This window comes from Streptomyces sp. NPDC056486 (genome assembly GCF_042795295.1).
In the GTDB taxonomy this organism is placed as follows: domain Bacteria; phylum Actinomycetota; class Actinomycetes; order Streptomycetales; family Streptomycetaceae; genus Streptomyces.
This window is the reverse complement of the sequence record NZ_JBHTSF010000048.1, coordinates 1-56,502: the sequence shown is the minus strand read 5'-3', so window position 1 is coordinate 56,502 and position 56,502 is coordinate 1. Positions and strand designations below refer to the sequence as shown.

Genomic DNA, 56,502 nt, shown 5'->3' with positions numbered 1-56,502 from the left:
CCAGCAACCGCTGAACAGCCGTGTCGGTGTGGGTAGTTGACGGACGTACTCGCGCGAGCGCGCCCCTCTCCCGGGCCTCGGCCTTGTTCTTTTCGTCGCGGGCCAAGGCCATCTGCGTTCCTCCGGCGCTCAAGGGGGTGGACCAACCACCCCACCCTTACGCGCGAGGTTCATACGGCTCCAGGGACGCGGGGGCAGACTTACGGGCCAAGTGGGCAGTCCGAAGAGAGAGAACCTTGCCATGCCAAGCTTCGAGATCACCCCGATAGGTACGGTCCGGAACGACCGGACGGACGTCCAGCACACGGACAACTGGGGTGCCGTCCGCAGCACGATCACCGTCGACGAGCGCTTCGGCGAGGCGTGTCTGCGGACACAGGCGCTCAACCCCCATGAGACCAAGGGCCTGTTGGACCGATTGCCAGGAGAGCAATGAGCGGCAGCACCGCGCTTGAGTGGTTCAAGTCCAGCTACAGCAGCGAACAGGGCGGCGCCTGCCTGGAGATCGCCGCCCACCCCGCCGCCGTACACATCCGCGACTCAAAGAACCTGGACAGCGGCCCGCGCCTCACCATCACGCCGGACGCCTGGACCGCCTTCCTGGCCCTCCCAGACCCGCACCTAGCGTCACGTGCGGTACTACATCTACGTGTCCGGTACCAAGTTGGACATGCTGTACGAGCAGATCCCGCCAAAGCTCCTGAAGCGGCTCGCCATCGAGGCGAAGGTCGACCTGAAGGTGCTGAGCGTCGCCGTGCAGTCGCCGCGTGCCGACACGACCGCGTACGACCGGCTCGACATCGTCGAGGCTTACCTGGAGCGGGAGTTCGACGTCAGCTGGATGACGGAGCCGCGCCCCTGGTTCAGGGGTGACCTGGGGCTGCGGATCGCCGGGTACGGCGATCCCGCCGGCCCGACGTTCATGACGGGGCGCGAGGGGGACACCGTCGTCGCGCTCATCGGGTCGGGGCATCATCTGATCGGGCAGCGGACGGCGCCCGACACGATCCAGGCGGCCTTCTCCAACCTGCCGTCGCTGTTCCAACTCGTACAGGACGACAGCCGGGTCGACGGGCGTCCCGTACACGAGGAGAACGCGATACGCCAAGTCCTCGAATTTTCCGCGTCGTTGACGGTTCCTCCCGTCTACGGCGAGTTCCTCGCGCGGCGACTGCTGAGCGGAACGGTCACAGGACGGGACGGGCGGGAACTGCGGATCGTCGTCGGTACGCCGCTGTATGTGGCGCTGGCGGACGAGGACCATGGACAGGGTGCCTGAATGGAGCCGGATACGGCAGTCCCCGACCTGGTTCGGATGCGGCTGGCCGGGGACGTGGCGGCCCTGTGCCGCGTTATGCGGTCCGGCGACTTCTCCACTGCCCTGCGGGCAGTCGAGCTGCTAGGGGACATCGGTGGCCCTGCGGCCTCCGACGCGCTTCTCGACTGCTTGGAGCGGCCGGTCGACCGCGGAAGCAGCCGGACGGGGGCTGCTCGATCTGGTGCGGGCGCGCGTCCCGAATATTCTGATGCGGGCGCAGCAATCCCTCGGGTACGGTCCATCCCGTGTCCGTAACCAAGTAACTCCAGGTGCCCCACCCGCCCCGCGGGTCCGGCACGGAAGCGTCCTGTCTTCCTCCGCCCCGCCGCTCGCGGCTTGCCGTTCGACGGCCCGGGGCCGATCTGGAGTGCCTGCTCGTGAACACCTTTCCCCGGCGCACGCTCACGCTTGCCCTGCTCTCCCTCCTCCAGTTCCTCATCGCGATCGACGTCACCGTCGTGAACGTGGCGCTGCCCGCCATCGGCGCGCGCTTCGACGCGGGCCCTGCCGCCCTCTCCTGGGTGGTCACCGGCTACACCCTCGTCGGCGGCGGGCTGCTGCTGCTCGGCGGGCGGCTCACCGACCTGCTCGGCAGGCGGCGGATGTTCCTGCTCGGGGCCGCGCTCTTCGCGCTCGCGTCACTGGCCGCCGGGCTCGCGCCCAATCTGGAGACGTTGATCGCCGCCCGGTTCGCGCAGGGCGCGGGCGAGGCCCTCGCCTCTCCGGCCGCGATGTCGCTGATCGCGCTGCTCTTCCCCGGCCCCGAGGAGCGTGCGAGGGCGCTCGGAGTGTGGGGTGCGATCTCGGCGGGCGGACTCGTCGTCGGCGTACTGCTCTCCGGCGCGATCGTCCAACTTCTCGACTGGCGCTGGACCTTCGGCATCAATGTGCCGCTCACGGCGGTCGTCATCGCGGTCACGCCCATGCTGGTGCGGGCGGACGGGGCGCGTCCCATCGGGCGTCGCCTCGATCTGCTCGGTGCGGCCCTTCTGACGGGCGGGCCCATCGCCCTCGTCTACGGTGTCCTGCGCGGGTCGGTGGCGGCGATGCTCGCCGGAGCGGTGCTCATCGGCGTCTTCGTGCTCGTCGAGGTGCGTACGAAGTCGCCGCTCGTGCCGCTCTCCTTCTTCGCCCACCGCACCCGCGCGGTCGCGAACGCGGCGACCGTGCCGCTGAGCGCGGGTCTCAGTACGAGCTTCTTCCTGCTCACTCTCTACATGCAGGATGTCGTCGAACTCACGCCTCTCCAGGCCGGGTTGGCCTATCTTCCGTTCTGCGCCGCACTCCTGGCGGCGATCTTTCTGACGTCCCGGTTGATCGGGGCGGTCGGGAGTAAGTACACCGCTCTGCTCGGGCTCCTCCTCACGGCTGCCGGGCTCGGCTGGCTTGCCCGTCTTCCTGACGCGGGCGGCCTGTGGGTGGACGTGCTGCCCGGCATGATCGGTGTCGCGGCCGGGATGGGCATCGGGCTGCTCGCCCTGCAGAACGCCGCCCTCTCCGACGTCACCGAGGACGACGCTGGCACCGCCTCCGGTGTCCAGCGTTCCGTCGACCAGCTCGGCGGCTCACTCGGGCTCGCGGTCCTGGTGGGCGCGGCGGTCGGTGGCGGCAGCGCTCAAGGGGCCGACTACCGGGCCGCGTTCGGGTGGGCCGCACTCGCCGTGCTCGTCACGGCAGTGGGCATGGTGGTGGCCGTCCGCAGGAAATAGTTCGACATCAGATGGCGGTCACTCATGCGGTTCCGCCGCTGCTGCCCGAACCTTCGCCGATCTGAAAGCTGACCGTCAGCGGCGGGATGTGCCCTCGTCCGACGAGGACGAGGCCTCAAGAATGGTGTTGACTTCGGGCGTCCCCCTCCTGCGGCCCTTCCGGATGCGGTTCTCGTGCTGGGCCCCACCGGGACGTCCCTGCGGGTAATCGTTGAGGAACTCGGGCGCTTCGTGGGACGGGTCGGCCTGCCGCCGGAGCGCGCTGCGGATGTGCTTGAGCGCTCCCGGCTCGCGAACCCTTTCGGCGTTGGCGATTCCCATGATCATCGCCGCCGCCCGGCACTGGTCGTCGCTCAGCCCCTCGATCTCCTCCTCGCTCAGCTGCCGCCCCTTCAGCGCAGCGACGAGGGGGGCGAAGTGCTCGGCGTCGAGTTCGGGGACCAGGCCGATGAACTGGCCCTGTTCCTCACGGACGTAGCGGCCGTCGGTGTTGTGGGTTCCCGGATACTGACCCTGGTTCGTGGTGACGTTCGGAGCTTTTCCGCGCCCGCGGCCATCGTTGTACGGACCGAACGGGGTTTCGTGCGTGGAGAAGCTCTCTGCCTGCCGGCCACCGCCGCGTTCGATGTCGCGCTCGGCCCAACGTTCCCGCCGTTTGTTGGCTTTGTCGCGATCCTCGTCGGTGACCCTCTGCACGTACGCGGTGGCAGCAGCGTTTCCCGCCAAGCCCTGCACGGCCGAGACGGACGACTGCGTGACTTGACCGTTTCCCAAGAGGTGCGCCGCATCGACGCCTCGGGTTTCTGAGGTCCGAAGTGGCAGAGCCTTTCCTTCTTGCTCGCCGCGCTCGCTCTTCCGGTCGAAACCCATGACGCTGCCGCTCCCTGTAGTGGGGTCGGTAGCCGGACGTGACACCTGGCCCCGAACCGTTCCGCCAGTCGCCTTCGACGCTAGGCGTACCGGGGGCGTCTGTGGATGTCCATTAGGGCAGACCTCCGTACACGCGGGATCCGTACACGCGGGACCGGACCGTCCGCGGGAAACAGCTCGACAGCGCGATGTCTCCGTGCCTAAGATCCACGGCGACATCGCGTGTCGGTCACCGGCTGGGTGAGGCATGGAGGTGTCAGGAGATGCCTTCTGGAGGCATTCCTTGTCGGTCGAACTGAATCACACGATCATCCACGCCCGGGACAACCGGGAGTCCGCCGAGTTCTTCGCGGATCTGCTGGGCCTTGAGATCACGTCGGAGTGGGGCCCGTTCATCGCGGTGGCGTTGAGCAATTCCGTCACATTGGACTTCGCCACCATCCCCGCGGACAAGATCACCCCGCAGCACTACGCGTTCCTGATCTCCGAGGCGGAGTTCGAGGCGGCGTACGAGAAGATCAAGGTACGCGGCGTCGAGCACTGGGCCGATCCGCATCAGAAGCTGCCGGGCGAGATCAACACCAACGACGGCGGCCGGGGCGTGTACTTCCTGGATCCTGCGGGGCACGCCATGGAGATCATCACCGTGCCGTACGGCGGCTTCCCCGCCTAGCCGCCCGCCCGGCAGCAGCCGTCGCCCGTCGTTCATGACGGGCAGCTCTTCGCGTCGTCCCCCCGGTAGGTCCGGTACAGCGGCAGCTTCCCTTTGTCGCCGGGCCGGTCTACCGGTGGGAACTCGATGATCGGGACGGGCTTGCAGACGGCCCACTGGTCGTTCGCACCCGGGCCGGTGAACCCATAGGTGCCGCTCGCCCCGACGAGGCAGCCGGTGCACGTCCCGCTGCTGATGGTCGAGAAGGTGAGCGTGCTGTACACGTCCTTGGTGGAGGGCAGCCGGACCGGATCGGGAGTCTCCTTGGCGCCTTCGTTGATGTCGCTGTACGTACGGTCGACGGCGGACGCGAGGAGGGCGAACCCGTCGTAATACATGGCCATGTACCCGTCCGCCAAGGGCTTGTCCCCAAGACTGTGATCGCTGTTTATCTTCTTGAAGCGCGCGTGGAAGGGTGAGAAACCGGAGGGCGCATATCCGATGTCGTTCTCCCAGGCGGGGTCGAAGGCCGAGGCGTCGACGATCGTGGCGTTGGCCCTGTCCAGGCTGCGCTTCATGTCGCGGGAGGTGAGCGTCGGCTCGATGCCGATGCCGACCTTGAGGATCCGCAGCTTGCCGCTGCGGTCGCAACCGCCCTCATTCGCGAGGCGGTTGATGAAGGCGGGCAGATCCTGGTCGCGTCCCGCGAAGAAGACGGTGTCCGCCTCGTCACGGCAGATCCTCGCGACGGCGTCGGCGAAGCGCCGCGGGATGCCCTGGTCCTCGCCCGACGAACCGATGTAGTGGGAGTTGTGGTTCTTCAGGTCGTAGGTCTTGCCGAAGTGCCGGTCGAAGAGCTCACGCAGATTCTTGGAGTACACGTCGCCCTCGCGGCTGTCCCAGAGCAGCAGGCCCTTCTCCTTCTGCGGATAGCGGTCGACGTAGTGGGACAGGGCCTTGATGAACTGTTCGTTGTTGGGCGACGTCTTGAAGAAGTAGCGGAAATTCATGGAGGCGGCGGTGATGACCGGGCCCACCGTCGGGATGCCGCGCTTGGTGAGCTCGGCGACCGCTTTGCGGGTGTCCGTCGTGCTGCTCGGGATGCCGGTCACCCCGACCAGCGGCGCCTCCGCGTCCCGCGTCATCTCGGCGAGCCGGTCGACGACGGGCTTCCACTGCTTGAGGTCATTGCCGTCGGGGGCGAAGAGCAGCTGATAGTGCGGGCCGCTGGCGCTGTTCGCCTCCAGCTGCGCCGCGAGAGCTCCAGCGAGGGCGCGCCGGATCATGTCGCCGGTCATCGCACTCGACTCGTTCGACGTGAAGGGCATCATCAGGGCGACGCGCACATAGGGAATGCGGGCCTTGCGGTTCGGCGGGTTCTCCCAGTCCTTTGCGACCCGGGCGTTCTCGTCCGCGATGGCCTCGATGAGGCTCTCGGACTTCTTGTCCGCGTCGAAGGCGTCGGCGGTGACCCCGATGCACTCCCCGGCTATCTCTTCCAGGCCGTCACCGCACGGTCCGGGGCGCGAGTTGTTCCAGGTGATGCCGCCGACGACGAGGGCGGCGACCACCACGGCAGCCACGAGCCATTCGAGGGGGCCCCACTCCTTGGGCGGGTGGTTGAACATCATGACCCCTCACTTACGGGGACGGGCAGGACCTGCCGTTTACGGGCGGCCACCGGCCAGTCGCGGGCGGCTCTTCCGAGGGCCGCGTACCAGGTGCGGTGGCGCCGGGAGAGGAATCCGAGTTCGTCGCCCACCGCCTGGCACAGGGTTTCGGCATCCGGGTCGATCGCCGGGTCGGCGTACGACTCGGAGAGGTACCACAGGGCGTGCAGGAGCCGGTTGATGCAGCGGCCCGCCTCGTCGAGATGGACGTAGCGGGCGGCGTGCTCGCCCAGCGCGATCTCCATCCGGTGGTCGCTCCAACCCACCGCGTCCTCCTGTGAGTTCACGGACCATTCGATGCTTCCCGACGGCGGGGTCGGGGCGGTGGCGCAGTCCCGCACGCACTGCAGCCAGTGCTGGACGCTCTGCTCCGCCTCCTCCGCACCGAACTCGTCCGCCAGCATGTCCACGACCCGTGCCGCGTTCCCTGCGGCCAGGCTGTGGCGCAACGCGTCCGCTTCCTCGTTGGCGGAGCGCTGCACGTGGTGCAGATGCAGGAAGCGGTGGATCTGGTGCCAGCTGTGCGGATCGTCGGGGGGCGGCGACGTACGGCGCGCCTCATGGACGAGGAGCGACTGGAGCAGCCGGTTCTGGACCAACGGCGCCTCGACGGGGACGGTTTGCTGCCACTGCCGCTGCACCAGATACTGAGCCGCCGCGTTGGCGGGCAGCTGTTCGGGGCCGTCGAGACGCAGGTTCTCGGCGAGGGCCTCCGCGGTCGCGTTGTCCCGGGCCAGGCACAGCACGAGGAGGCGGTCGCGCTGGCGCCGGTCCGGCAGCAGATCCTCCAGGAGCACCTGGGTGACCGGGCGCCCCTGCTCGGTGGGCAGGTCGAGCAGGTCCTTCGGGGCCACCGTGCGGTTCTGGCGCGCCGCGTGCACCACCGCCTCGCACAGCACGGTGCTGGCCGCCGGGTGCCCGCCGGTCAGCGAGTGCAGCGCCGATGCCAGGTGCGGGTGGAGCAGCCGCACGGACGCCCGGTCGAGCATCGAGAGGACTTCGTCCCTGCCCAGCGGCGTGAGCGGCACGACGAGCAGTCCCGCGGACGGATCGTGTCCGGCGCGCTGCCAGATGGCGGCGGCCTGCTTGCGCCGCGCGCCGCCTCCGGCGGGCAGCAGGTCGGCGAGTTCACGGCGTACCGCCTGCGGCGCCTCGTCCTGCGGTACGTCCCCGAGGCGGGTGGCGACGACGGTGATCCGGTCACGGTGGGGCCGCTGCGCGATGGCGCGGTGTTCGAGGAGCAGGTTCAGGAAGCGCTGCCCGGCGGGGGCGTGCGCCTCGTCGAGGAGGATCAGCGGCCAGGGCTCACGGTTCAGGTGCCGCACCAGGCCGTAGGCGTCGGCCACCTCTTCGAGGAAGGCGGCCATGAGGGTGTTCTCGACCGCGTGTTGGTAGTCGCCGCCCCGGTGGAAGCGCCGGCCGAGCTCAAGGAGGGCATCGGGTTTCCCGGTCACGCCGTCCGGTGTGGTGTGCCGCTGCCCGTACCAGTTCCGCGCCTGGGTGAAGCCGCGCATGGAGTGGAGCTCACGCAGGATCGCCGCCGTGACCGGCTGCGAGCCGTCGTCGTCCTCCACCGCGTTGCCGGCGGCGGCAGCGCCCGCCGCATCGGTGATGGAGGCTTCGACCCGCTCCGACCACTGCCGCGCCACCTCCCGCTCGCTACCGGCGAGGAGGTCGCAGGCGATCAGGAGCCTGGCGTGCCGGGCGCACACGGCGTCCCGTCCGTCCGCGTCGCCCAGGAACCAGCCGGAGACCGCGAACAGTCCCGGCAACAGGACGGGAAAGTGGCCGATCCCAGGAGCGAGCGCGCACACGATCCGCTCGAGGACCTCGACGAAGTCGGCGGCCGGGGCGGCGGGCACACCCTCGGTCTGTGCGGGGACGACGGGCACGGCTACGGACGCCCCGGGCGCCACGACCCGTACATGGGCCAGCGGCAGCCTCTTGTGGTAGTGCCGCGCGAGCCCGTCGAGGACGGCGCTGCGGCCGAGGCCGTGCTGCCCGGTGAGCAGGACGACGGGCATGTCGTCGCCGAACTCCCGCTTCCTGCGCTCCCGTTCCTCGTAAGCCAGTCCGGTGAGCGACGGAATGAGTGAGCCCACCAGAGGATCGCGACCGTACAGCAGTGGGGTTTGCGGCTTGCCCATCCGACGACATCCTGCTTCCGCTGGGAGCGTTCGGCCGCGAACAGGGCGAGTCGCAGCGCTCCCCCCGTGCACCAGCCGCTGACTACTGCTCCAACTCCTCCCGAATCAGTGGAACTTATCTGTGCTTCCGGACTCCCGCCAGCGGAATCGCGGGAGTCCGGCGGCACGTAAGAACGTTGTTCTACCCTCTTCAGGGCTGTGGATAAATCTCAAGTTCGAATCGGCCGGGGAGACCCGCCGCGGCGCGGACCTCTCCCGGGTAGGCGAGCCTGACCCGTCGCAGCCCGGCCAGGCCTGCCAGATGCGACAGATCGATGTCGGTGCCCTGGATGAGATGGATCTCCACGAGCCCCGGCAGCCTCCGGGCGATGCGCCGCAATGACACGGGCGCGCCCGGCTTCGCGTACACGTAGAGATGTGTGACCTGCGAGACCTGCGCGCGCGGGTCGAAGAGCAGCGTGCTCAGCTGCTCGGGTGAGAGGGTCAGCGTGCGCAGCCCGGGCAGTCGGGCGAGCAGGGCGCCCCACTCGTCGGGCAGCAGTCGCTCACCCGATTCGTGCAGGCGCAGTTCTTCAAGCGCCTGGAATTGCTCGATCTCCGAGAGATCTACCGTGCCGGCGGGCAGCGCGAGGACCCGTAGGTCCCCCAGGCGGGACAGGTCGGCGAGCCCGCGCCAGGGCACTTGAAGGCCCAGGTGCAGGGCGGTGAGGCGCGGGCAGTCCGCCAGCATCGCCAGCGGTTCGAACTGCGGGAGGTCTTCCAGTACGAGGGTGTGCAGCTGGGGCAGCCTGGTGAGCGGTGCGGGCTCCCTGAGGTTGCGGCAGCCCCTCAGGGTGAGGCTCTCAAGGGCCGGGAAGTCCGCGAGCAGACCGAGGTCGTCCAGCTGGAGCGCGCCGCGCAGCCGCAGCTCGCGCAGGCGCTGCGGGTCGAGTGCCGCGCGGACGGCCTGCGGGGTGAAGTCGCCGTGAATGCCGACGCGTTCGCATCCGGGCATGCCCGCGAGGGCGTCGAGCTCGGCGCTGGAGCGCACGGTGACGGGCTGCGACGGGTCAGCGGTGAGGAGCGGCCGGATGATCTCGTCGGCGTAGACAGCGGTGTCGAACCGGTCCCAGTGCCCGAGGAGTTGGGCCCGCACCAGGGGCTGCCGGGTGTCGAGGAACTCCGTCAGGCGCGGTATGGCGGCGTCACCGCCGATCTGGCAGATCGCGTGGACGGTCGCAAGCTCCTCGTCGCCCTCCAGGTCCCCCGCCCTGGGCAGCAGGCCGAGCAGCAGCGGCCCCGTGCGCGCGAGGACCCTGGCCTGGCGCAGGCTGCGCGGCGGGACCATGCGCGCCGCCTCGGTCTCGATGGTCAGCCGCACAGCGGGGTCGAGACGGGTGGCCTGCTCAAGAGAGGCGAGGGCGAGCAGCCGCAGCCTGGCCTGGACCATCGCGTCCTTCTCGCGATTGCCGCGCTCGTTGAGCCGCATGAGCAGATCGGCACGTCCCATGTGATCGCTCTGCGCCACCGCCATCTGCACCACGTCCTCCCACTCGTCCGCATGGGCGTTCTTCACCAGAATGCCGAAGTCCCGCTCTTCAAGCACCGCCTTGGCCCCGAGATAATCCTGAAAAGTACGGTGAATGAAGTCCACGGCCCCCGATGCGGGCTCACGCAGCAGTCCGGTGCGTTCGAGGAGGTACTGCAGGACGTCCTCGGGACTTCCCAGCTGCTGAAGACTCGGCACCTGGGGCTGCAGCCTGCGGAGCAACTCCAGGACGTCCGTGCGCTCGATCTGGGTGCGCTCGTTGCGGATCAGCCAGTACGCGAAACGCTTGAGGGGTTCGGCGGCCGCCTCCTCGCTGAGCGCGGCGGCCTCCTCACCCACCTTGAGGTCCAAGCCGCGCTCCTTGTCGCGCCGTTCGAGCAGCATGGAAAGGGCCGCTTTGTAGAGGGCGGCGCGCCCCTCGGGCAGAAAGCCGTTGCGCTCCTCGTGCAGGGCGCACATCAGGCTGCACATGAGCGGGTTGGTGGCGAGCCTGCTCAACTCCGGTCGTGTGCGCAGGGATTGGATCAGCTCGTCGTCGGACCCGTCGCGTCCCTTTGCCGCCGCGTGCCATCGTCGGATGAAGCGCCGCAGGTCGTCGGGGCGCAGCGCGTTCAGGGTGAACTCGTAGAAGCCCTCGCGCTCCAGCCAGCCGGGGGCGAGCGCGGAGGGGCGGGTGGTGGCGAGCCACAGGTTGCCGGAGAAGGCGGCGAGGAGCCGGCGCAGCCACTCCCTGGTGCGTGCGCGGTCGGCCTTGGGAATCTCGTCCAGGCCGTCGATGAGCAGGAGCCCGCGGCCGTTCTGCAGCACGCGTGCCGTCCAGCCGTCGGGTTCGGTGCCCACGTGCGGGCAGCCCATGCGGCGCAGGAAGTCGTCGGGCAGGGGCAGTTCGGTGCCTTCGCGGACCAGGGTGCGCAGCGGCAGGACGAAGGGAACGCGGCCGAGGAGCTGCGGCAGATGTCCGGGCACCGTTTCCTGCCGCGCGGTGGTCAGGGCGAGCCACTGGACGAGCGTCGTCTTGCCCGTACCGGCGAGGCCGTGCAGCAGTACGCGCCCGTGACCGACGAGGACGGACTCGACGCTCTCCTCGAGTTCCACCGCCCTTTCCGTGCGCGCCGCCTCGGGTTCGTCGTCCACGGCGGCCGTCGCGACGGCCCGCAGGCTCAGGTAGGCGCTCTCCAGAGGCCACTCCTTGCCGTCCTCGTTGCGCAGATCGACGCCGTAGAGGGTCAGGGTGCCGTGCTGCTTGATGACGTAGTCGGAGTATTTCTCCTCGAAGCGGGCGTCCGCCGCCGTCCAGTCGTCCCCCGATACGCGACGCAGGATGACCTCCAACTGGTCGCGCTGGCGCCGCAGTTCCTGGAACTCCTCCAGTTGGGCCCGGGCCGCGAATCCGGGCCGCTGGGTGAAGAACCGCACGAGGTGCACGCAGGCCGTCTGCAGGAGTACGTCGTGGAAGAGCGCCGCGTCGCGGGTGAGCAGCCTGCGCGTGTCGGGCCCGGCCTTGCGGTTGAGCTTCTTGGCCAGCTCCTCGGGCCCGAGCACGAAGATCTCCACGTCGTCCATGTCGAGCTCGCCGAGGGCGAAGAGGGTGCGGGTCAGCGCCTGCCCGACGGAGTCGTGCTCGTCGTCCGCGATCGGCCGCTCGTGCGGTCCCGCGGCCCGCACCGCCCGGCGCACCAGCTCCCGGGCGAGCCGGTGCATGTCGTCCTTGCTGAGCGCGGGGTGGTCCCCGGCGAAGGACAGCAACCCCGTGATGCGTACGGGCCGTTCGGAGTATTCGGCTCCCGGCGCCTTGGGCGGCGGCAGCAACAGCCGCTTCAGCAACGGCACGACGACCGAGGAAGCGACCTTGATACCCATTGCTCCAGCGTCCACTGCAACCCCCGTCGCCGCCGCGAGTTCCCTGGCACACAAAGCGTAGGGCCCGCACCCCCTTCACGGGAGTACGGGCCCAACTGCCCTGGGGCAAGATTTACTTGCGGATGAGCGAGCGCAGCACGTACTGCATGATGCCGCCGTTGCGGTAGTAGTCCGCCTCACCGGGGGTGTCGATGCGGACGACCGCGTCGAACTCCACGCCGGTGTCGGTGGTGACCTTGACCGTACGGGGGGTCGTGCCGTTGTTCAGCTCGGTCACGCCGGTGAAGGAGAAGGCCTCCTCGCCGGTCAGACCGAGGGTCTCGGCGGTCTGGCCCTCCGGGAACTGGAGCGGCAGGACGCCCATGCCGATGAGGTTCGAGCGGTGGATGCGCTCGTACGACTCGGCGATGACGGCCCGCACACCGAGCAGGGCGGTGCCCTTGGCGGCCCAGTCACGGGACGAACCCGAGCCGTACTCCTTGCCCGCGAGGATCGCGAGCGGGGTGCCGGCCGCCTGGTAGTTCTGCGAGGCGTCGTAGATGAAGGAGACGGGGGCGTCTTCCTTCGTGAAGTCGCGGGTGAAGCCGCCCTCGGTGCCCGGCGCGATCTGGTTGCGCAGGCGGATGTTGGCGAACGTGCCGCGGATCATGACCTCGTGGTTGCCACGGCGCGAGCCGTAGGAGTTGAAGTCGCGACGCTCGACGCCGTGCTCCGTGAGGTACTTGCCGGCCGGGGTGTCGGCCTTGATCGCACCGGCCGGGGAGATGTGGTCGGTGGTGACCGAGTCGCCCAGCTTGGCCAGGACGCGGGCGCCCGTGATGTCGGAGACCGGGGTGGTCTCCATCGTCATGCCCTCGAAGTAAGGGGGCTTACGGACGTACGTCGACTGCGGGTCCCACTCGAAGGTGTTGCCGGTCGGGATCGAGAGCGCCTGCCACTGGGCGTCGCCCGCGAAGACGTCCTGGTAGGACTTGTTGAACATGTCCTCGCCGATGGAGTTGGCGACGACGTCGTTCACCTCGGCCTCGGTGGGCCAGATGTCCTTCAGGTAGACGGGGTTGCCGTCCTGGTCGGCGCCGAGGGCGTCCTTGGTGATGTCCACCTTCATCGAACCCGCGATGGCGTACGCGACGACCAGCGGCGGCGACGCCAGGTAGTTCATCTTGACGTCGGGGTTGATGCGGCCCTCGAAGTTCCGGTTGCCGGAGAGGACGGACGTCACGGCCAGGTCGGCGTCGTTGACCGCCTTGGAGACCTCCTCGGGCAGCGGGCCCGAGTTGCCGATGCAGGTGGTGCAGCCGTAGCCGACGAGGTTGAAGCCGACCTTGTCGAGGTAGGGGGTGAGCCCCGCCTTGTCGAAGTAGTCGGTGACGACCTTGGAGCCCGGGGCGAGGGTGGTCTTGACCCACGGCTTGCGGGTCAGGCCCTTCTCGACGGCCTTCTTCGCGACGAGCGCGGCGGCGACCATCACGTACGGGTTCGACGTGTTGGTGCAGGAGGTGATCGCGGCGACGGTGACGGCGCCGTGGTCGATCTCGTACGTCGAGCCGTCGGCGGCGGTGACCGTGGTCGGCTTCGACGGGGTGCCGTTGGAGACGGCCGGGGCGTCGGAGGCCGGGAAGGACTCCTTGCCCGCCTCGGAGTCGTCAGCGACGTAGTTGCGCACGTCCTGCGCGAACTGCTGCGAGGCGTTGGCGAGGACGATGCGGTCCTGCGGACGCTTCGGGCCCGCGATGGAGGGGACGACCGTGGAGAGGTCGAGCTCCAGCTTCTCGGAGAAGTCGGGCTCGGCTGCCGGGTCGAGCCAGAGGCCCTGCTCCTTGGCGTACGCCTCGACGAGTGCGACCTGCTGCGCGTCACGGCCGGTCAGACGGAGGTACTTCAGCGTCTCGTCGTCGATCGGGAAGATCGCGGCGGTGGAGCCGAACTCCGGCGACATGTTGCCGATGGTGGCGCGGTTGGCGAGGGAGGTGGCGGCGACGCCCTCTCCGTAGAACTCGACGAACTTGCCGACGACGCCGTGCTTGCGCAGCATCTCGGTGATCGTGAGGACGAGGTCCGTGGCGGTCGTACCGGCCGGCAGCTCGCCGGTCAGCTTGAAGCCGACGACGCGCGGGATGAGCATGGAGACCGGCTGGCCCAGCATCGCGGCCTCGGCCTCGATGCCGCCGACGCCCCAGCCGAGCACGCCCAGGCCATTGACCATCGTGGTGTGCGAGTCGGTGCCGACCAGCGTGTCGGGGTAGGCCTGGCCCTTGCGGACCATGACCGTGCGCGCCAGGTGCTCGATGTTGACCTGGTGGACGATGCCGGTGCCCGGGGGGACGACCTTGAAGTCGTCGAAGGCGGTCTGGCCCCAGCGCAGGAACTGGTAGCGCTCCTTGTTGCGGCCGTACTCCAGCTCGACGTTCTGGCCGAAGGCGTCCTTCGTGCCGAACTTGTCGGCGATGACGGAGTGGTCGATGACCAGCTCGGCCGGGGAGAGCGGGTTGACCTTGTCCGCGTCGCCGCCGAGCTCCTTGACGGCCTCACGCATGGTGGCGAGGTCGACGACGCAGGGCACGCCGGTGAAGTCCTGCATGATCACGCGGGCCGGCGTGAACTGGATCTCCTGCGAGGGCTGGGCCTGGGAGTCCCAGCCGCCGATCGCACGGATGTGGTCGGCGGTGATGTTCGCGCCGTCCTCGGTGCGGAGCAGGTTCTCCAGCAGCACCTTCAAGCTGTAAGGGAGGCGCGCGGAGCCCTCTACCTTGTCCAGCTTGAAGATCTCGTACGACTCGTCACCCACGCGCAGCGTGCTGCGGGCGTCGAAGCTGTTCGCCGACACGACAGTCTCCTTCATATATGTGCTATGTGCGCGTTTACGTCACATCCTGCCGCCACGACTCCTCGTCGATCCGCTAAGGTAAGGCTTAGTTAGGTAGCCCTTACCGGGTGGCGGCTTCTGGTGCGCCTCGGCAGATATCTCGATGTCGAGATAACTCTAGTACATCACCCGCGCGTACGACGAGGCGCGTCCGCTCGACGGGGTGCGTCAGCCTGCCCTCATGCCTGCCCTCATGCCTGCCCTCACGCCTGTCTTCACGCCGAAGGGAGCACGGAGAACTCCAGCGCACGCAGCCGCTCCGGCTCCGAGACCACCTCGTACGCGGCGACCCGCTCGCCCTCGACCCTGATCAGAAGGGCGAGGAGCAGTCGTCCGTACGGGGCCACGACCAGGCCCATCGTGCCGCCCACGAGCGCGGGCTCCGCGAAGCGGGCGTTGCGCCGCAGAAGCAGCGTCTCTTCCGCCACGGCCCGGGCGCCGCGGATCACGGCGGTGAGGTCGGCGGTGCGTACGACGTCGGGGGCGAGGACCTTGAGCAGCGCTTCGATGTCGCCGGCGCGGGCTGCCGCGAGGAAGGCGTCGACGACCCGCCGGTCCCCCGCGAGCCCGGGAGTGGCGAGGATCTCGCGCGGGCCCTGGACCTTGTGGCGCGCGCGGCTCGCGAGCTTCTTCGTGGCGACCGGGGTGCGCTCCACGACGGGGGCGATCTGCGCGAACGGCACGGCGAACAAGTCGTGCAGTACGAACGCGACACGCTCGGCGGGTCCCAGCGTGCCGAGGACCACGAGCAGCGCGCGGCCCACGGAGTCGGCGAGGAGCACTTCCTCCTCCGGGTCGCCGTCCACGCCGGGCTGCGGGATCCGGGCGGGCAGGTGCTCGGGCAGGTGCTCGCCCGCCGGTTGCTCGTGGCGGGTCGCGGCGGAGCGCAGCATGTCCAGGCAGATGCGGGAGACGACCGTGCGGAGCCAGCCGGTGAGGTTCTCGATCTCCGGGGCGTCGGTGTCGGCGTCGGTGCGGCTGAGGCGCAGCCAGGCCTCCTGGACGGCGTCGTCGGCGTCGCTGAGCGAGCCGAGCATGCGGTAGGCGAGACCGCGCAGATGGCCCCGGTGTGCCTCGAAACGATCCGCGAGCAGCTCTTGCCCGTCCATCGGTCACCTTTTCCCGTCGTACGCCGTCACCTTCGTGCCCCGCGGCCGAGCCGCGACAGTAACGCCACGAAGGAGAACCGTCATGACCGCCACCACCCTCGCCCAGCCACTCCTGCACGGCACAGGGCTCGGCGACCTCCGGCTGCCCAACCGTGTGGTGATGGCCCCGCTCACCCGGGCCCGCGCCGACAACCCCGCCCTCGCCCCCACGGAGCTGCACGCGGCCTACTACGGGCAGCGGGCCAGTGCCGGGCTCATCGTCACCGAGGGGACCTGGGTCAGCGAACGGGCCATCGGGTTCGTCAACGTCCCCGGCGTCTACAGCGAGGCGCAGGTCACCGGATGGCGCCGGGTCACCGACGTCGTCCACGCCCTCGGCGGCCGCATCGTGCAGCAGCTCTGGCACACCGGCGCCGCATCGCACCCCGATCACCTCGGGGGCGCACTGCCCGCGGGGCCCTCGGCGATCGACCCCCGCGCGATGTCCTTCACCCCCGGCGGATTCAAGGAGACGCTCACGCCGCGCGAGATGAGCCCCGACGACATCGCGGCCACCGTCGCCGAGTTCCGTGCGGCGGCGGCCAACGCGCGGCGCGCCGGATTCGACGGGGTCGAGATCGGCGCCCTCGGCGCGTTCCTGTTCGCCCAGTTCCTCAACCCCCGCCTCAACCACCGCACCGATGCCTACGGCGGCTCGCGCGCGGGGCGGCGGCGGCTGCTGCTCGACGTCGTCGACGCGGTCACCGCCGAGTGGGACGGACGGCGCGTCGGCGTGCGCCTTTCGCCGTACATGGCCGCGACCGAACGCTTCGTCGTCGACGAGGAGCTGCTCGCCGACCACGACGAACTCGTGACGGTGCTCGACGACCGCCCCCTCGCCTATCTCCACCTGCGGGGCCCCGACGTCCGGGGGCCCGACCTCCGGGGGCCGGGTGACACCCCCGGCTTCGAAGCGTTCGCGCGCTACCGGAAGCGGTTCGACGGACCGCTGATCGTGAACAACGGCTTCGACAGGGACTCCGCGAACGCTCTCGTCGACGCGGGGTTCGCCGACGCCGTCTCCTTCGCCAGGCACTTCGTCGCCAACCCCGACCTGGTCAGCCGGTTCGCCCTGGGGCGCGAGACGGCGGCCGGTGACCCCGCCACGTACTACCAGGGAGGCGCGCAGGGGTACGTCGACTATCCGGCCGCGGGCTGAGCGCCGGACGACGCGCGTACGAGGAGGGCGGCGGGAACGACGACCGGCCCCGGCGCCGCCGCATCGCCGCCGCCTTCGACCAGGTCGGCCAGGAGGCCCACGGCGGCGCGCGCCGTCCGTTCCGGGTCGAGGGTCACCGTGGTCACGGGCGGCTGTGTCGTCGCGTATCCGGGGTCCTCGCTCGCGCACACCACCCGCAGTTCGTCCGGGACACGCAGGCCGACCCTGGCCGCGGCGGCGAGGAGTTGGCGGCCGCCCGGGTCGTACGCCGCGTAGACGGCGTCGGCGCGGTCCGGGCCCCGGAGCAGCGCGTCGAACGCACGCCCCTGGTCGTCCGCCACGCCGAAGGGCACGATCAGCGGGTCGGCGCCGCGCTCCGCGCACCATCCGGCGTACGCCGCCGTCACCGCGCGTGCGTAGTGCTCGTCGCCGTTGCCGGACTGGAGCGCGATCCGGCGGGCGCCGGACGCCGCGAGGTGATCGAGGACCTCGCGGGTGGTCGCATCGTGGTCGTTGTCGACCCAGTGGTCGCCGGGCAGCGGGTCGCCGGGTACGCCGTCGAAGACGACCGGGATGCCGCGGGCGCGCAGCGCGCGGACCATCGGGTCCCCGCGCGGACTGTCCATGATCAGCATGCCGTCGACGGCGAGGCTGTGCCACGAGCCGTCCGCGACGCGCTCCGCGGGCAGCGTGGTGAGGGCGTAGCCACGCGCGTGGGCAGCCGATGTGGCCGCCGTGACGGCGCGCGAGAAGTAGGCGATCTCCGTGTAGTTCCAGGCGGCGGAGAACGTCGTGACGGCGATGCCGAGCGTTCGCGTGCGCGGGGCGGTGCGGCGGGTGCCGTAGCCGAGGGCGGTGGCGGTTTCCCGCACCCTGCGGCGGGTGGCTGCGCTCAGGCGGCCGGTGCCGTTCAGGGCGTGCGAGACCGTTGCGGTCGACACCTCCGCTGCGCGTGCTATGTCGGTGAGGGTGGGCCCTTGCACGCGGGAGATCCTACGGAATCCCCCGTCCCAGGGGCAGGGGGCCTCGGATTCCGTTGCCGACAGGCAGTTCTGGTTAACGGGTTACTCGGTGAGTCTTTGAGCCACCGCTTCGCGGCGGATTTTTCCCGCCACCCGCCCATTGCCCCGCGTCACAGCTGCCAGGAGACCCCCATGCCCTCTCCGCTCCCCTTCCCCCTCTCCCGGCGCGGCCTCATCGCCTCCGCCGGGGCCGCCGGGATGCTCGCCGCCGTGGGTGCGCCCGCCCAGGCCGCTCCACGGCGCCGGTCCGCCGCCCTCGTACTGCACAACTCCCGCGTGTTCACCGGCACTCGGGGTCACGCCCCCGCGCAGGCCGTAGCCGTCGGGCGGGACGGGAAGATCCTTGCCGTCGGGAGCGACTCCGCTCTCAAGCGGTTCATCGGGCGGGACACTCAGGTGGTGGACGGCCGTGGCGGCACCGTCATGAGCGGGATACACGACGGGCACGCCCACCCCATGGACGCCGCGAACCGCTCGCTGCGGCCTTCGCTTGCCGGCGCCGAGCAGACCGTCGAGGCGCTGCAGAAGACGCTGACCGGGTTCCTGAAGGACTCCGCCGATCAGGAGCCCGACGGGTGGCTCGTGGTGGAGGACTGGAATCCCGTGGGATTGCTGCCGCACGGGATCGCCCCGCATCACTCCATGCTCGACGCCCTGCCGACCCGGCGGCCCATCGCCCTGCGTGGCGGCGACGGGCACAACATCTGGGTCAACCGGCGCGCCCTCGACATCGCGGGCATCACTGCCTCCACCCCTGACCCGGTCGGCGGCAAGATCGTCAAGGGCTCGGACGGCAAGCCGACCGGAGTCCTCAAGGACGACGCCCAGCCCCTCGTGACCCGGCACATCCCCGAGCCGGATCAGGCGCAGCTCGTCGCCGCGGCCGCGAAGACCCTGGCCGAAGCCGCCGCATCCGGCATCACCACCTTCATGGAAGCCGTCGTGGGCAAGGGCGAGTTGGCCCTCTACAAGGCGCTCGCCGAGAGCGGGCAGCTGCCTCAGCGCATCGTGCCCGCCCTGCGCATCGACACCGACAAGACCAAGGACCCGGCCGCGGCCCTGGCCTACGCGCGCGGCCTGCGTGACACGTTCGGCGAGGTGCCCGGGCTCCGCTTCGGCACCGTCAAGGTCTTCCTCGACGGTGTCATCGAGTACCCGGCGCAGACCGCGGCGCTGCTCGAGCCCTATCTGGACGATGACGGGAAGCCGACCGACCACCGCGGCGAGCTGTACGTGTCCGCCGCGGACTACGGCCGTCTCACCGCCGCCTTCAACAAGGACGGCTGGCAGATGCACGCGCACGCCATCGGCGACCGCGCGGTCCGCACCTCCCTCGACGGCTACGCGTACGCCCTGCGCACCACCGGAGCGCGCGGCCTGCGCAACACCACCGCCCATCTTCAGCTCGTCGACCCCGCCGACCTGCCCCGCTTCGCCCTGCTCGGCGTCATCCCCTGCATGCAGCTCCAGTGGGCGACCCGCAACACCTGGACCATGGACGCCCTGCTGCCCTACATCGGCGCCGACCGTCACCGTTGGCAGTACCCGGCGCGCAGCCTGGAGCGGCACGGGGCGCGGCTCTCCGGTGGCTCGGACTGGCCTGTCGATCCGCTCCAGGTGTGGAACCAGGTGCGGACCGCCGTCGACCGGTTCGGGGCCGATGGCGAGGGTGACCTGTACCGCGAGCAGGAAGGTCTCAGCCGCTCGTCCTCCCTGCTCATGCACACCCTCGGCACGGCGCGTCAGCTCCGTATGGACCACCTCACCGGAACCGTCGAAACGGGAAAGTCGGCCGATCTGGTGCTGCTCGACCGCGATGTGACGCGGTGTCCGGTGGCCGATATCAGCTCTGCCGAAGTGCGACTGACGTTGACCGGAGGCACAGTGGTGCATGACGCCGAATCGTCGGCCGGGCGCGCTGCCGCCGCCCGGGTGACGCGCGCGGCAGCGGGGCCGCGGCCCACGGCGCAGGCCGCGGTGCACGGCGGACGGCATGCCTCATGCGGTTGCGGCTGAGCTGACGCAGTGAAGTGACGTACGGAAACGACGTACAGGAACTTCCGTGCTGAATCGGTCATTTCTCATATGGCCTACCCCGGCGATGGCGTCATCTCATATCTGAGATAACCTGCACAACATGGCAGACGATTACCTCGTACGTATCGGCAAGCTCATCCGCGACGCCCGTCAGCACCGGGGCTGGACGCAGTCGCAGCTTGCCGAGGCGCTCAACACAAGTCAGAGCGCCGTGAACCGCATCGAGCGGGGCAACCAGAACATCAGCCTTGAGATGATCGCCCGTATCAGCGAAGCGCTGGACAGCGAGATCGTCTCCCTCGGGTATGCCGGGCCGATGCATCTGCGCGTGGTCGGCGGGCGGCGGCTCTCCGGCTCCATCGACGTCAAGACGAGCAAGAACGCCTGCGTGGCGCTGCTCTGTGCCTCCCTGCTCAACAAGGGACGCACGGTGCTGCGCCGCGTGGCGCGCATCGAGGAGGTCTACCGCCTCCTCGAAGTGCTCAACTCGATCGGCGTGCGCACCCGTTGGATCAACGACGGGGTCGACCTGGAGATCGTGCCGCCCGCCAAGCTCGACATGGAGGCGATCGACGCGGAGGCCGCGATCCGGACCCGCTCGATCATCATGTTCCTCGGTCCGCTGCTGCACCGCATGGACCGCTTCAACCTGCCGTACGCGGGCGGTTGCGACCTCGGAACGCGCACGATCGAGCCCCACATGATCGCGCTGCGCCGCTTCGGTCTCGACATCGCCGCGACCGAGGGGCTCTACCACGCCGAGGTCGCGCGCGACGTCGTCCCTGACCGCCCGATCGTGCTGACCGAGCGCGGCGACACCGTGACCGAGAACGCCCTCCTCGCCGCGGCGCGCAGCGACTGCACGACCGTCATCCGCAACGCCTCGTCGAACTACATGGTCCAGGACCTGTGCTTCTTCCTTGAGGCGCTCGGTGTGAAGGTCGAGGGCATCGGCACGACGACCCTCACCGTGCACGGCGTCCCGACCATCGACGTCGACGTCGACTACTCCCCCTCCGAGGACCCGGTCGAGGCGATGAGCCTGCTCGCCGCGGCGGTCGTCACGGAGTCCGAGCTGACGGTGAACCGCGTCCCGATCGAGTTCCTGGAGATCGAGCTCGCGGTCCTGGAGGAGATGGGCCTCGACCACGACCGCACGCCGGAGTACTTCGCGGACAACGGCCGTACGCGCCTGATCGACCTCACCGTCCGGCCCTCCAAGCTGGAGGCGCCGATCGACAAGATCCACCCGATGCCGTTCCCCGGCCTGAACATCGACAACGTCCCCTTCTTCGCGGCGATCGCGGCGGCGGCGCAGGGCAAGACGCTGATTCACGACTGGGTCTACGACAACCGCGCGATCTATCTGACCGACCTGAACCGCCTCGGCGGTCGCCTCCAACTCCTCGACCCGCACCGGGTGTTGGTGGAGGGCCCGACCCGCTGGCGCGCCGCCGAGATGATGTGCCCGCCCGCGCTGCGGCCCGCCGTGGTCGTGCTGCTCGCGATGATGGCGGCCGAGGGCACGTCCGTCCTGCGCAATGTGTACGTGATCAACCGTGGCTACGAGGAGCTGGCCGAGCGGCTCAACTCCGTGGGCGCGCAGATCGAGACGTTCCGGGACATCTAGGAGTTCGCCGGTCGCTCGCCTCCGTAACCCTCTACGTGGTCTTCACGAACTCGCGGATCGCCTCGGCCAGCGCGTCGGGGCGGTCCAGCGGGATCAGGGTGCGGCAGTCGTCCAGTTCCACCAGGCGGCTCTTGGGGAGCAACTCGGCGAATCTGCGGCCGTGTTCCAGGGGCATCATCTTGTCCTGCCTGCCCCAGACGACCAGGGCCGGCCTGTCGTACGTGCGCAGGGCGTCCGCCGCCTCCTGCATCTCCGTCCTGCGGGCCGAGCGCAGATAGCGCACCAGGATCTGGCGGGCCACGGGGTCGGTGCGCAGGGGTTCGAGCCAGCGGTCCGTCAGGTCGTGCGGGACGGGGCGGTGCGCCATGACCGCGAATCCCGTGCCCGGGACGCGGCGCAGGGCGCGCACGGAGAGGACGCGGATCAGGAGCGCGATGCCGCCGGGGACGCGCGCGGCGGCGTCCATCATCTTGCCGCCCGCGCGCGGCGGGTAGTTGTCGAAGGCCTCGCAGCCCGCGATGACCATGCGGCCGACGCGGTCGGGGCGCTCGGCCGCGAGTTGCTGGAGCCGTCCGGCGTCGTTCTCGACGAAGACCGCGTCGTCGCCGAGCTCCAGCGCGTCGGCGAACTCACCGATCAGCCGGGCCATGGTCTGCGGCGTCAGCTCGGCGCCCTGCTTCAGCGGTACGCGATGACTGCCGTACGGGAGTGTCGGCACCAGGCAGCGGAACTCGTCGCCCAGTTCCTCGACGACGTGCCGCCATACGCTGCCGTCCTGAACGGGGCCGTGCAGCAGGACGATCGGCGTGCCCGCACCTCCCGTGTCCTCGTACTCGATCGGTCCCACGGAAAGCTCGATCTGTGCCATGGCCGCCCCGTTTCCTGGTCTGATCGTCGGGCCCGACGCTATGCGGCTCAGTCGAGAACCGCCACCCCGTCAAGCTCCACCAGGCACTGCTCGTCCCAGAGGCGTACCGCGCCGATCACCGCCATCGCGGGATAGTCGCGGCCCGCCAACTGCTTCCAGATGCGGCCCAGTTGTGGAGCCTGGCTGCGGTAGTCGGCGACGTCCGTGGCGTAGACGGTGACGCGGGCGAGGTCGGCGGGGGTGCCGCCCGCGTGGCGCAGGGCGGTGAGGAGATTGGTCAGCGCCTGCTCGAACTGCTCGGGCAGGGTCGTGCCGGTGACCTTGCCTTCAGCATCGAGGGAGGTCTGGCCCGCGAGGAAGACGAGACGGCCGCCCGTCGCGGTGACGGCGTGCGAGAAGCCGGTGGGCGGGGAGAGTTCGGCGGGGTTGACGCGCTCGATGCTCATGCGGAGGGCTCCTCACGGGGTGCCTCATGGGTTGCCTCATGGGTCGCGGACTGCGGGGCGGCCTGCGCCTGTGCCTGTTCGGCGTACAACTCCTTGGCGATGATGGTGCGTTGGACCTCGCTCGCGCCTTCGTAGATGCGGGGCGCACGCACCTCACGGTAGAGGTGCTCAAGGAGATGACCTCGCTGCAAGGCGCGCGCACCGTGCAGTTGGACCGCCGCGTCCACGACGTACTGCGCCGTCTCCGTGGCCATCAGCTTCGCCATGGCCGCGCGTCGGGCGATGTCCGGTTCACCGCGGTCGTACGCCGCCGCTGCCGCGTGCACCATGAGGCGGGCCGCCTCCGTGCGCGTCGCCATCTCCGCGACCTGGTGCGCCACCGCCTGGAGGTCCTTCAACTTGCCGCCGAACGCGTCCCGTCGGGCGGTGTGCGCGAGTGTCGCGTCGAGGGCCGCGCCCGCCATGCCGACCGCGAAGGCGCCGACGCTGGGGCGGAAGCGGTTGAGGGTGGTCATGGCGACGCGGAACCCACGGTCGGGTTCGCCGAGTACGTCGTCGCCGGTGACGGTCACGCCGTCGAAGGCGAGCGCGCCGATCGGGTGCGGGGAGAGCATGTCCAGGGGGGTGCCGGTGAGACCCGCGCGGTCGGCGGGCACGAGGAAGGCGGTGACGCCGCGGGCGCCTGCGCCGGGGGTCGTACGGGCGAAGACGGTGTAGAAGTCGGCCTCGGGGGCGTTCGAGATCCAGCACTTCTCGCCGGTGAGCCGCCAGGAGGAGGCGCCGTCCGGCTCGGCGCGCAGGGCAAGGGCCGCCGCGTCCGAGCCCGCGCCGGGTTCGGAGAGCGCGAAGGCGGCGACGGCGCGCCCCGCGCGGGCGGGCGCCAGCCACTGCTCGCGCTGGAGCGCGGAGCCGTACGCGGCGACGGGGTGCGCCCCGAGCCCTTGCAGGGCGAGCGCCGTCTCGGCCTCCGTGCAGGCGTAGGCGAGGGACTCGCGCAGGAGGCAGAGGCCCAGGGCGCCCGAGGTGGCGCGCGGGGCCGGGGGCTGCGAGGCGGCGGAGCCACCCGGCCCCTCCCCCGCGAACAGGCGGTCGAGGAGACCCAGTTCCCCGAGGGCCTCCACCAGCGGGCGGTTCACGCGGCCCGGCTCGCCCTTCTCCGCCAGCGGGCGCAGCCGCTCGTCGGCGAGGGTGCGTAGCTCCTCGCACCAGGCGGTTTGTTCTGGATTGAGCGAGAATGCCGTCATGCAGGGCCCCTCCTCTATCGCGCACCGTTGACTGTCGTCACCATCACGATACGCTCGTTGCGCGAGCTCACCACAAGCCCGAACGGCAAGGGGGCGACCCGCTGTGGACGCCAAGAGTGCACTCCGACTCCACCCATCGGCTCACGTCGACACCTTCGCCCGGGATCATCTCCCGCCGCCGGAGCAGTGGCCCGCGTTCGTCCACGACCGGCCCGAGCTGCATTACGCCGACCGCCTCAACTGCGGCGCCGAGCTCCTCGACCGGACCGTGGAGCGGCACGGCGCCGACAGGACCGCGTTCCGTGCGGGCTCCGGCAACGTGTGGACGTACGGCGAACTGCAGCGGCACGTCGACCGGATCGCGCACGTCCTGACCGGCGAACTCGACGTACTGCCAGGACAGCGCGTCCTGTTGCGCGGCCCCACGACGCCCTGGCTCGCGGCCTGCTGGCTCGCGGTGATGAAGGCGGGCGCGGTCGCGGTCACCGTCCTGGCCCAGCAGCGCTCGCACGAGCTCGCCACGATGTGCGAGATCGCCGAGGTCGGCCACGCACTGTGCGACGCCCGCTCCGTGGACGACCTGACCAAGGCCGGGATCCCCGGGCTGAGTGTCACCACCTTCGGCGGGGACACGGACGACGACCTGCTTGTGCGCGCCGCCCGGAAGGCCGACGTCTACGAGCCCGTCGACACCGCGGCCGACGACGTCGCCCTCATCGCCTTCACCTCCGGCACCACCGGGCGCCCCAAGGGCTGTATGCACTTCCACCGTGATGTGCTCGCCATCGCCGACACCTTCGCGCGCCATGTCCTGAAGCCGGTGCCCGACGACGTGTTCGCGGGCAGCCCACCGCTCGGATTCACCTTCGGGCTCGGCGGACTCGTCATCTTCCCGCTGCGGTTCGGCGCCTCGTCGCTCCTCCTCGAACACGCCGCCCCCAAGCAGCTGTTGCCCGCCATCGCCGAGCACGGCGTGAGCGTGCTCTTCACGGCACCGACCGCCTACCGCACGATGCTCGACGAGCTGAGCAGGCCGGACGCCTGCGACGTCTCCACGCTGCGGCGGTGCGTATCCGCCGGGGAGAATCTGTCCGCCGCCACCTGGCACGCCTGGCACGAGCGCACCGGGCACCGCATCATCAACGGCATCGGCGCGACCGAGCTGCTCCACATCTTCATCTCCGCCGCGGACGAGGCGATCCGGCCCGGCACCACGGGCCGTCCCGTCCCTGGCTGGCACGCGCGTGTGGTCGACGATTCGGGGGCTCAGGTGCCGGACGGAGAGCCGGGCCTTCTCGCCGTGCGCGGCCCTGTCGGCTGCCGGTATCTGGGCGACGAACGACAGCTTCAGTACGTACGCCACGCCTGGAACGTCACCGGCGACACCTATGTCCGCGACGCCGACGGCTACTTCACCTACGTGGCCCGCGCGGACGACATGATCATATCGGCGGGGTACAACATCGCGGGCCCGGAGGTCGAGGAGGCACTCCTGCGCCACCCCGACGTCCTGGAGACGGCCGTCGTGGGGCGCCCCGACGAGCTGCGCGGACAGGCGGTCGTCGCGTACGTCGTCCCGCGCGCGGGCACCGAACGTGACCCGGAGAGGCTGCGCGAGTTCGTGAAGGGCGAGCTCGTGCCGTACAAGTGCCCGCGCGAGATCGTCTTCCTGGACGCACTGCCGCGCACCGCGACGGGCAAACTGCAACGGTTCCGGCTGCGGGAGCCGGGGCCCGTAGAGTGATCACGTGTCCGAGCAGCACACTCCACGGTCCCTGATCGTCACCTTCTACGGCGCCTACGGGCGCGCGGCCCCCGGCCCTGTGCCGGTCGCCGACCTTGTCAGGCTCCTCGCCCCGCTGGGCGTGGACGCCCCGTCCGTGCGCTCGTCCGTGTCCCGGCTCAAGCGGCGCGGTCTTCTCCTCCCCGCGCGGACGGCGGCGGGCGCGGCGGGGTACGCCTTGTCGCCCGACGCACGCCTGCTCCTGGAGGACGGCGACCGGCGCATCTACGCCACTCCGCCGGCCGCGCGGCGTGACGGCGGCTGGGTGCTCGCCGTCTTCTCCGTACCGGAGTCGGAACGCCAGAAGCGGCACGTCCTGCGCTCCCGCCTCGCCGGACTCGGCTTCGGAACGGCCGCTCCGGGGGTGTGGATCGCCCCCGCGCACCTCTACGAAGAGACCCGGCACACCCTGGAGCGCCTCCAACTCGCCTCGTACGTCGATCTGTTCCGGGGCGAGCACCTGGGCTACGCGGCGACGGCGGACGCGGTGGCCCGCTGGTGGGACCTGTCCTCGATCGCCAAGGAGCACGAGGCGTTCCTGGACCGGCACGAGCCGGTGCTCAGGTCCTGGCAGGGCCGGAGCGACACCCCGCCGGACGCGGCGTACCGGGACTATCTCCTGGCCCTGGACTCCTGGCGCCGGCTGCCGTACGCGGATCCGGGCCTTCCGGGGGATCTTCTCCCCGACGGGTGGCCCGGCGACCGGTCCGCCGAGGTCTTCACGGCGCTCGACGGACGGCTGCGGGACGCGGGGGCGAAGTTCGTCAACTCCCCAGCTTGAGGCGGGGCTTGGGCGCGTCCGTCCGCCCCGTCTGCGGGCGGCGACTGCCCGCCCCGTACTGCTGCGGCCAGCTGACACCCGGCCCCGCGTACCCCTGCTCGGCCGCGGCGTGCAGCGTCCAGTGCGGGTCGTACAGATGCGGGCGTGCGAGCGCGCACAGGTCAGTGCGGCCCGCCAGGATGAGGGAGTTGACGTCGTCCCAGGAGGAGATGGCGCCGACCGTGAGGACGGGGATACCGGTTTCGTTGCGGATGCGGTCGGCGAACGGGGTCTGGTAGGAGCGGCCGTACGCGGGGCGCTCGTCGGAGACGACCTGTCCCGTGGAGACGTCGATCGCGTCGGCTCCGTGCGCGGCGAAGGCGCGGGCGATCTCGACGGCGTCGTCCGCGGTGGTGCCGCCGTCGGCCCAGTCGGTGGCCGAGACGCGGACGGTCATGGGCTTTCCATCCGGCCACAACTCCCTTACCGCTTCGAAGACTTCGAGAGGAAAGCGCAGGCGTTTCTCCAGCGAGCCGCCGTACGCGTCCGTCCTGCGGTTGGTCAGCGGCGAGAGGAACCCGGAGAGCAGATAGCCGTGCGCGCAGTGCAGTTCGAGGAGGTCGAATCCGCCGCGCTCGGCCCGCCGGGCCGCAGAGACGAACTGCTCGCGGATCTCGTCCAGCCCGGCCCGGTCCAGCTCGTGCGGGCGCTGGCTGTTCGCCTTGTACGGGACGGGCGAGGGCGCCACCAGCGGCCAGTTGCCCTCGTCGAGAGGCTCGTCGATGCCCTCCCACATCAGCTTCGTCGAGCCCTTGCGGCCCGAGTGACCCAGCTGGACGCCGATCGCGGTGCCCGGCGCCTGCGCGTGCACGAAGTCCGTGATCCGGCGCCAGGCGTCGGCCTGTGCGTCGGTGTAGAGCCCGGCGCAGCCCGGTGTGATGCGGCCGTGCTCGCTGACGCACACCATCTCCGTCATGACCAGGCCCGCGCCGCCGAGCGCCCGCGCGCCCAGGTGGACGAGGTGGAAGTCGCCGGGGACGCCGTCCGTCGCGGAGTACATGTCCATGGGGGACACGACCACGCGGTTGCGCAGGGTGAGGTCGCGCAGCCGGAAGGGCGTGAACATCGGCGGCGTACCGTCCGGGCAGCCGAAGTCGCGCTCGACGGACCCGGTGAAGTGGGCGTCGCGCAGGCGCAGATTGTCGTGGGTGACGCGGCGGCTGCGGGTGAGCAGGTTGAACGCGAACTGGCGTGGCGGCTGGCCGAGATAGTCGGGGAGGCGCTCGAACCACTCCAGGCTGGCGCGGGCCGCGCGCTGCGTGGACTCGACGACGGGGCGGCGCTCCGTCTCGTACGCGGCGAGGGCCTCGGGGATGCCGGGCTGCTCCTGAAGGCAGGCGGCAAGGGCGAGGGCGTCCTCGACGGCCAGCTTGGTGCCGGAGCCGATGGAGAAGTGGGCGGTGTGGGCGGCGTCGCCGAGAAGGACCGTATTGCCGTACGACCAGTGTTTGTTGACGACCGTGCGGAAGTTGATCCAGGAGGATTTGTTGCCGCGCAGGGTCCGGCCGCCGAGCGCGTCGGCGAAGATCTTGGCGCAGCGTTCGGTCGCATCGCGCTCGTCGAGCTCCGCGAACCCGGCCGCCTCCCACACCTCTTCGCGCATCTCGACGATGACCGTGGACTCGCCCGTCCCGGCGGTCGAGAAGGGATAGCCGTGCAGCTGCATCACGCCGTGCTCGGTCTCGGCGATCTCGAAGCGGAAGGCATCGAAGGCGAAGTCGGCCGCGAGCCAGATGTAGCGGCAGCGATGCGTCTCGACGCTCGGCCCGAAGTCCTCCGCGTGCGCCTCGCGCGTGAGACTGTGCACACCGTCCGCCGCGATCACCAGGTCGTACGAGGCGGAAAGCTCGGCCGCTGACGGCGCCTCGGCGCGAAAGCGCAGGTCGACACCGAGCTCCCGGCACCGCTCGTGCAGGATGCCGAGCAGCCTGCGCCGCCCGAGCGCGGCGAACCCGTGCCCGCCCGAGGTGTGACGGCTCCCCCGGTGCACGATGTCGATGTCGTCCCAGCGCACGAACTCCGCCTGCAGCGCGGCGTAGACGACGGGATCGGCGTGCTCGATGCCGCCGAGCGTCTCGTCCGAGAGGACGACGCCGAAGCCGAACGTGTCGTCCGGGGCGTTGCGCTCCCAGACGGTGATCTCGCGCTCCGGGTCGAGCCGCCTGAGGAGTGCCGCGGCGTAGAGCCCGCCGGGCCCGCCGCCGATGACGGCGATGCGGTGGGCCGTGCCGCGCGCGGGGTGCACGGGGGCTGTCATCGTCAGCGCCCCTGCCACTTGGGCGGGCGCTTTTCCGTGAACGCCGCGTGGAATTCCTTGTAGTCCTCGCCGGTCATGAGGAGGGCCTGCGTCGCCGCGTCCAGCTCCACGGCGGCGGCCATCGGCATGTCGAGTTCCGAGGTCAGCAGCGCCTTGGTCTGCGCGTACGCGAGGGCGGGCCCGTCGGCGAGGCGGCGCGCCAGGGTCTGTGCGGCCTCGGCCGCCTTGCCCTCGTCCGTCAGCTCACTGATCAGGCCGATCCGCTCGGCCTCGGGGGCGCGCACCGGGTCGCCGAGCATCAGGATCCGGGTGGCGTGGCCGAGGCCGACGACGCGGGGCAGGAGGTACGCGGCTCCCATGTCGCCGCCCGACAGGCCGACCCGCGTGAAGAGGAAGGAGAACCGCGCCGAGGGATCGGCCACCCGGAAGTCCGCGGCGAGCGCGAGCACCGCGCCCGCGCCCGCGGCCACCCCGTGGACGCCGGCGATCACCGGGAAGGGGCACTCGCGAATGGCCCGTACGACCTGTCCCGTCATGCGGTTGAAGTCGAGCAGCTGCGCGGTGTCCATGCCGAGGGTCGCGCCGATGATCTCGTCGACGTCACCGCCCGAGCAGAAGCCGCGCCCCTCTCCGCCGAGGACCAGCGCGCGTACGGACTTGTCGCGGGAGAGTTCGGCCAGGAGATCGCGCAGGTCGGCGTAGGCGCCGAAGGTGAGCGCGTTCAGCTTGTCGGGGCGGGCGAGGGTGACCGTGGCGACCCCGTCGTCCACCTCGAAGCGGAGGTGCTGCCAGTCGGGGGTGCGGGGGGCGGAGCCGGTGAAGGGACTCATGACGACGTGCGGCCTCCTCGGTCGGGGCGGCGGCGGTCTACTCCTTCGAAGTTATCACCTGTCCGTGACTGTCGTCACGAGTGCGCGATACGTCACGGGCGCGCGACCACGCGGTCACACGTCCGCATCAGGGCCCCCTTCAAGGAACGGAAATCCTGAAATGAATGTCTTGTCGCCTGAGGTACCCAAGGGTCGGACGTCCCGGAAATGCCCGACCGTCGACCCTGTCGACATAGCGCTTAAGATTCGTACGGTTGAAAGCAGGACCTCCTGCTGCCCTGAACGGACCCGCCTTGCCCGAACCTTCCGCTCCAGCCTCGTGGCGCATCGCGCTGCCGCACACCACTGCGGCCGTGCCGATCGCCCGTGCACTGGTGCGTACCGCACTCACGGAGATCGAGTCGCCCGCCGACAGCGATACCGCTGAGCTGCTCACGGCCGAGCTGGTGGCCAACGCGGTGGAGCACACATCGGGGAACGACCCGATAGAGCTCGTCATCGAGCTCCTGGCGAGCGGCTGCCAGGTGGAGGTCCACGACTCGAACCCGCTGCCGCCCGGCGATCTCACCGATCCGGCGCCGATGAGCGAGCCGGACCCCTGGCAGGAGCACGGGCGCGGCCTGCTCCTGATCCGCACCCTCAGCTCGTCCTGCGGTCACCGCCCCACCGACTCCGGCAAGGCGGTCTGGTTCACACTCCCCGCGGCGTAGCCCCGGCCGCCTCGGCGAGCCGCGAGTGACTGCGCCCGTACAGCGCGTAGACCAGGGCGCCCACGGCGAGGAACACGGCGAACTGCACCCACGTCGTCCAGCCCGTGCCCCAGATCAGATAGAGGCAGAAGCCCACGCCCAGGATCGGGCACACGGGGTACAGCGGCACCCGGAAGGTGCGCTTCAGCTCCGGCGCCGAGCGGCGCAGGGCGATCACTGCCACATTCACCACGACCATGATCGCCAGCGTGCCGATCGTCGTCAGGTTGACCACCACGTCGAGCGACGAGAAGGCGGCCGGTACGGCGAAGACCGACGCGACGATCCAGGTGTTGGCGACCGGCGTCGAGGTCTTGGGCGAAACGCGCTCGAAGACGCGCGGGATGAGCCCGTCGCGGGACATCGACATCAGGATGCGGGTCTGCCCGTACATCACGGCGAGCACGACGGACGCGATGGCCACGACCGCGCCGAAGGCGATGATGCCGCCGCCGACCGTCGAGTCGGTGACCTGGTTGACGATCAGCGAGAGCGCCGCGGGCTTGTCGGCGACCGCGTCGGCGCCCAGGGAGCCGATCGCTCCGAGGGCGACAGCGACGTACAGCAGTGTGGCGACACCGATGCAGATCAGGATGGCGATCGGGATGTTGCGCCGGGGGTTCTTGACCTCTTCGCCCGCCGTGGTGATCGCGTCGAAGCCGATGAAGGAGAAGAAGGCGAGCGAGGCGCCCGCAGTGATGCCGGAGACTCCGGCGCCCGCGAAGGGCGTGAGGTTGCCCGCCTTGAACGCGGTGAACGCGATCGCCAGGAAGAACAGCAGGATCCCGATCTTGAGCACGGCCATGGCGGCCGTCGCCCGCGCGCTCTCGCGGATGCCGCGCACGAGCAGCACCGCGGCAAGCAGGATCACGACCACGGCGGGCAGGTTCACGACCCCGCCATCGCCGGGCCCTGAGGAGAGCGCGTCGGGCAGGTGCCGGCCGGTGAGACTTTCGAGCAGCTCGTTGAGGTACTGGCTCCAGCCGACCGCGACGGCGGAGACGGAGACGCCGTACTCCAGGAGCAGGCACCACCCGACGAGGAACGCGGTGCGCTCGCCGAGCGAGGCGTACGCGAAGGAGTAGGAGCTGCCGGACACCGGGATCGCCCCGCCCAGCTCGGCGAACGAGAAGGCGGTGAAGATGCAGGTCACGGCGGCCAGGAAGTACGAGACGGCGACCGCGGGGCCCGCCTCGGCGACGCTGTCGGAGAGGCCGACGAAGATGCCGGTGCCGACGATCGCGCCGACGCCGAAGCACACCAGCTGGAACAGGCCCATGGTGCGCTTGAGGCCATGGCCTTCGAGGTCGGCGCCCGATTCGGCGACGAGGAGTTCGGGGGACTTGATGCGGAGTCCTGCCGGACCGGTCGGGCGCATGCGGTGGTTCTCATTTCGGTGGTGCTGGGTGCGGCGGGGGTGGTGCCGCAGAGAAATGGGGCCGGGGGAAGGTGTTCCCCGGCCCCACCGTGTGAGCTGTGCTGTCAGGTGAGTCGCTCAGGCGAGCGTGGCGACGAGGACCGCCTTGATCGTGTGCAGACGGTTCTCGGCCTCGTCGAAGACGACGGAGTGCGCCGACTCGAAGACCTCGTCGGTGACCTCGAGAGAGCTTAGACCGTGCCGGTCGTGGATCTCGCGGGCGACCTTCGTGCCCAGGTCGTGGAAGGCCGGGAGGCAGTGCAGGAACTTCACGTCGGCGTTGCCCGTCGCGCGCAGGACGTCCATGGTCACGGCGTAGGGCGCGAGCGCGGCTATGCGCTCGTCCCAGACCTCCTTGGGCTCGCCCATGGAGACCCAGACGTCGGTCACGACGAAGTCGGCGCCCGCGACGCCCTCGGTGATGTCCTCGCTGAGCGTGATCCGGGCGCCGCTGGACTCGGCGAGCTCGCGCGCCCGGGTGACGATCTCGGCGGCGGGCCAGTAGGCCTTGGGCGCGACGACGCGTACGTCCATGCCGAGGAGCGCGGCGGTGATCAGGTACGAGTTGCCCATGTTGAAACGGGCGTCACCGAGGTAGGCGAAGGCGATCTCGGTGAGGGGCTTGGTGCTGTGCTCGGTCATCGTGAGCACGTCGGCGAGCATCTGGGTGGGGTGCCAGTCGTCGGTCAGGCCGTTGTAGACGGGTACGCCCGCGTGGGCGCCGAGCTCCTCGACCGTCGACTGGGCGTCGCCGCGGAACTCGATGCCGTCGAACATCCGGCCGAGCACCCGGGCGGTGTCCTTCGGGGACTCCTTGCTGCCTATGTGCGATCCGGCCGGGTCGATGTACGTCGTGGAGGCACCCTGGTCGGCGGCCGCGACCTCGAAGGCGCAGCGCGTCCGCGTGGAGGACTTCTCGAAGATCAGCGCGATGTTCTTGCCGCGCAGACGCTGCTCTTCCGTACCGGCCTTCTTGGCCGCCTTCAGCTCCGCGGCGAGATCGACCAGGCCGCGGAACTCCTCGGTGGTGAAGTCCAGCTCTTTGAGGAAGTGGCGGCCGGTGAGGTCGATGGCCATGATGGCGCTCCAGGGGTACACGTATGAGGACACTGGAAGTATATACGACGCTCCACATTTCTATACGGCATCCCGCTGCACGGGGCAGCTCATGCAGCGCGGCCCGCCCCTGCCGCGCCCCAGCTCGCTCCCCCGGATCTCGATCACCTCGATGCCCTCCTTGCGCAGATGCGTGTTCGTCGTCGAGTTCCGTTCGTACGCCACGACGACGCCGGGCTCGACCGCGAGCACGTTGCAGCCGTCGTCCCACTGCTCGCGCTCGGCCGCGTGCACGTCCTGGGTGGCCGTGAGGACCCGGATCCCGCTCAGCCCGAGGGCCGCCGCGATCGCCCGGTGCATGTGCTCGGGCGGATGGTCGGTGACCTTCAGCTCCCGCCCGTCGACGCCTGGTTCGATGGTGTACGAGCGGAGCATGCCGAGCCCCGCGTACTGCGTGAAGGTGTCGGCGTCGACCATCGTCATCACCGTGTCGAGATGCATGAACGCGCGTCTCTTCGGCATGTCCAGGGCCACGATCGTCTGCGCGGAGCCCGCGGCGAAGAGCTTGTGCGCGAGCATCTCGACGGCCTGCGGCGTGGTGCGCTCGCTCATGCCGATGAGGACCGCGCCCCGGCCGATCACCAGGACGTCGCCGCCCTCGATGGTGGAGGGGTAGTCCGCCTGCCCCTGGGACCAGACGTGGAAGTCCTCGGACTTGAAGAGCGGGTGGTGCCGGTAGATCGCCTCGAAGTGCACGGTCTCGCGCTGCCGCGCGGGCCAGCGCATGGCGTTGATGGAGACGCCGTCGTAGATCCAGGCCGATGTGTCGCGTGTGAAGAGGTGGTTGGGCAGCGGGCCGAGCAGGAAGTCGTCCAGGTCCATGCAGTGGAAGCGCACGGACGTCGGCTCCGGGTGGCGCTCCAGGAACTCCCGCTTCGTCATCCCGCCGATCAGCGCGTCGGCGAGCTCGGCGGAGGGCAGCGTCTCGAACGCGGCCCGCAGATGGTCCGTCGCGAGCGGGCCGTACTCCTTCTCGTCGAAGACCCGGTCGAGGACCAGGAGGCGCGCTCCGGGCACGTCCATGGCCTCGGTCAGCAGGTCGCCGAAGAGATGGACGGCCACCCCGCGGTCGCGCAGCACGTCGGCGAATCCGTCATGTTCCTGGCGGGCTCTGCGGACCCACAGGACGTCGTCGAAGAGCAACGCGTCCTTGTTGGTCGGAGTGAGCCGCTTGAGCTCCAGATCAGGGCGGTGCAGTATCACGCGGCGCAGCCGCCCGGCCTCGGAGTCGACATGGAATCCCATGGAGTCCATCTTTCCCCGGCCGGACGGCCGACGCCCGCTGTTGCCCAAAGCCGCGGGGCGACACCTCAGGCGGCGGTTCGGCCTCTAGAGCCGCGGGTCCACCGGCTCCGACTCCAGGGCCAGGACCGCGAAGACCGCCTCGTGCACCCGCCACAGCGGCTCGCCCGCCGCGAGGCGGTCCAGGGCCTCGATGCCGAGCGCGTACTCACGGATGGCGAGTGAGCGCTTGTGGCCGAGGAAGCGGCCGCGCAGCTTGTCGAGGTGGTCGGGCCGTGTGTACTCCGGGCCGTAGATGATCCGGAGGTACTCGCGCCCCCGGCACTTGATGCCCGGCTGCACGATCCGGCCCTTTCCGTCGCGGACCAGCGCCTCGATCGGCTTGACGACCATGCCCTCGCCGCCACGGTTCGTCATCTCGAGCCACCAGTCGACGCCCGCCTGGACCGACGACTCGTCGCCGGTGTCGACGTAGAGCCGCCGGGTGGTCTGCAGCAGGCCCGTGCCGTCGTTCTCCACCATGCGGTCGATCAGGGCGAGCTGCTCGTCGTGCGGGAGCGCGGCGAGGCTGCGGCCCTGGACGGCCAGGATCTGGAACGGCGCGAGACGCACGCCCTCGAGGCCTTCGGTCGGCCAGCAGTAGCGGCGGTAGGCGTCCGTGAAGGCGGCGGCGTCCACGGCTCGTTCGCGCTGCTTGGTCAGGAGCTCTCCGGCGTCCACGCCGCGTGCCGTCGCCGCTTCCAGGGCGGCGATCGCGTCGGGGAAGACGGCTCCGGAGGCGGCGCCCACGGCTGCGTACTGCGTGCGGAGCAGGCCGGACGCCTTCAGCGACCAGGGCATCAACTCCGCGTCGATCAGCAGCCAGTCGGTGTCAAGATCCTGCCACAGGCCCGCTTCGGTGACGGCGGTGCGCACGCGGTCGAGTATCTCCTCGGTGACTTCCGGGTCATCGAAGAAGGGGCGCCCCGTGCGGGTGCAGAGCGAGCCGGTCGGCCCGTCCACGCCGAAGCGCTCGCGGGCCACGTCCGCGTCGCGGCACACCAGGGCCACGGCGCGCGAGCCCATGTGCTTCTCCTCGCACACGACCCGGGCGACCCCGTCCTGGGCGTACGACGCGAAGGCCTCGGCCGGGTGCTCCAGGTACCCCTCGCGCTGCGATGTCGCGGTCGGGGCCATCGTCGGCGGGAGGTACGGAAGGAGCCGCGGGTCGACGGCGAAACGGCTCATGACCTCGAGGGCCGCCGCCGCGTTCTCCTCACGCACGGCGACGCGGCCCGCCTGCCCGGTCTCCACGGCGCGGCGGCCGTGCACGTCGTTCAGGTCGAGCGGCCGCCCGTCGTGACCGCCGGGCGCCTCCGTGTTGAGCGGCTTGACCGGCTCGTACCAGACCTGCTGCGCCGGTACGTCGACGAGCTCGCGCTCCGGCCAGCGCAGCGCGGTGAGCGCTCCGCCGAACACGGCGCCGGTGTCCAGGCAGATGGTGTTGTTCAGCCAGGTCGCGGTGGGCACGGGGGTGTGGCCGTAGACGACGGCGGCGGTGCCTCGGTAGTCCTCCGCCCACGGGTAGCGCACGGGCAGGCCGAACTCGTCGGTCTCGCCGGTGGTGTCGCCGTAGAGCGCGTGCGAGCGCACCCGGCCCGATGTGCGCCCGTGGTACTTCTCGGGCAGACCCGCGTGGCAGACGACGAGCTTGCCGCCGTCAAGGACGTAGTGCGAGACGAGTCCGTCCACGAACTCCCGCACGCTGCGGCGGAATTCCTCGCTCTCCGCCCCCAGCTGCTCGATGGTCTCGGCGAGTCCGTGGGTGTGCTGGACCTTGCGGCCCTTGAGGTGGCGGCCGAGCTTGTTCTCGTGGTTGCCCGGTACGCAGAGGGCGTTGCCGTCGCCGACCATCGACATCACGCGGCGCAGCACGCCCGGGGAGTCCGGGCCGCGGTCGACGAGGTCACCCACGAAGACGGCCGTGCGCCCTTCGGGGTGCGCGCCGTCGACGTAACCGAGCTTGCCGAGCAGGGTCTCCAGCTCGGCGGCGCAGCCATGGATGTCGCCGATGATGTCGAAGGGGCCTGTGAGGTGGGAGAGGTCGTTATAGCGCTTCTCGGTGACGATGGTGGCGCCGTCGACCTCGTCCACGCCTCTGAGGACGTGGACCTTTCTGAACCCTTCGCGCTCCAAGTGCTTGAGGGAGCGGCGCAGTTCGCGCTGGTGACGCTGGATGACGCGGCGCGGCATGCCGGCCCGGTCGGCGCGCTCGGAGTTGCGCGCGGCGCAGACCTCCTCGGGCACGTCGAGGACGATGGCGATGGGCAGGACGTCGTGCTCCTTGGCCAGCGCGATCAGCTGCTTGCGGCTCTCGCTCTGTACGTTCGTGGCGTCGACGACGGTGCGGCGGCCCGCGGCGAGGCGCTTGCCCGCGATGTAGTGCAGCACGTCGAAGGCGTCACCGCTCGCGCCCTGGTCGTTCTCGTCGTCCGCCACGAGGCCCCGGCAGAAGTCGCTGGAGATGACCTCGGTGGGCTTGAAGTGCTTGCGGCCGAAGGTGGACTTTCCGGAGCCGGTGGCGCCGACGAGGACGACGAGGGAGAGGTCGGTGACGGGCAGCACGCGTCCCGCGTGAGTGGCTTCGGTACGGGAACTGGAGCTGGAGTTGGTGGTGGAGCTGGTGGTGGAACTGGTGCTGGATTCATTCGTCATGCTGCCTGCACCTCCTTCGCGTTCTTGTCGGTCTTGCTGTCGTTCTCGACCCTGTTGGTCTTGTCTGTCTTGTCTGTCCGCGTGAACACGGCCATCTGCGTCGGCGGCCCCACCTCGGGGTCGTCGTCGCCGACGGGCACGAAGTCCACTCCATAGCCGTGCCGTTCGGCCACCTGGCGCGCCCAGCCGCGAAACTCCTCGCGCGTCCACTCGAACCGGTGGTCGCCGTGCCGGACGTGCCCGGCGGGGAGCGTCTCCCAGCGGACGTTGTACTCGACGTTCGGGGTCGTCACGAGCACGGTGCGGGGCCGCGCGGAGCCGAACACCGCGTACTCCAGGGCGGGCAGCCGCTCCACGTCGAGGTGCTCGATGACCTCGCTGAGTACGGCGGCGTCGTACCCCTTGAGCCGCTTGTCGGTGTACGCGAGCGAGCCCTGGAAGAGCTTGACGCGCTCGGCCTGCCGCTCACCCATGCGGTCGATGTTCAGCCGCCGCGAGGCGATGGTCAGCGCCCGCATCGACACGTCGACACCGGCGATCTCGGTGAACCGCGTGTCCTTGAGCAGTGCCTGCACCAACTGGCCCTGCCCGCATCCGAGGTCGAGCACGCGCCCGGCACCGGCGCCGGTCAGCGCCGCGAGAATCGCCTCGCGCCGCAGCACGGCGAGCGGCACGGGCTTGTCCGAGCCCTCGTCGCCCTCGTCAGAATCAGAGTCAGCGCTCTCCTCGTCGGCCGCGACCGCATTGTCGAGGTCGTCGACGTCCGTGTCGTCCGCGTCGGCGAGCCGCACCAGTTCGAGCCGCTGCATGGCCTCCTGGGTCAGCGACCAGCGGCGCGCGAGATAGCGGCTGGTGATGACCTTCTGCTCCGGGTGGTCCGCGAGCCAGCCCTCACCGGCGCGAAGCAGCTTGTCGACCTCGTCCGGCGAGACCCAGTAGTGCTTGGCGTCGTCGAGGACGGGGAGCAGGACATAGAGGTGCCGAAGCGCCTCGCCCAGGGTCAACTTCCCGTCCGGCACTTCGAGTACGAGATGCACATACCGCGATTCGCCCCACTGCGGGAACTGCACGTCCAGCGGAATCCGCGTCACCGTGACCGTCCAGCCCAGCGGCTCGAACAGCTTGTGCACCAGTTCGGCGCCGCCGCGCGCCGGCAGCGCGGGCACCTCGATCCGCAGCGGCAGCGGCTGTCCCGCCCGCTCGGGACGTGCGTTGCACACCCCGCGCATCGCGCTGGAGAACACCGCGCTCAGTGCCACGGCGAGCAGCGACGAAGCGGCGTAGGGCCGGTCGTTCACATACTGGGCGAGCGCCGCGTCGGGCGCCCCGCCCTTCCCCTTGCCCTTACCCCGCCGCACCAGCGCGACGGGGTCCACCTCGAGCAGCAGTGCGGCGGTGCAACGCTCCACGGACGCCTCTGGGTAGAGGACGTGTGCGGTGCCGTAGGAAGTGGAGAACGCCTGCGCTTTGTCGGGATGCTTGTGCAGCAGGAACCCAAGGTCGTTCGCGGGGCTCTCAGGGGTACCGGAGGTACTGATCGTCAGGAACACGGGTTTGCCTCGAAACGCAATCTGAACTGCGGAAACTTACGGTTGCGGCTCCAGCGCGCCTCTAGACCGTACAGCGAACACCTCTGACATACTCAGGGGTTTTCGCTCCCCCTTGCTCCCCTCGAATCCCGGCCCTCTCAAGGCGTCACCGCCCGCTCAGCCCTCCACCCAGCCGTGGCTCCTGCCGTGCTGCACCAGCTGTTCGCGGAGCTGCTTGATCTGCTCACCGGTCATCCATGGAGCCGCGCCGAGCAGCAGCTCGGTCACCTCGAACGAGTACTCCGCGACGCTGAGCACATCGCAGGTCGGCTCCTCACCGTCGTCGAACCCCGGCGCGGACGCCTGAATCGACGGCGGCACCTGGGCCCTGCCCGCGAACGACGGTGCCGTCGGTGCCTGCGCCCCCTTGGGAAGACGGACGGACGACGCCTTGGGCCCGCGCTCGCCCTCCTCGATCTCGAACTCGACCTGCGCCCCCGTGTACACCAAAGGCTCCGGAATCAGCAGATCATTGGCGTGCAGGAACACGTCTTCCCCACCGTGCTCCGGGGCGATGAACCCGTAACCCCGCGCGCCGTCGAACCGGACAACTCTGCCAGCGACCATCTCAACCCCAACACACCATCTCCGGGCCCCTTGCCCGGACAGCCAGTGCCGAAGCCTAACCCCGGCAACACGACCGTGCCGGTCTGAAACTGGATCCGGCATCCGGGCAAGATAGCTGTATGGACCTTCGAATCTTCACCGAACCGCAGCAGGGTGCGACCTACGAGACGCTCCTCCGCGTCGCCAAGGCCACCGAGGATCTCGGCTACAGCGCCTTCTTCCGCTCCGACCACTACCTCGTGATGGGCTCCTCCGACGGCCTCCCCGGCCCCACGGACGCCTGGGTGACCCTCGCTGGACTGGCCCGCGAGACCCAGCGGATCCGGCTCGGCACCCTGATGACCGCGGGTACGTTCCGGCTGCCCGGCGTTCTCGCGATCCAGGTCGCGCAGGTCGACCAGATGTCGGGCGGCCGCATCGAGCTCGGCCTCGGCTCGGGGTGGTACGAGGCGGAGCACTCCGCGTACGGAATTCCGTTCCCGAAGGAGAAGTTCGGGCGCCTGGAGGAGCAGCTCGCCATCGTCACGGGCCTGTGGGAGACCCCGGTCGGCGAGCGCTTCACCTTCGACGGCACCTACTACCAGCTCTCCGATTCCCCCGCCCTTCCCAAGCCCGCCCAGCCCAAGGTGCCCGTCCTCATCGGCGGACACGGCGCCAAGCGGACGCCTGCCCTCGCGGCCCGCTACGCGAGCGAGTTCAACATTCCCTTTGCCTCTCTTTCCGATACCGAGCAGCAGTTCAAGCGCGTGCGTGCCGCCGCCGAAGAGCACGGCCGCAACGCCGATGACCTCACCTACTCCAATGCCCTGGTGGCCTGCGTCGGTAAGACGGACGCCGAGGTGAAGCGCCGCGCCGACGCGATCGGGCGCGAGGTGGAGGACCTGAAGGCGAACGGGCTCGCCGGATCCCCGGCCGAGGTCGTCGAGAGGATCGCCGCCTACCAGGCCGTCGGCGCGCAGCGCATGTATCTCCAGATGCTCGACCTGGACGACCTGGACCACCTGGAGCTGATCTCCTCGGAGGTCATGCCGCAGCTGACCTGACGGCAGTCGGCCTGAGGACAGTCGACCTGACGGCGACGCAATCGGGCCCCGGCCGGGTGAAATTCCGTCAACCCGGCATCCGGTGCGGCTCCGCCCCAGTGACCCGCCACCGCGGGTGATCGTTGGCTCGGGCGGAGCCGGACCGCCCGGCACCCGCGCCGGTGGCCGCTGCTGGTGCGTCGCTTGCATCAGCAGCCCTCCACCATCCGGAGGGCGAGGGCCGAGGAGGCCGTCATGTCCCAGGAAGCCGTACCCCAGCAGGAGGCCGCGCGCGAACCGTCCGTGCCCGAACCGTCCGTGCCCGAGCAGGGCCCGGCCAAAGAGCCGGCCAAGGGCCTGCTCCAGCAGATGGAGGAGCTGATGGCCGCGCTCAACGCGGATCTGACGCAGCTCGACGCGGATCTGCAGCAGTCCACGGCGTCCGCCGACGCCACCGCACTCCCGGCCCCTGCCCCTCGTCCCCCCGTCGGCGACGAGCCCAGCCGCTTCTGAAGGCGCCGGCACTCCCCTGGCACCCCCGGCGCCTGTGCCACCCGGCCGCCCGCGGCCCCCGTCACAACGCCGGCTCATGGCGACCCCGCCGCCGAGTCGGGTTCGGGCAGCCCCTGTTCGCGCACCACGAGGCTGCGCAGCATATCGAGCACCCGGTCCCTCGACTCGTCGGCGGCGTCGATCGCTTCCATGCACTGCCAGTACAACCCCTCGTCCTCCGCGCCCATGGCCACGCCGACGAGCGCGATGCCCACCTCGCCGAGCAGTTCGTCGAGCCCCGTCAGCACCTCGTACACCTGCCCTATGCCTGTCAGCCGCGCCGCGCGGATGCTCTCCTTGCCCAGGCCCGGGGCGTCGAGAACCCCGCAGCCTCTGCCGCCGACTTCACTCAGGTCGAGCGCCTCGCCCCGTAACTCCTGGGGCCCGGCGATCGCGAGCCGGTTGCCGATCGCCTGCGCGAGGGCCTGGGACTGCCACACTTCCGCGACGATGTCCGACGGTTCCTGACTCCGCGCCAGAGCACGTCTGCTCGCCTCGATGAGCCGCATCGCCTCCATGCGCACCCCCACCCATCCCGCGTGCAACTGCCGCACGCTCGCCACAGCTCCTCTACCCACTACCCAGAGTGAGTGCCAGCGGGACGAAAAGCCAGAGCAACCTGGAAATCTGTGGACAAGTTATCGACTGTGGACAATCTGTCCACTCCGGAGAGTGACGGATCTATGGAAATCGGGCCAACGAACTGCGGGTGCCCATGAACTGGGGGCGCCCATGAACTGCGGGTGCCCATGAACTGGGGGCGCCCATGAACTGCGGGTGCCCATGAACTGGGGGCGCCCATGAACTGCGGGTGCCCATGAACTGCGGGTCAGGCAACTCACGCCGGGAAGCGCTGCTCGTTCCGGTCGATCTTCGCGGCGAGCGCCGCCAGCGCGTCGACGCCGAGGACCTCGCAGAACTGCAGCAGATAGGCGAGTACATCGGCGACCTCGTCCGCCACCCGGTGCGCCGAGTCCGGGTCGTCCATCACCCGCGCCGATTCGTCGGGTGTCAACCACTGGAAGATCTCGACCAGTTCGGAAGCCTCCACGCTGAGCGCGGCGGCCAGGTTCTTGGGCGTGTGGTACTGCTCCCAGTCCCGCTTCGCCGCGAAGTCGGCCAGCCTGCGCTGCAGTCCCGCTACATCAAGTTCAGTCACGGCTCCAGGTTTACCACTGCGGCCCCGCCCACCTCGGCGGCCCACGACGCGTCACTCACCGTCCCGACGAGACGGATGTGTCCCCGCTCGCAGGTACGCGCCGCCAGTTCGGCGATGGCGCGCTTCTGCCGCAGGTCCAGGAAGTGGTCGAGGCCGTCGGCGAGCACGGTGAGGTTCTGGTACGCCGCCGGCACCTCGGCCACCGGGTCCACCTCAAGGACTCCGGGTCCGGTGAGCAGCACCAGAGCCAGCGCCAGATACCTCAACTCGCCGTCCCCGAGCCGTCCGACAGGTGACCTGATGCCGCCGCCCCGGTCGATCAGCGCATGGACCGACCCGTCGTCGGCCACCTCCGCGAACACGTCGGCGACCGGCCCCGCACAGCCTGCCCGCGCCGCGGCCACCAGCCGCGCATGACGGTTGCCGCACTCCTCCTTCGTACGGAGAAGGACCTCGGCGAGGTTGTCGCAGCCGCTCAACAGGCGTCCCGCGCCGGTCAGTCCAGGAGGCACGGGCAGCCGCATGAGTCCGGGCCGGGGAGCGCACGGGAACACCGAGCGCAGGGCGACCACCACCTGCTCGGCCGCCGCGAGCACCAGGCGCTGCCCCTCGGTCTTGCCCGCGACGCGCAGCGGGAGCAGCGCCGTGCCGAGCCGGTCGTCCGGCAGAGGACCGCGCGTCACCGGCGTCAGCCCCGCCGTGTGCCAGGCCGCCTGCACCGCGCGCCGCCCCGGATCGCGCAGCGCCGTTTCGAGCAGGGTGAGACCGCCCCGGGCCAGCCGCTCGCCCACGACGCGCAGTTCCGGCTCGGCCTGTACGGCGACGTCGAGCCGCACCGCCCCCACAGGGCCGTCGACCGTGCAGCCGATACGGAAACCGCGCCGCTGCTGCCCGTCACCCCGTGCACGATCGGGCACGCAGGCCACGGGATCGGCGAAGACGTCGACGAGTTCCTCGCCCGCGCCGAGCCGCGCCAGCGCTTCGTACGCGGCGAGCGCGGTGGACTTGCCGCTCCCGCTCGGTCCCGTGACGAGCGTCAGCGGACCGAGCGGGAACACGGCGCCCCGGTGCGAGGCGAAAGCCGAGAGCCGCAGTTCGGTGACGCGGCTCCGGTCAGGACCCGACGGCGGCTCGGCGACCGCCTCCGGGGGGTGCACAGTCATGACCGGACGGTAGGTGTCGACGGATCAGGTGAACCGTTCCGCCCGAATGACCTTCCTACGAATGAGGGATTCCCGGCCCTACGAATGAGGGGTTACCTGCGGAGAATCTCCGGCTCCGCCCACGAGCGGCTGTACGCCCGGCCCATGCCTGACGACTGCGCCAGGCCCTGCCCGGAGCCCGCACCGCCCCTATGACCGCACCGCCCCTACGACTGTGCCGCCGCGACGAGTCCCTGCACCTCGGTGCCGGGCGGCGCGAGCAGGAAGACGTTCTTGTCGACGCGATGCATCCCGCAGCCGAGGCCCATCACCACGCCGCTGCTGAAGTCCAGGACGCGCTTGGCGACGTCCGTCTCCGCCCCGGTCAGGTCGAGCAGGACCGGAATCTGCGCCATCACGGTCTCGGCGACCTCGCGGGCGTCCGCGAATATGTTCACCCGCATCACCACAAAACGCCGCCGCGCCTCGGTCTCCGCATCGGGCAGCGCACGGTGTCCGGGCCAGGACGGCCATTCGTTGCGGCTGCGCAGCGGTACGACCTGGGCGAGCCCTTCCCACTGTTCATCTGTGACGTCGTGGCTGTTCAACGATCCACCCCGTCCTGGCTCGCACTCGATATCTGCACTGGCTCATTCTTACGCGATCTCACCCGTTCGGCCCAACAGCGACACGGGGCGAGCGAACCAGTGTGCCAGGCCCGGCGGGTCAGTGTCCCAGAAGTTCCACAAGCCCTTCTGCCAGACAGCAGCGCCAACAGGCCCAGTCATGACCGCCGTTGTACTCACCCAGGGTCACCGGGCAGCCGCGCGAGCGCAGGACCTCGTACAGATCCCGATGGTGATCAAGAATTTCTCCCTCACGCAGTCCGACGTCGAGGCGCACGGCGACGGGCCGGGACGGACCGCCGCTGAGGCGGGAGACGGGCGCGGACTGGGCCAGGACGTTGCCGAACCGCTCCGGCCGCAGGAAACCCGCGTACAGGGAGGTCAGTCCGCCGAGGCCCTGGCCCGCGACGAGCGTGCGCGCGGGGTCGGTGGTGAGGGGCCAGCGGCCCGCCGCCCACGGCAGCAGCTCGTCGGCGAGGAAACTCACATGGCTTTCGTGCGCGTCCAGTTCCCGGCGGCGCGTGTCCCTGTCGACGGCGTCCGGGGCCAGGACGGCGAGCGGCGGCAGGGCGCCGTCGGCGATGAGGGCGTCCAGCGTGTCCTGGAAGGCGAGCCGCCCGAACCACATGTCGCCGTCGCACAGCACGAGCACCGGCAGTTCGGCCGCCTTGTAGCCCGGCGGGAGATACGCCCACACGTCCCGCTCGGCGCCGAGCACCCCCGCGGGCAGCCGGTGCCGCTCGACCCTTCCCCAGGGCACCCCGGCGGCAGCCCGCTCTGTCCACTGCCGCGCGGGCGCCTGCGGGAGCTCGAAGACGGAGGCGTCACGGTCCGGCCAACGGCCCGCCATCCGCCGGGAGTTGAGCGGATCGGGCGCCGCGTACACGGACAGGGAGAGCAGGCGCTGCTGGAGGAGCGCGGCGGAGGCGGGTGGTTCGCCGGGCGAGATGTCGGCGGCCATGCGGTACGAGGCGCGATGGTCGGCGCGCAGCCGGTAGCTGAGGTGCCAGATGTCCGTGCCGGGCAGCGGGCTCAGCCGGGACGCGGCGAGGTCGGTACGGTCCACGATGCCCTCGGCGAGCAGCAGGACCTGCCGGGTGGCGCGGTGGCCGCGCCACAGGAACGTCGCTACACAGTGGTCGGGGTCGCCGTCGATGGCCTCGATGAGGGGGGTGCCGCGGTGCGCGGCATCCGCCCAGAACTCCTCCAGGATGACGGCCCGTTCAGCTTCAGAGGCTTCGGAGGCGCCGGGGGTATCGGGGGCGTCAGGGGTATCGGAGGCGTCGGCGACGCGGGTGGCGACGCGCTCGATGCAGGGCGCGGCGCCCGTGAGACGACGGGGCATCGCGTCAGCCGCGAGCACCCCTGTGATCCCGGCGGCCCCCGCGACCCCTGTGACCCCTGTGATCCCTGTGATCCCTGTGATCCCTGTGATCCCTGTGGTGACACTCATCCGCACACGAAGAGGACCCGCATCGTTCCCCGCCTTCCTGGTCCAGCACACGACAATATCAACTTAGCTTAGCCTAACCTAAGCCAGTGGCGCGGGCGGGCAGGCAGGCAGGCGGACCCACGATGCGCGACGCGCAAGAATCTGCCCATGGATTCTGATCAGACGGATGCCTACCTGCGCCGCATCGGCGCCGAGCGCCCCGCCGCTCCCACCACGCGGGCCTTGCGCGATCTACACCTCGCCCACCTGCGCGCCGTCCCCTTCGAGAACCTCTCCATCCACCTCGACGAGGACATCGAACTCACCGATGACTCCCTGGTCGCGAAGGTCGTCGGCGCCCGCCGCGGCGGCTTCTGCTACGAACTCAACGGCGCCTTCGCCGCGCTGCTGACCGCCCTCGGCTTCGAGGTGACCCTGCTGCAGGCACGCGTGTACGACGCCTCCGGGCGCCCCGGGATCCCGTACGACCACCTGGCGTTGCGTGTACGCACCTGTGACGGCGGCGACCGGCTCGCGGACGTCGGCTTCGGCACCCACAGCCACTTCCCGCTGGTCTTCGGCGAGCGCGGCGACCAGTCGGACCCCGGCGGCACCTTCCGTATCACCGAGACCCCCGAAGGCGATCTGGACGTCAGCAGGGACGGCAAGGCGCAGTACGTGGTCGACCAACGCCCGCGCGTCCTGGGCGACTTCACGTCCGGCGCCTGGTGGCACCGCACCTCGCCCCGGTCCCACTTCACGCAGTCACTGGTCTGCTCGCTGCTCACCGGGACCGGCCGGGTCACCCTCAGCGGCCGCACCCTGACCACGACGACGGCCGGTGAGCGCCACACCGTCGAGCTGGCCACGGACGCCGACGTGCTCGACGCGTACGCCACCCACTTCGGCATCACGTTGAAGCAGGTGCCACGCGTGAAGAAGACCGTCTCCCCCGGAGGTGCCGGCACCTCTTGACGCTTCCTCCAAGGGGGGTGGCATCTGCCATGGACAATCGCCTATACGTGTTGTAGATGCCAGGTGAGGCGGCTTATCGTGTCGCGCATGCAGTCCTACACGATCGGACGGGCAGCGCATCTGCTCGGCGTCAGCCCCGATACCGCTCGTCGCCGGGCGGACGCCGGACGGGTCACGGCCCACCGCGAGGTCGCGCAGGGGCACGGAGTCACCGCCGCCCGCGTGAAGTCCACCAGCGTGTACATGGACCGCACCTGACCCCTGGTCCGCACCCCAGGGTCCGCAACCACGGGCCGGACCGCGCCGCCGGCCTCGCCCCCCAAGGAGTTCCATACTCATGTCCCTCGCTCTCACCCCCGCCCGGCGCCGCACTGCCGCCGCCGTGCTCACGGCCGCTCTGCTCGTCCCGCTCGCCGCCTGCGGAAACGACAACGACCAGAAGGACGGCGGCAGCGACAGCGGCAAGAAGGCCTCGGGCGGCGCCGCCCCGAAGGCCGACCTGACGGTGCTCGCCGCCTCCTCGCTCACCGACGTCTTCAAGACGGCCGGTGCCGCGTACGAGAAGGAGAACCCTGGGACGAAGGTCAACTTCTCCTTCGCCGGTTCGCAGGAACTGGCCGCCCAGGTCAAGCAGGGTGCACCGGCCGACGCCCTGGTCACCGCGGACACCAAGACCATGGACGGCCTGAAGTCCGACGCCGGTACGCCGTCCGTCATCGCCAAGAACCGCCTGGTCATCGCGGTCGGCGAGGGCAACCCGAAGAAGGTCGCCGAGCTGAAGGACCTCTCCGACAGCAAGCTGAAGGTCGTCCTCGCCGCGTCCGAGGTGCCGGTCGGCCGCTACAGCAAGCAGATCCTGGACGACCAGAAGATCGACGTGAAGCCGGTCTCGCAGGAGCCCAACGTCCGCGCGGTCCTGAGCAAGGTCGAACTGGGCGAGGCGGACGCCGGGCTCGTCTACAAGACCGACGCCGCCACCGCCACCGGGAAGGTCGACGCGATCAAGATCCCCGACAGCGAGAACGCGATCGCCGAGTACCCCGCGGCCACGCTGAAGACGTCGAAGCACGCGGAGGCCGCGGCGGCGTTCGTGAAGTGGCTGTCCACACCTGCCGCGCAGAAGATCCTGCAGGGCGCGGGCTTCGAGAAGCCGTAGCGGTCAGCGGTCGCTTCGCGACAGCCGTGTCACGTCCGTCCGGAAGTCCGGGAGTCCGGGAGTTCGGGAGAGTGGGAGTCCGGGAGAGTGGGCCTCCTCCTGGAAGGATGTGGCCACACCGAGCCGAGGTGAGGGGGCCGACCGCCTCCCCGGTCGGGGCAGCCGGGCCGTCCCCCGCAAAGCCCCTGACGCCCCCTCACCTCGCGACCCCGCCCCGAGCTCACCCCAGGGACCACGATGAAACGCCTGCGCGGCCGCACCCCTGGCCCCCGCACCCCGATCGCCCTGGCGATCCCCGCGCTGCTCGCCATCGCGTTCCTGATGCTGCCGCTGCTCGGGATCCTCGTCCGTACCGAGTGGGGTGAGCTCGGCGCCCATCTGACCAGCGAAGGAACCACGCAGGCGCTGCAGCTGTCCCTCGTCGTCTCCTTCTGGGCGCTTGGGCTCTCTCTGCTGCTCGGGGTGCCCCTTGCCTGGCTGCTTGCGCGTGTCGACTTTCCCGGCAAGGCGGTCGTACGTTCCCTCGTCCTGCTGCCGATGGTCCTTCCGCCCACCGTGGGCGGCGTCGCCCTGCTGCTCGCCTTCGGGCGGCGCGGGCTGCTCGGTCCGTGGCTGGAGGACACGTTCGGGATCACGCTGCCGTTCCACACGTCCGGCGCGGTGATCGCGGCGACCTTCGTCGCGATGCCGTTCCTCGTCATCAGCCTGGAAGGCGCGCTCGGCGGACTCCGCCCCCGTTACGAGGAGACCGCGGCGTCCCTCGGCGCCTCGCCGGTACGGGTGTTCTGTACCGTCACGCTGCCCATGGTCGCTCCCGGGCTCATCGCCGGAGCGGCCCTGACCTGGGCGCGGGCCCTGGGTGAGTTCGGCGCGACCATCACCTTCGCCGGTAATCTCCCCGGCACCACCCAAACCCTGCCCCTGCAGGTGTACCTGCTGCTCCAGGACTCCCCCGAGGCCGCGACGTCCGTGTCGCTGCTGCTGCTCGCCATCGCCATGGCGGTACTCGTCGCGCTGCGCGGGCGCTGGATGAGCACTCCGGGGAACCGGCGAGGCGGGCGCAGCGGGCGCAGTGGGCGGTCCGATCCGCTGCCTGACGACTCGGCCGCGCCCGTACTCTCCGGGTCCGCCGCGCAGGTGGTCCCCGAATCCGCCACGGCCGACCCCGCGCCGCCGTCCCAGGAGCGCTGGCCCCTGCACGCCGAGGTCACCGGCTTCAACCAGCTCACCCTGGACGCCGCACCGGGCACCACCATCGCCGTCGTAGGACCCAACGGCGCGGGCAAGACCACGCTGCTGCGCGCGCTCCTGGGCCTCACCCCGCGCGCCCACGCCGAGCTCCGTCTCGGCGACACCGACGTCACCGGACTGCCGCCGCACCGCCGCCACGTCGCCTGGGTCCCGCAGGACGGCGCCCTGTTCCCGCACATGAACGCCCTCGCCAACACGGCGTACGGACCGCGCGCCCTTGGTGTCCCGCGCGCCGAGGCCCGGCGCCGCGCGCAGGAGTGGCTCGACCGGCTCGGCGTCGGCCACCTCGCGCATCGCAGGCCTGCCCAGGTCTCCGGCGGTCAGGCCCAACGGGTGGCGCTGGCAAGGGCCTTGGCGGCCCGCCCCCGGCTGCTCCTCCTGGACGAACCGCTCGCCGCGCTCGACCAGACGACCCGGGCCCATGTGCGCCACACCCTGCGTACGCATCTCGACACCTTCGGCGGTGTCTGCCTGATCGTCACGCACGACCCCGTCGAGGCGGTGTCGCTCGCCGACCGGGTTCTCGTACTCGACCAGGGGCTCGCTCTCCAGGACGAGGCGCCCGCCGAGGTGACACGGCATCCGCGCTCTCCGTGGGTGGCCAGGATGCTGGGCCGCAACGCCTGGCCCGGCACCGCGACCCCCGAGGGCCTGGCCCTTCCCGGCGGAGGGACTCTGGTGATCGCCGACCCGCTTCCGCCGGGCACCGAGGCCCTGGCGATCATCGCCCCGGAGGCAGTCTCCGTACACCGCGACAAGCCCACCGGCAGCCCCCGCAACGTCTGGCCGGGCACCATCCGTGAGATCACCACCAGCGGCAGCCGTCTCCGCCTCCTGATCACCTCGCCCCAGGCCCCCGACCTGGTGGCCGAGATCACCCCGCAGGCGGCCGCCGAACTCGGCCTCACCGACGGGTCGCCGGTGTGGACCAGCGTGAAGGCGACGGAGACGACGGTCGTGCCCACGTAGGCGCGTCGACCGCTCCCCCTCCCCCGAATATGTCGTCAGCCGAAGAGCTCGTGGTCGGCCAGGACGTCGGCGATCAGGCGCTGGTCGAAGGCCGCCCGCTCCGGATCGGTGTCGATGTGCTCGGTCAGGGTCAGCAGGCACTTCCACAGCAGCCAGCCGCGGGCCCGCGCCCAGGTGCCCTCGTCCTGGCCGACCGCGCGCCGGAACACCTCCCGGCTCCCGCCCGAGAACATCCCCCACGCGATCACCAGATCGCAGGCCGGGTCGCCGACGCCCGAGGTGCCGAAGTCGATGACGGCGGTCAGCTTGCCGTCGGCGACCAGCAGGTTGCCGGAGGCGATGTCGCCGTGGAACCACACGGGCGCCCCGTGCCACTGTGCGGCCAGGGCGGCTTCCCAGACCGCCGCGGCCCCGCCCGTGTCGACGCGCCCCTCAAGGGCGGCAAGGCACCGCCGGGTCTCCTCGTCGTAGTACGCCAAAGACGCCCCTCGGTACCAGCTGTGCTCGCCGGCGAGCGGGCCCCCGGTGGCGTCGCAGCGCTGGAGGGCGAGGATGAACTCGGCCACGGAGAGCGCGAACTGTCCCATGTCGCCGACGCGTTCAGGGGCCGCCGTCTCTCCGTCCAGCCAGCCGCGGACCGACCACGGGAAGGGGTAGCCGTCGCCCGGGGCGCCCTGGCCCAGGATCGGCGGGACGGCGAACGGCAGGGACGGCGCGAGCCGGGGCAGCCACTCGTTCTCCTTGGCGACCGCGGGGACATAACCGGCGGCGGTGGGCAGCCGGGCCGTCAGAGCGTCCCCGAGTCGGTACGTCCTGTTGTCCCAGCCGTCGACGTCAACCGGCGTCACGGGCAGGTCGCGCCACTGCGGGAACTGTGCGGCGACGAGTCGCTTCACCAGGGCCGCGTCGATTCCGGCGCGGCCGTCAGGAGGTGTCGGAACCATGCGCGGATCATCGCCTCCGGCGATCGCACCCCGCAACGAATTATCGAGTTGTCGAGCGATTGGAACGACTTCAGTCAACAGTGATCACGGAGACCGCCGCGCCTCGCGCGGCCCCTAGGGTCTGCCCCATGGATGCCAGTTCTGTGACCAGGACGGTCTCCGTCACCCGTATGAACTCCGGGGATCACGCCTGCCTCGGATTCGACGACGACGAATCCCGTTGGGAAGTCCGTGCCGCGTACGCCGACATCGGCCTCTCGCGCGGCGAACAAGTGCTGTTCTTCACCGACCGGGCGACCACTCCGGCCCTGGCGGCCGAGCAGCTGCGCGTCAGCGGCTTCCCGCTGGGCCCCGCGCTCAAGGACGGACGCCTTGTCGTGGTCAACGAAGTGCCCGGCTACGACCCGGCCACCGGTTTCGACCCGACCGAACGCGCCGACCTATGGGTGGAGTTGACCGACAAGGCCCGTCACGACGGTTTCTCGGGCATCCGGGTGGTCGGTGACATGGGCTGGGCCGCCGAACCGGGCGTCGACCAGGAACTCCTTCTCGCGTACGAGACCGAACTCTCGCCGCTCTTCACCAAGATCGGGTTCACCGCGGTCTGCGAGTACGACCGGCGGAAGTTCGACGACGGCCTCCTTGGCCGGATCCACCACGCGCATCCCAAGCGGGCCCTCGGGCGCCTCGGCGCTCTGGACATCACCCGGGCCGGCTCCGAGCTGCGGATCGCCGGAGACGTCGACCTCACGACACGCGAAGAGTTCGACTCGGCGCTCACGCACGCCTTGGCCGGCCCCGACCGCCCCCGCGTGCTCGACCTGTCCGAGCTGTGCTTCATGGACATACACAGCGCGTCGACGCTGGTGCGGCTCGCGAGCAGGATCCCCTGCGGACACCTCCTCTCGATCCGCTGCCAACCCGTGCAGGACAAAGTGATACGGCTCTGTGGAGCCGCCGAAGTGCCTCAACTCGTCCTGGGCGAAAGGTGATCCGCGCAGTGGTTCTCAACCGCGGCATCGGCAACGACGACAACGGCGGCGACCCGGCCCTCCACCGGAAGAAACACCTCAGCGAAACCCTCGCCCCCGCACCGGGCAGGACGCTTCTCGATCTCCCCTTCACGATGGCCGACTTGGCACGGCTACGTTTCCTGGTCACCCGCCGTGCCGAGGACGCGGGCCTCTGCGACCCCCGCCTCAGCGACTTCGTGCTCGCCGTGCACGAGGTCGCGAGCAATGCCGTCGTGCACGGCGGCGGCAAGGGGCGTGTCCAACTCACTTACATGGGCAATGGGTTGCGTTGCGTCATCACGGACAGCGGTCCGGGAATGATCCGGCCGAAGCCGTGCGAGTCGGCCACCCTCCCCGAGGGCGACGACGCCGAGGACGGCCGAGGCCTGTGGCTGGCCCAGGTCCTCACGGACCATTTCGACGTCACGGTCTGCGAGAGCGGGACCACGGTCACGCTGGTGACGTTACTCGGCTGAGTGGCGCCTCGCGGCGTGGGTCCTGACTCCCTGCGAACACGGCCGCGATCAGCGCCGCGGCCAGGAACACCAGTGCCGAGGCGACGAAGGCGCTCGTGTACCCATGGGTCAGGGCGTCCTGCGCGTGGGTGACGAGCTCGGCGTCGTGCGTGCGCAGGCCGACGAAGTACGCGTCGTCCGCGTGCGGCAGTCGGTTGTCGGAGGACGCTCCCGCCAACGTCGCAAGGCTCGCCAGGCCGAGCGCCCCGCCGGTCTGCTGAGCGGCATTGAACAGTCCCGACGCGCTGCCCGAGTCCTTGTCGTCGACGCCTTTGACGGCGCCGAGGGTCAACGGAACGAAGGCACAGCCAAGCCCAGCGGCGGTGAGGAACATGGCGGGCATCAGTACGCCGACGTACGAGGAGTGCGGGGACAGGGTGCTCATCCAGAACATTCCGCCGGCGGCCGCGGCCAGGCCAGGGGTGATCAGCAGTCTGGGCGCCAGCTTCACCACCAGCTTGGAGCCGATCCCGGCCATCAGTCCGATACCGGCGCTGAACGGCAGATAGGCCAGGCCGGTGCGGACCGCGCTGTATCCGAGGACGTGCTGCATGTAGAGCGTCAGGAAGTAGAACGTGGAGAACATGCCGACGCCCACCAGGAGCAGCACCGTGTAGGTGCCGGCGCGGTTGCGCTCCTTGAGCACGTGCAGCGGCAGCATCGGGTGCTCGCCGCGGGCCTGGCGCAGCAGGAAGAGGCCGAGCAGCGCCGCGGCGGCGGCAAAGCAGGCGAGGGTCAGGCCGTCGGACCAGCCGTCTTGCCCCCCGCGGGTGACCCCGTACGCGAGGGAGAGCAGGCCCGCAGTACCCGCGGCGGCACCCGAGAGGTCGAGCTTGCCGTGGGAGCGGTCGGCCTCGCCGAGCACGGCGGTGCCGGCGAGAACACAGAGGCCGATCGGTATGTTCACCAGCAGCACCCATCGCCAGCTGAGGTACTCGGTGAGCAGTCCTCCCGCGATGAGCCCCAGCGTCGAACCGACGCCCGCCATAGCGGCGTACGTGCCCATGGCCCGGTTTCGGTCCTTGCCCTCGGCGAAGTTGGTCGCGATCAGTGCGAGTGCCGTGGGGGCGGCGATCGCGGCGCCCACTCCCTGCAGCACCCTGGCGGCGATCAGCAGGCCGGAGCCGGGGGCGACACCCCCGAGGACCGAGGCCGCGACGAAGACGACGATCCCGACGCGGAAGACCCGGCGGCGGCCGAACAGATCGCCCGCCCGACCGCCGAGGAGCATCAGACCGCCGAAGGCCACGGCATAGGCGTTGACCACCCAGGCAAGACTGCCTCCCGAGATCTTCAGCCCGCTCTGGATGCTGGGCAGCGCGATGTTCACGATGGTGGCGTCGAGCACCACCATCAGTTCGGCGGCCGCGATGACCAGCAGAGCAATCACCGGATGGCGGGAAACGTTCGCCGCGGGATCCACACCTGCCCGTGCTGCGAGTGACATGCGATTTCTCCAAGAGTGCGGTGTACGGGCTTGCCGGACGGACTTCGCTCGGGGAAGCCTCGGGGACGGAATTTCTCGAATACCCTGCTCGTGACAGCGGTAGAGAAGATGGACTCAGGCCGGCTCAACTCAGGGAGAAAGCATGCTCGTTCGGGTAACCAAGGGGGTGGCTCTGACCGCCACGGGGCTCCTCACCGGTGCATTCGGTTACGGAGCGGTCAACCTCGGACCGACCTTCTGGGAGGTGCCGCTGCAGATGCGTCTGTCTTTCCACGCGGAACTGATGAAGATGAACTCCCCGGTCATGCAGACCGCGATGGCGGCCGCAGCGCTCAGCTCGCTCGCACTGGCCGTCCAGACACGCGGGCGCGAGAGACTGCTCGCCGGCGGGGCGACTCTGCTGACGCTTGCATCGTTCCTGATCACCCGCTTCGGCAACGTGCCGATCAACGCACGGATCAAGGAGTGGGCGGTGACCTCGGCGCCGTCCGACTACGCGCAGATCCTGCACCGTTGGGATCTGTTCAACCGTATGCGCACCTCCACCGCGCTGATCGCGTTCATCCTGCTCGTCATCACGGCCGTGGCGACGTTCGGCGATCGACGGGAGACACGCGGGGCGGATTCCGAGCCGGACAGGGCCCGTCAGCAGGACATAAAGGCGTAGGAATTCACCGCTGTTTTCGGACATTGCGGATCCGGCCCCCTCTGCCTTCCAGTTGGCGACTGAGCGCACGCTCCGTTTCCGTCAGCGGCCCATCCGCACACAAGCGTTCGGGATGCCCAGGACCGGGCTCATCGATTCGCTGGTCCGGGACATACATGTATATCTGGCCGTAGGCGATAAGGGCATCCAAGCATGCGCGCGCCAGGCTCCTCATGAGGAATCGCATGACGTCGATTGTTGTCCGTCCTGCAAAAGCCCTGATAAAGCGCGGGTGTTGCGTCGAGCGCCGGTCAGCGGTGCCTGCGTCACTCGGTCACGAAGTCGGCCATCATCGCCATGTCCTCGTGCTCCAGGTTGTGGCAGTGGAGCATGTAGGTGCCGTCGTAGTCCGTGAACCGTACGGCCACTTCGACGGACTGGGTCGGCGGCAGATCCACGGTGTCCTTCCAGCCCGCGTCATAGGGGCCCGGGTCGCGGCCGTTGCGGGCGACGACCTGGAAGTGGTTCAGGTGGACGTGCACCGGGTGGTGGAGACTGGTGGTGAACCGCCAGAGCTCCAACTGCCCCAGTTTCGGGCGGGCCATGACACGGCCGGGGCTGTAGGTGTCCCCGTTGATGGTCCAGCCCTCCCGGCCCTGGCGGAAGCGGAAGTCTCGTGTCACCACGGCTTTGCCGGGATCCAGCCGCTCGATCCGTGACAGCCGGTCCGGCACCTTCGCGTCCTCCTGGGCCGGGCCGCCCGTGATCTCGAATGCCATCACGTCATGGGCTCCGCCCTCGGCCAGGGTGTTCACCAGACGCACCCTCGTGCCGGGCGCCCAGCGGGAGAAGTCGACCACCACGTCGAAGCGCTCGCCGGGCCCCATGTGCACGGCATCATGCCGGACAGGTCTCTCGAGCAGTCCGCCGTCGCTGCCGACCTGGACGAACGCATCGCCCCCAGAGGGCTGCGGATCGAACTGCAGCTTGTACGGCCGGGCATTGGAAGCGTTCAGCAGGCGCAGGCGGTGACGGACACGCGGTGTGCGGTGCACCGGCCAGGGTGCCCCGTTGACCAGCACCACATCACCGAGTACCCCGTCCATGTACGCGTCGGTGACCCCGGGGCGCGCAAGACCGGAGTCGACGAGTGGGTAGCGGAAGGCGCCGTCCTCCTCGAACGCCCGGTCCGTGATCATCAGCGGGATGTCACGTTCCCCCTTGGGCAGCGGAAGCTGCTCCTCCACGTCGTCGTGAACGAGGTGGAACCCGGCGAGGCCCCGCCACACGCCCAGACCGGTCCAGCTCATCCGGTGGTCGTGGTACCAGAGAGTGGCCGCTCGCTGGTCCATCGGGTAAGTGTGGGTGCGTTCGCCATCGGCGGGTCCGCTGACGCCGGATCGGGCGCCGTGGCCGGAGTGGCCGGGCATGCCCTCCATCATCGCCGCCATGGCGCGCTCGGCCGTGATGCTGCCGTCGGCCGGCAGAATCACGTCCGTCGGGTACCCGTCACCGGCAGCGGGTGTGTGACCGCCGTGCAGGTGGGTCACCGTGGGCTGCGGCAGGGTGTTCTGGTGCCTGACCTGAGTGCGCCGCCCTGCGCGGGAGACGATGGTGGGACCGGGGAAGGTCCCTCCGTAGGTCCACGCCCGTGTGCGCAGCCCCGGGAGGATCTCCAGATCGGCCACCTGCTGCGTGACCTCATAGACGTCGGTGGCTCCGGCTCCGCTCGTCGGGGCGAGTGTTTTGGGCACCGGCAGCGGAACTTCGTACGGCTTCGGCAGCTTCGCCCTGGAGGCCAGCATCTTGCCCGGGCTCTCCCCGCCGGACCTGCGCAGGGCGCTGCCGAGCAACGGCACGGAGACGGCGGCAAGTCCGGCAACGCCCGCCGTGGCTCCACCGATGAACTGTCGTCGCCTCATGAGACGGGCTCGGCGGGCCGGTCGGAGTCCACGGGCCGTGCCGACGTGGGGCGCTTCGGGGGCACGGACACGGCCCAGGCCCTCATCAGCAGCACCGTGACGGCCGCAAAGATGATCACGCCGAGGGTGATGTGCACGGCCACCACGCGCTCGATGCCGAGCACCATCTGGACCACCAGGGCGACCAGCAGCACGGCGGACACCGCCGCCGCTCTGACCGGACCGCCTCTGCGCCGCAGCCAGATCCCGGTGCCCAGCGTCAGCAGCGCCAGGGAGATCAGCACCCGGGCGTTGATGTCGTGCAGGTCCATCGAATCGTAGTCGCCGCCTATGTATCCGGCTCCGAGACCCACCTGCACCAGGGTCGTCAGGGCCAGCAGCGTGGCTGAAGCGCGGTAGCACACAAGGGCTCTGGGCAAGCCCTTCCCGGGCTGCCTAGACAGATTGCTCATTCCTCTACCTTCTGGGTGTGGTGCGAAGTCGGGGAGGGCGG

The 56,502-nt window shown here is 70.1% G+C and carries 47 protein-coding genes and 2 pseudogenes (1 of these 49 only partly in view); 20 read left to right on the top strand and 29 right to left on the bottom strand.

The genetic code is table 11. The features are described from left to right. Positions 1-106 carry the 5' portion of a DUF4157 domain-containing protein gene (locus ACFQ7F_RS20710; RefSeq protein ID WP_383272397.1) on the bottom strand. 665 nt of this gene lie to the left of the window's left edge, so 106 of the gene's 771 nt are visible here — the first part of the coding sequence; its start codon is at positions 104-106; its stop codon lies beyond the left edge, outside the window. Positions 107-241: 135 nt separating this feature from the next. Between ACFQ7F_RS20710 and ACFQ7F_RS20705 the strand changes: the two genes are divergently transcribed. From ACFQ7F_RS20705 to ACFQ7F_RS20690, 4 genes and pseudogenes are all read left to right on the top strand, one after another. Next, positions 242-436, top strand: a complete 195-nt coding sequence (locus tag ACFQ7F_RS20705; protein ID WP_383272395.1) for a hypothetical protein — start codon at positions 242-244, stop codon at positions 434-436. Continuing rightward, positions 433-594: pseudogene (locus ACFQ7F_RS20700) on the top strand (DUF397 domain-containing protein); the annotation flags it as partial. The gene ACFQ7F_RS20705 and the pseudogene ACFQ7F_RS20700, both read left to right, overlap by 4 nt. Positions 595-649: 55 nt before the next feature. Beyond that, complete coding sequence (locus tag ACFQ7F_RS20695) at positions 650-1,279, top strand: DUF7019 family protein (RefSeq protein ID WP_383272393.1); 630 nt, start codon at positions 650-652, stop codon at positions 1,277-1,279. 416 nt (positions 1,280-1,695) lie between these two features. Then, positions 1,696-3,027, top strand: a complete 1,332-nt coding sequence (locus ACFQ7F_RS20690) for an MFS transporter (protein ID WP_383272391.1) — start codon at positions 1,696-1,698, stop codon at positions 3,025-3,027. A 75-nt stretch (positions 3,028-3,102) separates the two neighbouring features. Here the strand turns inward: ACFQ7F_RS20690 and ACFQ7F_RS20685 are convergent, their stop codons facing one another. Further along, positions 3,103-3,897 (bottom strand): hypothetical protein, encoded by a 795-nt coding sequence (locus tag ACFQ7F_RS20685; protein ID WP_383272389.1) that lies wholly within the window; start codon positions 3,895-3,897, stop codon positions 3,103-3,105. Between the two features lie 283 nt (positions 3,898-4,180). Between ACFQ7F_RS20685 and ACFQ7F_RS20680 the strand changes: the two genes are divergently transcribed. After that, entirely contained in the window at positions 4,181-4,570 is a 390-nt protein-coding gene (locus tag ACFQ7F_RS20680; protein WP_383272387.1) for a VOC family protein, read from the top strand. 32 nt (positions 4,571-4,602) lie between these two features. Here ACFQ7F_RS20680 and ACFQ7F_RS20675 read toward each other — a convergent pair whose 3' ends face one another. The 5 genes from ACFQ7F_RS20675 to ACFQ7F_RS20655 all read right to left on the bottom strand — a co-directional run bounded on the left by ACFQ7F_RS20675 (position 4,603) and on the right by ACFQ7F_RS20655 (position 15,729). After that, positions 4,603-6,180 carry an ABC transporter substrate-binding protein gene (locus ACFQ7F_RS20675; protein ID WP_383272385.1) on the bottom strand — a complete coding sequence of 526 codons (1,578 nt, stop codon included), beginning with the start codon at positions 6,178-6,180 and terminating at the stop codon, positions 4,603-4,605. Further along, entirely contained in the window at positions 6,177-8,366 is a 2,190-nt protein-coding gene (locus ACFQ7F_RS20670) for an ATP-binding protein (RefSeq protein ID WP_383272383.1), read from the bottom strand. Before ACFQ7F_RS20670 ends, ACFQ7F_RS20675 begins: the two co-directional genes overlap by 4 nt. A 190-nt stretch (positions 8,367-8,556) precedes the next feature. Further along, on the bottom strand, positions 8,557-11,754 hold the full coding sequence (locus ACFQ7F_RS20665) for an NACHT domain-containing protein (protein ID WP_383272381.1): 3,198 nt from the start codon (positions 11,752-11,754) through the stop codon (positions 8,557-8,559). Positions 11,755-11,866: 112 nt separating this feature from the next. Next, positions 11,867-14,596 carry an aconitate hydratase AcnA gene (gene acnA, locus ACFQ7F_RS20660; RefSeq protein WP_383272379.1) on the bottom strand — a complete coding sequence of 910 codons (2,730 nt, stop codon included), beginning with the start codon at positions 14,594-14,596 and terminating at the stop codon, positions 11,867-11,869. 239 nt (positions 14,597-14,835) lie between these two features. Beyond that, the gene (locus ACFQ7F_RS20655; protein WP_383272377.1) at positions 14,836-15,729 is read right to left on the bottom strand and encodes a sigma-70 family RNA polymerase sigma factor; all 894 of its coding nucleotides are present in this window, start codon (positions 15,727-15,729) and stop codon (positions 14,836-14,838) included. Between the two features lie 82 nt (positions 15,730-15,811). Here ACFQ7F_RS20655 and ACFQ7F_RS20650 point away from each other — a divergent pair, with 82 nt between their 5' ends. Further along, the gene (locus tag ACFQ7F_RS20650; RefSeq protein WP_383272375.1) at positions 15,812-16,927 is read left to right on the top strand and encodes an alkene reductase; all 1,116 of its coding nucleotides are present in this window, start codon (positions 15,812-15,814) and stop codon (positions 16,925-16,927) included. On the opposite strand, the gene ACFQ7F_RS20645 is transcribed toward ACFQ7F_RS20650, so the two are convergent. Continuing rightward, positions 16,909-17,910, bottom strand: coding sequence for a LacI family DNA-binding transcriptional regulator (locus ACFQ7F_RS20645; RefSeq protein WP_383272373.1), 1,002 nt, complete (start codon positions 17,908-17,910; stop codon positions 16,909-16,911). The genes ACFQ7F_RS20650 and ACFQ7F_RS20645 overlap by 19 nt on opposite strands. Positions 17,911-18,081: 171 nt before the next feature. On the opposite strand from ACFQ7F_RS20645, the gene ACFQ7F_RS20640 reads away from it, so the two are divergent. Then, on the top strand, positions 18,082-19,965 hold the full coding sequence (locus ACFQ7F_RS20640; protein ID WP_383272371.1) for an amidohydrolase: 1,884 nt from the start codon (positions 18,082-18,084) through the stop codon (positions 19,963-19,965). Between the two features lie 121 nt (positions 19,966-20,086). After that, entirely contained in the window at positions 20,087-21,616 is a 1,530-nt protein-coding gene (locus ACFQ7F_RS20635) for a helix-turn-helix domain-containing protein (protein WP_383272369.1), read from the top strand. A gap of 31 nt (positions 21,617-21,647) precedes the next feature. On the opposite strand, the gene ACFQ7F_RS20630 is transcribed toward ACFQ7F_RS20635, so the two are convergent. From ACFQ7F_RS20630 to ACFQ7F_RS20620, 3 genes are read right to left on the bottom strand one after another with little or no spacing between them, the layout of a single operon-like run. After that, positions 21,648-22,484, bottom strand: coding sequence for an alpha/beta fold hydrolase (locus ACFQ7F_RS20630; RefSeq protein ID WP_383272367.1), 837 nt, complete (start codon positions 22,482-22,484; stop codon positions 21,648-21,650). Between the two features lie 47 nt (positions 22,485-22,531). Next, positions 22,532-22,930 (bottom strand): RidA family protein, encoded by a 399-nt coding sequence (locus tag ACFQ7F_RS20625; protein ID WP_383272365.1) that lies wholly within the window; start codon positions 22,928-22,930, stop codon positions 22,532-22,534. Next, positions 22,927-24,174: an acyl-CoA dehydrogenase family protein gene (locus ACFQ7F_RS20620; protein WP_383272363.1), complete on the bottom strand. Its 1,248-nt coding sequence runs from the start codon at positions 24,172-24,174 to the stop codon at positions 22,927-22,929. Before ACFQ7F_RS20620 ends, ACFQ7F_RS20625 begins: the two co-directional genes overlap by 4 nt. Positions 24,175-24,277: 103 nt before the next feature. Between ACFQ7F_RS20620 and ACFQ7F_RS20615 the strand changes: the two genes are divergently transcribed. Then, entirely contained in the window at positions 24,278-25,918 is a 1,641-nt protein-coding gene (locus ACFQ7F_RS20615; protein WP_383272361.1) for an AMP-binding protein, read from the top strand. Between the two features lie 4 nt (positions 25,919-25,922). Next, a complete protein-coding gene (locus ACFQ7F_RS20610) occupies positions 25,923-26,738 on the top strand; it encodes a PaaX family transcriptional regulator C-terminal domain-containing protein (RefSeq protein ID WP_383272359.1) in 816 nt (271 codons plus the stop codon). Here ACFQ7F_RS20610 and ACFQ7F_RS20605 read toward each other — a convergent pair. Together ACFQ7F_RS20605 and ACFQ7F_RS20600 are read right to left on the bottom strand one after the other, a co-directional pair. After that, positions 26,722-29,034: a bifunctional salicylyl-CoA 5-hydroxylase/oxidoreductase gene (locus ACFQ7F_RS20605; RefSeq protein WP_383272357.1), complete on the bottom strand. Its 2,313-nt coding sequence runs from the start codon at positions 29,032-29,034 to the stop codon at positions 26,722-26,724. The two genes, ACFQ7F_RS20610 and ACFQ7F_RS20605, sit on opposite strands and share 17 nt — an antisense overlap. 2 nt (positions 29,035-29,036) lie before the next feature. Further along, on the bottom strand, positions 29,037-29,864 hold the full coding sequence (locus ACFQ7F_RS20600; RefSeq protein ID WP_383272355.1) for an enoyl-CoA hydratase family protein: 828 nt from the start codon (positions 29,862-29,864) through the stop codon (positions 29,037-29,039). Positions 29,865-30,142: 278 nt separating this feature from the next. On the opposite strand from ACFQ7F_RS20600, the gene ACFQ7F_RS20595 reads away from it, so the two are divergent. Next, positions 30,143-30,574, top strand: a complete 432-nt coding sequence (locus tag ACFQ7F_RS20595; protein WP_383272404.1) for an ATP-binding protein — start codon at positions 30,143-30,145, stop codon at positions 30,572-30,574. Here ACFQ7F_RS20595 and ACFQ7F_RS20590 read toward each other — a convergent pair. The 6 genes from ACFQ7F_RS20590 to ACFQ7F_RS20565 form a co-directional block, all read right to left on the bottom strand. Further along, positions 30,555-31,991, bottom strand: a complete 1,437-nt coding sequence (locus tag ACFQ7F_RS20590; RefSeq protein ID WP_383272353.1) for an amino acid permease — start codon at positions 31,989-31,991, stop codon at positions 30,555-30,557. The two genes, ACFQ7F_RS20595 and ACFQ7F_RS20590, sit on opposite strands and share 20 nt — an antisense overlap. A 117-nt stretch (positions 31,992-32,108) precedes the next feature. Beyond that, positions 32,109-33,107 (bottom strand): ornithine carbamoyltransferase, encoded by a 999-nt coding sequence (argF, locus tag ACFQ7F_RS20585; protein WP_383272351.1) that lies wholly within the window; start codon positions 33,105-33,107, stop codon positions 32,109-32,111. A gap of 60 nt (positions 33,108-33,167) precedes the next feature. Further along, the gene (locus ACFQ7F_RS20580; protein WP_383272349.1) at positions 33,168-34,391 is read right to left on the bottom strand and encodes an arginine deiminase; all 1,224 of its coding nucleotides are present in this window, start codon (positions 34,389-34,391) and stop codon (positions 33,168-33,170) included. 84 nt (positions 34,392-34,475) lie between these two features. After that, on the bottom strand, positions 34,476-37,082 hold the full coding sequence (locus tag ACFQ7F_RS20575; RefSeq protein WP_383272347.1) for a polynucleotide kinase-phosphatase: 2,607 nt from the start codon (positions 37,080-37,082) through the stop codon (positions 34,476-34,478). Further along, on the bottom strand, positions 37,079-38,632 hold the full coding sequence (locus ACFQ7F_RS20570; RefSeq protein ID WP_383272345.1) for a 3' terminal RNA ribose 2'-O-methyltransferase Hen1: 1,554 nt from the start codon (positions 38,630-38,632) through the stop codon (positions 37,079-37,081). Before ACFQ7F_RS20570 ends, ACFQ7F_RS20575 begins: the two co-directional genes overlap by 4 nt. 156 nt (positions 38,633-38,788) lie before the next feature. Beyond that, positions 38,789-39,238: a cold-shock protein gene (locus tag ACFQ7F_RS20565; RefSeq protein WP_383272343.1), complete on the bottom strand. Its 450-nt coding sequence runs from the start codon at positions 39,236-39,238 to the stop codon at positions 38,789-38,791. A 119-nt stretch (positions 39,239-39,357) separates the two neighbouring features. On the opposite strand from ACFQ7F_RS20565, the gene ACFQ7F_RS20560 reads away from it, so the two are divergent. Both ACFQ7F_RS20560 and ACFQ7F_RS20555 read left to right on the top strand, forming a co-directional pair. Beyond that, positions 39,358-40,281 (top strand): LLM class F420-dependent oxidoreductase, encoded by a 924-nt coding sequence (locus tag ACFQ7F_RS20560; RefSeq protein ID WP_383272341.1) that lies wholly within the window; start codon positions 39,358-39,360, stop codon positions 40,279-40,281. A 234-nt stretch (positions 40,282-40,515) separates the two neighbouring features. Further along, positions 40,516-40,773 (top strand): hypothetical protein, encoded by a 258-nt coding sequence (locus tag ACFQ7F_RS20555; RefSeq protein ID WP_383272339.1) that lies wholly within the window; start codon positions 40,516-40,518, stop codon positions 40,771-40,773. Positions 40,774-40,847: 74 nt separating this feature from the next. On the opposite strand, the gene ACFQ7F_RS20550 is transcribed toward ACFQ7F_RS20555, so the two are convergent. The 5 genes from ACFQ7F_RS20550 to ACFQ7F_RS20530 form a co-directional block, all read right to left on the bottom strand. Beyond that, the gene (locus ACFQ7F_RS20550) at positions 40,848-41,330 is read right to left on the bottom strand and encodes a DUF6099 family protein (protein WP_383272401.1); all 483 of its coding nucleotides are present in this window, start codon (positions 41,328-41,330) and stop codon (positions 40,848-40,850) included. Positions 41,331-41,650: 320 nt separating this feature from the next. Continuing rightward, positions 41,651-41,971: a nucleotide pyrophosphohydrolase gene (locus ACFQ7F_RS20545; RefSeq protein ID WP_383272337.1), complete on the bottom strand. Its 321-nt coding sequence runs from the start codon at positions 41,969-41,971 to the stop codon at positions 41,651-41,653. Further along, complete coding sequence (locus ACFQ7F_RS20540) at positions 41,968-43,134, bottom strand: ATP-binding protein (RefSeq protein ID WP_383272335.1); 1,167 nt, start codon at positions 43,132-43,134, stop codon at positions 41,968-41,970. Before ACFQ7F_RS20540 ends, ACFQ7F_RS20545 begins: the two co-directional genes overlap by 4 nt. A 206-nt stretch (positions 43,135-43,340) precedes the next feature. Then, a complete protein-coding gene (locus tag ACFQ7F_RS20535; protein WP_383272334.1) occupies positions 43,341-43,721 on the bottom strand; it encodes a cell division protein SepF in 381 nt (126 codons plus the stop codon). Positions 43,722-43,839: 118 nt separating this feature from the next. Beyond that, the gene (locus ACFQ7F_RS20530) at positions 43,840-45,084 is read right to left on the bottom strand and encodes an enterochelin esterase domain-containing protein (RefSeq protein ID WP_383272332.1); all 1,245 of its coding nucleotides are present in this window, start codon (positions 45,082-45,084) and stop codon (positions 43,840-43,842) included. A 255-nt stretch (positions 45,085-45,339) separates the two neighbouring features. Here ACFQ7F_RS20530 and ACFQ7F_RS20525 point away from each other — a divergent pair, with 255 nt between their 5' ends. From ACFQ7F_RS20525 to ACFQ7F_RS20510, 4 genes and pseudogenes are all read left to right on the top strand, one after another. Further along, a complete protein-coding gene (locus tag ACFQ7F_RS20525; protein ID WP_383272330.1) occupies positions 45,340-46,146 on the top strand; it encodes an arylamine N-acetyltransferase in 807 nt (268 codons plus the stop codon). 87 nt (positions 46,147-46,233) lie between these two features. After that, positions 46,234-46,335: pseudogene (locus tag ACFQ7F_RS20520) on the top strand (MerR family transcriptional regulator); the annotation flags it as partial. A 148-nt stretch (positions 46,336-46,483) separates the two neighbouring features. After that, on the top strand, positions 46,484-47,302 hold the full coding sequence (gene modA / locus ACFQ7F_RS20515; RefSeq protein WP_383272328.1) for a molybdate ABC transporter substrate-binding protein: 819 nt from the start codon (positions 46,484-46,486) through the stop codon (positions 47,300-47,302). 237 nt (positions 47,303-47,539) lie between these two features. Continuing rightward, positions 47,540-49,522, top strand: a complete 1,983-nt coding sequence (locus tag ACFQ7F_RS20510; protein ID WP_383272326.1) for an ABC transporter permease — start codon at positions 47,540-47,542, stop codon at positions 49,520-49,522. Positions 49,523-49,557: 35 nt separating this feature from the next. Here the strand turns inward: ACFQ7F_RS20510 and ACFQ7F_RS20505 are convergent, their stop codons facing one another. Continuing rightward, positions 49,558-50,466, bottom strand: a complete 909-nt coding sequence (locus ACFQ7F_RS20505; RefSeq protein WP_383272324.1) for an aminoglycoside phosphotransferase family protein — start codon at positions 50,464-50,466, stop codon at positions 49,558-49,560. 128 nt (positions 50,467-50,594) lie between these two features. Between ACFQ7F_RS20505 and ACFQ7F_RS20500 the strand changes: the two genes are divergently transcribed. Together ACFQ7F_RS20500 and ACFQ7F_RS20495 are read left to right on the top strand one after the other, a co-directional pair. Continuing rightward, positions 50,595-51,458, top strand: coding sequence for an MEDS domain-containing protein (locus tag ACFQ7F_RS20500; protein ID WP_383272322.1), 864 nt, complete (start codon positions 50,595-50,597; stop codon positions 51,456-51,458). An 8-nt stretch (positions 51,459-51,466) separates the two neighbouring features. Beyond that, complete coding sequence (locus ACFQ7F_RS20495; RefSeq protein ID WP_383272320.1) at positions 51,467-51,955, top strand: ATP-binding protein; 489 nt, start codon at positions 51,467-51,469, stop codon at positions 51,953-51,955. Here ACFQ7F_RS20495 and ACFQ7F_RS20490 read toward each other — a convergent pair. Beyond that, complete coding sequence (locus ACFQ7F_RS20490) at positions 51,930-53,441, bottom strand: MFS transporter (protein ID WP_383272318.1); 1,512 nt, start codon at positions 53,439-53,441, stop codon at positions 51,930-51,932. The two genes, ACFQ7F_RS20495 and ACFQ7F_RS20490, sit on opposite strands and share 26 nt — an antisense overlap. Positions 53,442-53,583: 142 nt before the next feature. Between ACFQ7F_RS20490 and ACFQ7F_RS20485 the strand changes: the two genes are divergently transcribed. After that, a complete protein-coding gene (locus tag ACFQ7F_RS20485; RefSeq protein WP_383272316.1) occupies positions 53,584-54,108 on the top strand; it encodes an anthrone oxygenase family protein in 525 nt (174 codons plus the stop codon). Between the two features lie 4 nt (positions 54,109-54,112). Here ACFQ7F_RS20485 and ACFQ7F_RS20480 read toward each other — a convergent pair whose 3' ends face one another. The 3 genes from ACFQ7F_RS20480 to ACFQ7F_RS20470 form a co-directional block, all read right to left on the bottom strand. Then, positions 54,113-54,322 (bottom strand): DUF6059 family protein, encoded by a 210-nt coding sequence (locus tag ACFQ7F_RS20480; RefSeq protein WP_383272399.1) that lies wholly within the window; start codon positions 54,320-54,322, stop codon positions 54,113-54,115. Positions 54,323-54,413: 91 nt separating this feature from the next. Continuing rightward, entirely contained in the window at positions 54,414-56,009 is a 1,596-nt protein-coding gene (locus ACFQ7F_RS20475) for a multicopper oxidase family protein (protein ID WP_383272314.1), read from the bottom strand. Then, entirely contained in the window at positions 56,006-56,461 is a 456-nt protein-coding gene (locus tag ACFQ7F_RS20470; RefSeq protein ID WP_383272312.1) for a hypothetical protein, read from the bottom strand. The genes ACFQ7F_RS20475 and ACFQ7F_RS20470 overlap by 4 nt, the downstream gene beginning before the upstream one ends. Positions 56,462-56,502: the final 41 nt, after the last annotated feature.

What these genes read in the sequence shown, in the direction of transcription:
- ACFQ7F_RS20705 (WP_383272395.1), top strand. Translation starts at nt 242, where the DNA reads ATGCCAAGCTTCGAGATCACCCCGATAGGTACGGTCCGGAACGACCGG.
- ACFQ7F_RS20685 (WP_383272389.1), bottom strand. Translation starts at nt 3,897, where the DNA reads ATGGGTTTCGACCGGAAGAGCGAGCGCGGCGAGCAAGAAGGAAAGGCT.
- ACFQ7F_RS20675 (WP_383272385.1), bottom strand. Translation starts at nt 6,180, where the DNA reads ATGATGTTCAACCACCCGCCCAAGGAGTGGGGCCCCCTCGAATGGCTC.
- ACFQ7F_RS20670 (WP_383272383.1), bottom strand. Translation starts at nt 8,366, where the DNA reads ATGGGCAAGCCGCAAACCCCACTGCTGTACGGTCGCGATCCTCTGGTG.
- ACFQ7F_RS20665 (WP_383272381.1), bottom strand. Translation starts at nt 11,754, where the DNA reads ATGGGTATCAAGGTCGCTTCCTCGGTCGTCGTGCCGTTGCTGAAGCGG.
- acnA (WP_383272379.1), bottom strand. Translation starts at nt 14,596, where the DNA reads ATGAAGGAGACTGTCGTGTCGGCGAACAGCTTCGACGCCCGCAGCACG.
- ACFQ7F_RS20655 (WP_383272377.1), bottom strand. Translation starts at nt 15,729, where the DNA reads ATGGACGGGCAAGAGCTGCTCGCGGATCGTTTCGAGGCACACCGGGGC.
- ACFQ7F_RS20650 (WP_383272375.1), top strand. Translation starts at nt 15,812, where the DNA reads ATGACCGCCACCACCCTCGCCCAGCCACTCCTGCACGGCACAGGGCTC.
- ACFQ7F_RS20640 (WP_383272371.1), top strand. Translation starts at nt 18,082, where the DNA reads ATGCCCTCTCCGCTCCCCTTCCCCCTCTCCCGGCGCGGCCTCATCGCC.
- ACFQ7F_RS20635 (WP_383272369.1), top strand. Translation starts at nt 20,087, where the DNA reads ATGGCAGACGATTACCTCGTACGTATCGGCAAGCTCATCCGCGACGCC.
- ACFQ7F_RS20630 (WP_383272367.1), bottom strand. Translation starts at nt 22,484, where the DNA reads ATGGCACAGATCGAGCTTTCCGTGGGACCGATCGAGTACGAGGACACG.
- ACFQ7F_RS20625 (WP_383272365.1), bottom strand. Translation starts at nt 22,930, where the DNA reads ATGAGCATCGAGCGCGTCAACCCCGCCGAACTCTCCCCGCCCACCGGC.
- ACFQ7F_RS20620 (WP_383272363.1), bottom strand. Translation starts at nt 24,174, where the DNA reads ATGACGGCATTCTCGCTCAATCCAGAACAAACCGCCTGGTGCGAGGAG.
- ACFQ7F_RS20605 (WP_383272357.1), bottom strand. Translation starts at nt 29,034, where the DNA reads ATGACAGCCCCCGTGCACCCCGCGCGCGGCACGGCCCACCGCATCGCC.
- ACFQ7F_RS20600 (WP_383272355.1), bottom strand. Translation starts at nt 29,864, where the DNA reads ATGAGTCCCTTCACCGGCTCCGCCCCCCGCACCCCCGACTGGCAGCAC.
- ACFQ7F_RS20590 (WP_383272353.1), bottom strand. Translation starts at nt 31,991, where the DNA reads ATGCGCCCGACCGGTCCGGCAGGACTCCGCATCAAGTCCCCCGAACTC.
- argF (WP_383272351.1), bottom strand. Translation starts at nt 33,107, where the DNA reads ATGGCCATCGACCTCACCGGCCGCCACTTCCTCAAAGAGCTGGACTTC.
- ACFQ7F_RS20580 (WP_383272349.1), bottom strand. Translation starts at nt 34,391, where the DNA reads ATGGGATTCCATGTCGACTCCGAGGCCGGGCGGCTGCGCCGCGTGATA.
- ACFQ7F_RS20575 (WP_383272347.1), bottom strand. Translation starts at nt 37,082, where the DNA reads ATGACGAATGAATCCAGCACCAGTTCCACCACCAGCTCCACCACCAAC.
- ACFQ7F_RS20565 (WP_383272343.1), bottom strand. Translation starts at nt 39,238, where the DNA reads ATGGTCGCTGGCAGAGTTGTCCGGTTCGACGGCGCGCGGGGTTACGGG.
- ACFQ7F_RS20560 (WP_383272341.1), top strand. Translation starts at nt 39,358, where the DNA reads ATGGACCTTCGAATCTTCACCGAACCGCAGCAGGGTGCGACCTACGAG.
- ACFQ7F_RS20555 (WP_383272339.1), top strand. Translation starts at nt 40,516, where the DNA reads ATGTCCCAGGAAGCCGTACCCCAGCAGGAGGCCGCGCGCGAACCGTCC.
- ACFQ7F_RS20550 (WP_383272401.1), bottom strand. Translation starts at nt 41,330, where the DNA reads ATGGAGGCGATGCGGCTCATCGAGGCGAGCAGACGTGCTCTGGCGCGG.
- ACFQ7F_RS20540 (WP_383272335.1), bottom strand. Translation starts at nt 43,134, where the DNA reads ATGACTGTGCACCCCCCGGAGGCGGTCGCCGAGCCGCCGTCGGGTCCT.
- ACFQ7F_RS20530 (WP_383272332.1), bottom strand. Translation starts at nt 45,084, where the DNA reads ATGCCCCGTCGTCTCACGGGCGCCGCGCCCTGCATCGAGCGCGTCGCC.
- ACFQ7F_RS20525 (WP_383272330.1), top strand. Translation starts at nt 45,340, where the DNA reads ATGGATTCTGATCAGACGGATGCCTACCTGCGCCGCATCGGCGCCGAG.
- modA (WP_383272328.1), top strand. Translation starts at nt 46,484, where the DNA reads ATGTCCCTCGCTCTCACCCCCGCCCGGCGCCGCACTGCCGCCGCCGTG.
- ACFQ7F_RS20510 (WP_383272326.1), top strand. Translation starts at nt 47,540, where the DNA reads ATGAAACGCCTGCGCGGCCGCACCCCTGGCCCCCGCACCCCGATCGCC.
- ACFQ7F_RS20505 (WP_383272324.1), bottom strand. Translation starts at nt 50,466, where the DNA reads ATGGTTCCGACACCTCCTGACGGCCGCGCCGGAATCGACGCGGCCCTG.
- ACFQ7F_RS20500 (WP_383272322.1), top strand. Translation starts at nt 50,595, where the DNA reads ATGGATGCCAGTTCTGTGACCAGGACGGTCTCCGTCACCCGTATGAAC.
- ACFQ7F_RS20490 (WP_383272318.1), bottom strand. Translation starts at nt 53,441, where the DNA reads ATGTCACTCGCAGCACGGGCAGGTGTGGATCCCGCGGCGAACGTTTCC.
- ACFQ7F_RS20485 (WP_383272316.1), top strand. Translation starts at nt 53,584, where the DNA reads ATGCTCGTTCGGGTAACCAAGGGGGTGGCTCTGACCGCCACGGGGCTC.
- ACFQ7F_RS20480 (WP_383272399.1), bottom strand. Translation starts at nt 54,322, where the DNA reads ATGAGGAGCCTGGCGCGCGCATGCTTGGATGCCCTTATCGCCTACGGC.
- ACFQ7F_RS20475 (WP_383272314.1), bottom strand. Translation starts at nt 56,009, where the DNA reads ATGAGGCGACGACAGTTCATCGGTGGAGCCACGGCGGGCGTTGCCGGA.
- ACFQ7F_RS20470 (WP_383272312.1), bottom strand. Translation starts at nt 56,461, where the DNA reads ATGAGCAATCTGTCTAGGCAGCCCGGGAAGGGCTTGCCCAGAGCCCTT.